Consider the following 55,931-nt stretch of genomic DNA (forward strand, 5'->3'; position numbering starts at 1 on the left):
CGAGATCCGCCAGCGCCACCCCGTCTTCGGCGTCGGCTCCTACGTCGAACTGTCCGCCTCCAACCCCTCCGTCCTGGCCTTCACCCGCGAGATCAACGGCGGGGACGCCAACCAGTGGGGCGGCGCGAACACGGTCCTCTGCGTGAACAACCTGTCCCGCTTCCCCCAGCCCGTGGAGCTGGACCTGCGGCGCTTCCGGGGCTCGTACCCGATCGAGTGCATGGGCGGCGTCCAGTTCCCGGCCATCGGCGAACTGCCCTATCTGCTGACCCTTCCGGGGCACGGCTTCTACTGGTTCCTGCTTCCGCCGCCGCCGGACGAGCAGGAGCCGGGAGAGGGAGTGATGTGACCGTGGCGCCGTCCGCTCCGCCGACCGACACCTCGCTCGTCCGGCTCCTGGCCGGCTGGCTGCCGCGGCAGCGGTGGTTTGGCGGCAAGGACGGCCCCATCCACGACCTCGCCATCGGCACCGCCACCGAACTCCGGTCCGGCGACCCCTCCCTGCACCACCTCGTCCTCGACGTCCGCCAGGACGGCACCACCGATCACTACCAGCTCCTCCTCGGCGTCCGCCGCGACCTTCCCGAGCATCTGGCGCCGGTCGCGATCGGGCATCTGGAGGACCCCGAGCAGGACATCACCGGGTACGTCTACGACGCCGCCCACGACGCGGAGCTGACGCGCCCGCTGCTGGACCTGATGGCGGACGACCGGACGGTCGGGCCGCTGACCTTCCGCCGCGCGCCCGGCACCGGCATCCGCACGGACCTGGACGGCACGCCGATCCCGGGCGAGCAGAGCAACACCTCGCTGATCTTCGGCGACGCCTACATCTGCAAGCTGTTCCGCCGCCTGTCCCCCGGCGTCAGCCCCGACCTGGAGGTCAACCTCGCGCTCTCCCGGCGGGGCTGCGAGCACGTCCCGAGCGTGCACGGCTGGATCGAGCTGGAACCGGGCGCGCTGGGCACCGCGGAGGGCACCGCTTCGGGCGGCCCCGCGGGCGGCGCGGACTCCGGCGGCGGGGACGAGCCGGTCACGCTCGCGCTGCTGTCGGAGTTCCTGCGCACCGCGACGGACGGCTGGCAGCTCGCGCTCACCAGCGTCCGCGACTGGTTCGCCCAGCCCGCAACGCCGGGGCCGCCGCCGGGGCCGTCGCCCGCGCTCACCGCCGGCGACGCCGGCGGGGACTTCGCCGCCGAGGCCGAACGGCTCGGCGCGGCCACCGCCGAGGTGCACCGCGACCTCGCCGCCGCGTTCGGCGTGACGCAGGCGCCGCCCGAGCTGCTGCGGGAGATCGTCTTCTCGATGCACGAGCAGCTCGACCAGGTCAGCGCCGCGGTCCCGCAGCTGCGCCCCTACGCGCCCGCGATCCGCGAGGTGTTCGACCGGGTCGCCGCGGAGGCGTCGCCGCTGCCGTTCCAGCGCGTGCACGGCGACTACCACCTCGGCCAGGTCCTGCGCACCGACTCCGGCTGGACGCTGCTGGACTTCGAGGGCGAGCCGGCCCGCACGCCCGCCGAGCGCCGGGCGCCCGCGCACCCGCTGCGCGACGTCGCCGGGATGCTCCGCTCGTTCGAGTACGCCGCGCGGTTCCTGCTGGCCCGGGAGGGCGACCTCCCGCCGGAGACGGCGGACGCGCTGGAGCTGCGCGCCCAGGAGTGGGCCGAGCGGAACCGGGCGGCGTTCTGCGCCGGCTACGCGGCCGCGGGCGGGCCCGACCCCGCGGCGCACGCGGCGCTGGTCCGGGCCTTCGAGTTCGACAAGGCCGTCTACGAGATCCGGTACGAGGCGCGGAACCGGCCGTCGTGGCTGCCCGTCCCGCTGCGGTCCCTGGCCCGGCTCGCGGGCTGACCGGGCAGGCGCCGCGCCGGGCCCGCCCGCACCGGCCCTCGCTCGGCCGCCGCGTCACAGGTCGATGGCGTAGTCGAGGACGACCCGGTCGGCGGGCAGCACGATCTCGCGGCAGACCTCCATGACGCCGGCGCGCGCCAGCATGCGGCGGGTGATGGCGAGCACCGGCACCCCGCCCGCCATGTTGAGGGTCTCGGCCTCCTCGGGCGTCGGCATCCGGGAGCGGACGGCCTCCTCGACGCGGGTCGGCGGGTACCCGAGGTAGGCGAGCTGCGCGAGCGTCCCCCCGGGCCAGGGCTCGCGCGCCGGGTCGGCGACGGGCGTGTCGCCGACCACGTCCCACGGCAGGTAGTTGACGGAGATCTGCTGCGGCTCCTCGCGCGCGTAGAAGACGAACCGGCGGCGCAGCAGCTCGGTGCCGGACGGCAGCTCGAACAGCGCGCCGAGGTCGTCGTCGGCCCGGACGCGGGAGAACTCCCGGTCCAGCCGGTACTCCTCCCAGGTGATCCTCTGGTCGCGGGTGAACGTGGTCTCGGGGACCGCCGACGGCCCGGCCACCGCGCGGTAGCGGTCCATCGCCACGCGGCGGGCCGGCGGGACGGTCCGGACGCGCGTGCCTCCGCCGCGGCGGGTCTCCACCAGGCCCTCGCCGCGCAGCAGCGCGACGGCCTGCCGCACGACGATCTCCGAGACGCCGTGGACGTCGCACAGCTCGGCCAGGGTCGGCAGCCGCGTCCCCGGCGGGAGGCTGCCGTCCCGGATCCCCTCTCGCAGGGTGTCGGCGATGCGCAGGTAGGCGGGACGCTCCGGCACCGGCGTCACCTCCCTCTCCTCGGGCGCGCCCCCCGGCCTCCAGCCCGCGGCCACGTTCGAACAGCGTTCGACGCCGCGTTCGATCCTGCTCGCCCCTCCAGTCATCCATACCTTCCAGGCGCTATCCGCGGGGGCACGGTCCGCTTACGGACAGCTTGACACCTCTCAGGCCGAGTAAGACTTTTGTATACAGAAGAGCGGCCTCGGGGAAGGGACGACCTTGATGGGCGACTTCGAGGATCTGAAGGCGGCCATCGAGGGCGAGTTTCCGGGTTGGCAGGTGTGGCGCAGCGACGCGGGGCGCTGGTACGCGACCCGCAGCGGCGACCTCACCGATGCGCAACTCCAGGCGGGATGTGCGATGACGGTGGCCGCGGACGACTCGGAGGGGCTCCGGCGGGTGCTGCTCGACCAGGCGCGCGGGGAGCCCGGAGAACGGTGACGGGAGGCGGGAGAGTCGGGGCGGCCCGGTCCGCGCGCGGGGGCGGACCGGGCTGGGACAGGCCGGTACGGAAGGTACCTGTGTCGCTCAGGTGACACAGGAATGGAGCCCAGGGCGGTGGGGTCGGGGTCACCCCTGGGGCGAGGTAGACGTGGCCGCACGGACGGCACATTCGGCGCGACCCCACGACGAAGAGTCGTGCCGGCCGTGCGGCCGCAACATCCGCACCGGAATGCCGGGTTCGCGAAAACAGGTCGGTCCGTCATGTGAGAGCGCCCGTTCTCGGGGCAACCTCTTGGGGTAAACGGCTCAGTGACGGGAGGCCATGACGTCATGGCACGGGTGACGCGCGCGGAGATCGATCGACTCGTCGGCGGCGACCACCATGATCCACACGGCGTCCTCGGGGCGCATCCCGGTCGGGACGGGGTGACGGTGCGGGCGTTGCGCCCGCTCGCCGAGAAGGTCGAGGTCGTGCTGCCCAGCGGCGACCGCCACCCGCTCCGGCACTTCCACCAGGGCGTGTTCGTCGGGACGCTGCCCGCCGGCACGTCGCTCGCCGGCACCGAGAAGGACCGGGCCCCTCTCGCCGTCCCCGACTACCGGCTCGCCGTCACCTACGGAGACGGCGTCGAGACGATCCAGGACGACCCCTACCGCCATCTTCCGACGCTCGGCGAGCTCGACCTGCACCTGATCGGCGAGGGCCGGCACGAGGAGCTGTGGCGCGCGCTGGGCGCCCGCGTCCGCTCCTACGCGTCCGCTCTCGGCACGGTGGAGGGGACGGCCTTCGCGGTGTGGGCGCCGACGGCGCGCGGCGTGCGGGTGGTCGGCGACTTCAACCACTGGGACGGCCGCGCGTACCCCATGCGGTCGCTCGGCTCCACCGGCGTGTGGGAGCTGTTCGTCCCGGGCGTCGGCGACGGCACGCGCTACAAGTACGAGATCCTCGGGGCCGACGGCGTGTGGCGCGCCAAGGCCGACCCGATGGCCCAGGCCACCGAGACCCCGCCCGCGACGGCGTCCCGCGTCTTCACCTCCTCCTACGAGTGGGAGGACGGCGCGTGGATGGACGCGCGCAAGGAGCACGACTGGCTGCACGAGCCCATGAGCGCCTACGAGGTGCACCTCGGGTCGTGGCGTCCCGGGCTCGGCTACCGGGAGCTGGCGGAGGAGCTGACGCAGTACGTCAGCGACATGGGCTTCACGCACGTGGAGTTGCTTCCGGTCACCGAACACCCCTATGGACCGTCCTGGGGCTACCAGGTGACGTCCTACTACGCGCCCACGGCGCGGTTCGGCGACCCCGACGACTTCCGGTACCTCATCGACCGCCTCCACCAGGCCGGTATCGGCGTCATCATGGACTGGGTGCCCGCCCACTTCCCGAAGGACGAGTGGGCGCTGGCCCGGTTCGACGGCACCGCCCTCTACGAGCACGACGATCCGAAGCGCGGCGAGCACCCCGACTGGGGGACGCTCGTGTTCAACTTCGGCCGCGCCGAGGTCCGCAACTTCCTCGTGGCGAACGCGTCGTTCTGGCTGGAGGAGTTCCACATCGACGGGCTGCGCGTGGACGCCGTCGCCTCGATGCTGTACCTCGACTACTCGCGCAAGGAAGGCGAGTGGACGCCCAACATCTACGGCGGGCGGGAGAACCTGGAGGCCATCTCCTTCCTCCAGGAGATGAACGCGACGGTTTACAAGCGCAACCCCGGCATCATGACGATCGCGGAGGAGTCGACGGCGTGGCCCGGGGTCTCCCGCCCGACCCATCTCGGCGGGCTCGGGTTCGGGTTCAAGTGGAACATGGGCTGGATGCACGACACGCTCGAATACCTGCGTCACGAGCCGGTGTTCCGGCACTACCACCACAACGAGATCACGTTCTCGCTGGTGTACGCGTTCTCGGAGAACTACGTCCTGCCGCTGTCGCACGACGAGGTCGTCCACGGCAAGGGCTCGCTCCTGAGCAAGATGCCGGGCGACCCCTGGCAGCAGTTCGCCGGGCTGCGGGCGCTGCTGGCCTACATGTGGTCGCATCCCGGCAAGCAGCTGCTGTTCATGGGGCAGGAGTTCGGGCAGGGCGCCGAATGGGCGGAGGAGCGCCCGCTGGACTGGTGGCTGCTGGACAACGCCTCCGAGGGGGCCAACCACCTCGGGCTGCAGAGGCTCGTGCGCGACCTGAACCACGCGTACCAGGGCGAGCCCGCGCTGTGGACGCGCGACAGCGACCACGACGGGTTCCGCTGGATCGACGGCAACGACGCCGGCGGCAACACCCTGTCCTACCTGCGCTACGGGACGGCCCCGGACGGCGGCGAGCCGCCCGTCGTGGCGTGCGTCGTCAACTTCGCCGGGAACCCGCACGAGAACTACCGGGTGGGCCTCCCCCGCGTGGGCCGGTGGCGCGAACTCGTCAACACCGACGCCTACGAGTACGGCGGCAGCGGCGTCGGCAACCTCGGGCGGGTCGAGGCGGCGCCGGAGCCGTGGCACGGGCTGCCCGCGTCGGCGGAGATGCGCGTCCCGCCCCTGGGGGCGGTGTGGCTCGTCCCTGAATAGGGTGACGGGATGCGCCTGCACATCGTCCCCGGCCAGTTCATGGTGGAGCACCTCCCGCACGCGACGTTCCCGGAGGACGACGAGTGGGTCGCGCTCATCCGCGCTCCCGAGGGCCTCACCGTGATCCGGGACGCCTCGCCGTTCGCCGAGACGGAGCGGTGGGTCGGCTTCTACGGCGACCCGGACGGCGGTCTCGCCACGCCCGGCGTGCTCGCCGGCGTCGTGGGGCCGCTGGCCGAGTCCGGCGTGCCCGTCTTCGTCGTCTCGACGTACCACTCCGACCTCGTGCTCGTCCCGGAGCACCGGTCGGAGGCGGCGGCGGGGGCGCTGCGCGACGCCGGCCACCGCGTCGAGAACTGAACGGCTAGAGGCGTTCGAGGAGCCAGCGGGGGCCGACGACGGCGGCGCCCGCCTCCTCGCAGCGGGCGCGCAGCTCCCGGTCGGCCGTGACCACCAGGTGGTCCTTGTCCGGGGCGCCCCGCCGGACGAGGTCGACGATCGCGTCGTCGCCGCTGCCGGGCGCGGCCACGACCCGCAGGCCGTCGACCGGCTCGTCGGCGACGCTCCGCGCCGCGCCCTCGACGACCAGGACGACCTCCGGAAAGCAGCGGTCGTAGGGGAACAGGCCGCTTGGCAGGCCGCGCACGCCGCCGTCGAGGCGCTTCAGGTCGTCGCGGAGCCGCGCGTTCGCGCCCGCCCTGTCCTTCCACCAGCCGTCGGCGCGGGCGCCCACGACGTTCGCCGCGTCCACGACGAGGACGACCCCGCGCATCGCCTCCCGCACGCGGGGCCAGCACCGCGCGAACGGCTCGAACAGCTTGCGGCCGGTGACCTCTTCCTCGCGCACCCACTCGGCCCCGCGCGTCTCCCGCGACGCGGGCAGCACGGGCGCGCGCTCCGGCAGCGAGCCCACGACCGAGGTGAACGACCATCCGCCGTGGTCCTCCACGCTCGTCCCGTGGACGCGGACCGTCGTCGTGTCGAGCGTGCACTCCTCGGACGTCTCGCGCAGCGCGCCGGTGACGACGTCCTCGTGGCTGTGCAGCGCGCCGCCGAACATGCCCCACGTCCCGCCGCCGAGGCCCCACCACGCGCGCTGCTGGAGCAGCACCCACGTCTGGCCGGAGGAGTCGCGGTGGTAGGCCAGAAGGCCCGCGGCGCCGAACCGTCCCCAGTGCGTGTGCCCCAAGCCGCAGCCGGCCCAGCCGTCGCCGTCTCCCATGCGTCCGACGATAGCGCCGCGGACCCGTGACGAAGGGCACAGTGCCCTCACCCGCCTCGCCGAATACGATTCGGGGGTCACCGTGATCAAGGAGAGCGAGTTGAGCGTCGAGGCGACCCCCCAGGACCTGTGGAACACCCTGTCGGGCGCCGAGCTGATCCGGGCGATGGCGGACGGACGGTTCCCGCAGATCTCCGACATCAACGACTACATCGGGCAGGACATCGCCTCCGCCGAACCGGGCCGGGTCGTCATCGAGTGGACGCCGGGCGAACGGCTCTGCAACCCCGGCGGCACGGTGCACGGCGGCTACATCGCGATGATCCTCGACAACGCGGTCTGCCTCGCGGCGAGCAGCACCTGCGAGCACTTCATGCCGATGCTCACCCTCAACCTGAACGTCGACTACCTGCGCGGCGTCCGGGCGGACGAGACCTACACGGTAACCGGGACGTGCGTGCACCCCGGCGCCACCCGCATGGTCTCCAACGCGGTGGTCGCCGACGGGCGCGGCCGCCCGGTCGCCCAGGCGTCGGCCGGCGTGATCCCCAACAAGGCGTTCGCCCGCTGACCCCGTCCCGCCCGGCCCGGGCCCGCCCGGGCGGCGGGAACGGCGCCCGGCGAGCGCATAGGCTGGGCCCATGGTGGATCCCGGCACAGTCGTCAACGTGATCAAACAGGCCCGCGACCGGCGGACGGCCCCGCTGATCCTGGAGCTCGACCTCACCGAGGGCATCGTCGAGACCGCGCCCGCCGACCCCGTCTCGGCGTTCCTGTCCATGCGCCGGCCGGGCCTGCGGGACGTCCTGGACGGGCTGCGCCGCGCCCGCTCCGACAGCCGGGTGCGCGCCCTCGTCGTGAAGGTCAGCGGCACCGTCGGGCTGGCGCTCGCCCAGGAACTGCGCGAGGCCGTGCAGAGCCTGCGGGACGCGGGCAAGCACACCGTCGCCTGGGCCGAGACGTTCGGCGAGGGAGGCCGCGGCACCGTCCCGTTCTATCTGGCCACCGGGTTCGACAAGGTCTACCTGCAGCCCACCGGCGAGGTCGGGCTCACCGGCGTCGCGATCGAGGAGCCGTTCTTCGCCGGCGCGCTGGAGAAGGCGGGCGTGCGGCCGCGGTTCGCCAAGCGCTACGAGTACAAGACCATGGCGAACACGTTCATGGAGAAGACCTACACGCCCGAGCACGAGGAGTCGTCGCAGCGCCTCGTCACCTCGCTCGGCGAGCAGATCACCGCCGGGATCGCCGCCTCCCGCGGCCTGGCGGAGGAGAAGGTCCGCGAGCTCACCGACCGCGGCCCGCTGCTGGCCGCCGAGGCGCTGGAGGAGGGCCTGGTCGACGGCCTCGCCTACCGCGACGAGATCTACGGCGGCCTGCGGAAGGAGTTCGGCGAGGAGGCGCAGCTGCGCTACGTCTCCCGCTACAACCGCGCGCACGGCCTGGCCAACCGCCTCCCGCAGCCCGGCAAGCAGGACGTCGTCGCCTTCATCAACGGGCAGGGGCCGATCCGGCTCGGCCGCAGCGGCCGCGGCGGCCCGCTCCCGAACTCGGGGCCCGCGATGGGCTCGGACACGATCGGCGCCGCGTTCCGCGCCGCCGTGAAGGACGACCGGGTCAAGGCGATCGTGTTCCGCGTCAACAGCCCGGGCGGCTCCGCCGTCGCCTCCGACTCGATCTGGCGCGAGGTCGTCCTCGCCCGCCGCGCCGGCAAGCCCGTGATCGTCTCCATGGGCAACGTCGCCGCGTCCGGCGGCTACTACGTCTCGATGGCCGCCGACACGATCGTCGCGCAGCCCGGGACCATCACCGGCTCGATCGGCGTCGTGGTCGGCAAGGCCGTGGTCAACGACCTGCTGGAGCGGGTCGGCGTCGGCCTCGGCTCGGTCGCCGACGGCGACCACGCGCGCATGTTCAGCGCCACCAAGGACTTCAGCGACTCCGAGTGGGAGCGCGTCAACGCCTCCCTCGACCGGATCTACGACGACTTCACCGCGAAGGTCGCCGAGGGCCGCGACCTGTCCCGCGAGCGCGTCCACGAGCTGGCCCGGGGCCGGGTCTGGACGGGCGCGGACGCGCGCGAGCGCGGCCTCGTCGACGAGCTCGGCGGCATCGACCTCGCCCTGGACCTCGCCCGCAAGAAGGCCGGCATGGCCTCCGACGCGCCGGTCCGGATCTACCCGCACACCTCGCCGCTGGAGCGGCTGCGCCCGCCGGAGTCCAGCGAGGACCGCACCGCCGCGTCCGCGCGCTTCGACGGGTGGGGCTCCCTCGGCGGGCTCGCCGCGCGGCTCGGCCTGCCCTCCGCGGGCCCGCTCACCCTGCCCGGCGCCTGGGAGATCCGCTGAGCGCCGACTTCGTCGAGGCCGTCGCGGCCTTCGCCACCGGCGTGGTCGTGCTGACCGTCCGCGACGGCCGCGACGACCTCGGCACCACGATCACCTCGTTCATGTCGGTGTCGCTGGATCCGCCGATGGTGCTGGCGAGCGTGGCGTCCTCGTCCTACCTCACCGAGGTGCTCGGCCGGAGCCCGCGCTGGGCCGCGACGATCCTGTCCGCGGACCAGCGGGCCCTGGCCGGCCGGTTCGCCGCCGAGGGACGCCCGAGCGCTCGCATCCTGCTGGCGAGCGAGCCGCACCACCGCGGCGAGCACTCCGGCGCCCTCGTCCCCGACAGGGGCGTCTCGGCCCTGGAGTGCGAGACCCGCCAGACCGTCGAGGCGGGCGACCACACCCTCTTCGTCGCCGAGGCCGTCTCGACCGACTACGTCAGCGCCGGGCGGGCCCCCCTCGTGAGGGCCGCCCGGCGCTATCTGCCCGGCTAGGACTTCGGGAAGCGCTCCAGGAAGCCGCGCAGGTCGTCGGCGTGCTCCTCCTCCTGCGCGAGGATCTGCTCGAAGACGCGCTTGGTGGTGGGGTCGCCGTCGCCGAGCCACTGAATGATCTCGGTGTAGGACGCGATGGCGATCCGCTCCGCCACCAGGTCCTCCTTGAGCATCTCGACGAGGTCGAGGCTGGCGTTGTACTCGGCGTGCGCGCGGGTGGTGAGGGTGTCCGGGGAGAAGTCGGGCTCGCCGCCGAGCTGGACGATCCGCTCGGCCAGCATGTCGGCGTGCTGCTGCTCCTCGGCCGCGTGCTGGAGGAACTCGCTCGCGACGGTCTCGGCGTGGATGCCGGTGGCCGTGTAGTAGTGCCGCTTGTACCGCAGCACGCACACGATCTCCGTGGCCAGGGCCTCGTTGCAGACCTGGATCACGCGCTGGACGTCCGCCCCGTACGCCTCGGTGATCGGGCCTTTGTCGATCTCCTGCCGAGCACGCTCGCGCAGGGTCTTGATGTCCGTCAGGAACTCCGCCATCTAGGGGCCTCCACAGTCGACTACAGGAGGCCCTCTACCCGACGGCCCTGCTTCCACACGGCGTAGGTCTGGGGTACGCCCGGGCGGTATGCGAGGTGGATGTAGGACGGGGCGTCGAGGACGTGGACGTCGGCGCGGGCGCCGGGCGCCAGGTGCCCCACGTCGGTGCGTCGCAGGGCCCGGGCGCCGCCCGCGGTCGCCGACCAGACCGCCTCGGCGGGCGTCATGCGCATGTCGCGGACGGCCACGGCGATGCAGAACGCCATGCTGGAGCTGTAGCAGGATCCGGGGTTGCAGTCGGTGGCGAGGGCGACGGTGGCTCCGGCGTCCAGGAGGCGGCGGGCGTCCGGGTAGGGCTGGCGGGTCGAGAACTCGACGCCGGGCAGGAGCGTCGCGACCGTCCGGGACGACGCCAGCGCGTCCACGTCGGCGTCGCTGAGGAACGTGCAGTGGTCGGCGGAAGCGGCCTCCAGCTCGACCGCCAGCCGAACGGCGGGCCCCTGCGTGAGCTGGTTCGCGTGGAGGCGCGGCGACAGGCCGGCCTTGACGCCCGCCGTGAGGACCTCCCGGGCCTGGTCGGCGTCGAAGGCGCCCTCCTCGCAGAAGACGTCCACCCACCGGGCGTGCGGGGCGCAGGCGGCGAGCATGTCGGTGGCGGCGAGGTGCGCGTACCCGGCGGCGTCGCCCGCGTACTCGGCGGGGACGACGTGGGCGCCCAGGTAGGTGACCTCGTCGGCGTACTCGGCGGCGATGCGCACGGCGCGCGCCTCCTGCTCGACCGTGAGGCCGTAGCCGGACTTGCACTCCACGGTCGTGACGCCCTGCCGCGCCATCTCGTCCACGAGGCGGCGCACGTTGGCGCGCAGCTCGTCGTCGGACGCGGCGCGGGTGCGCTCGACGGTCGTGCGGATGCCGCCCGCGGCGTACTTCTCGCCGCTCATGCGGGCGGCGAACTCCTCGGCGCGCTCACCGGCGAACACCAGGTGGGCGTGGGAGTCCACGAAGCCGGGCAGCACCGCCCGCCCGGCGGCGTCGAACGACTCGTCGGCGGCGGGCGCGGAGGAGGACGGGCCCGTCCACGCGACCGCGCCGTCCTCGATCACCAGTGCGGCGTCGCGGACGACGGCCAGGCCGCCGCCCCGGCGATCGGGGACGGCGGGGTCGTTGGTGACGAGCTCTCCGATGTTGGTGATGACCGTGCTCATCGGCGAAGGATCTCACGGGGCGGGTCCGCGGCGGCGGAGGCGATGGAGCGGGCCAGCGCGCCGGGGACGTCCTCGACCAGCAGGTGCCGGCCGTCGTGGACGATCTGGCGGCCGGAGACGACGACGTGCCGCACGTCCGCGGCGGTGGCGGCGAACACGGCGGCCTCGGCGGCGTGGTCCGGGCCCGCGCCGGCGGTGCGGACCGAGTCGAGGGCGACGGTGACGAGGTCGGCGTAGGCGCCGGGCTCCAGCCGTCCCGCCTCGGGCCAGCCGAGCCCGTAGTGGCCGCCCGAGGTGGCGGCGGCGAGCAGCTCGCCGGCCGTCCAGTGGCCCCGGACGCGGGTGCGGAGCCGCTCGTCCAGCTCGACCGCGCGGGCCTCCTCGAACAGGTCGACGACGGCGTGCTGGTCGGAGCCGAGGCAGATCGGGGAGCCCGCGTCCGCCAGGGCGCGGGCGGGGCCGATGCCGTCGGCGAGGTCCCGTTCGGTGGTCGGGCACATGCACACGCCGGTCATCGTCGTCCCGAGCAGGCCGATGTCGTCCTCGGACAGGTGCGTGGCGTGCACGGCCGTGGTGAGCGCGCCGAGCGCCCCGGCCTCGGCGAGCAGTCGGGTCGGCGTCATGCCGTAGGCGTCCTGGCAGTCGCGGTTCTCGGCGGGCTGCTCGGACAGGTGGACGTGCAGCGGCACGCGGCGCTCCCGCGCCCACGAGGCGACGGCGCGCAGCTGCTCGCGCGGCACGGCCCGGACGGAGTGGATCGCGGCGCCGACGCGGGCGTGGGACCGTCCCGCCTTTCCGGTCTGCTCGTGCAGGCTGTCGAGGCGCCGCGCCCAGTCGCCCGCGGTGCCGTCCCCGAACCGCAGCTGCGGCCCGGCGAGCGGCCGGCCGATGCCGCCGGTCAGGTAGCAGGCGTCGAGGAGGGTGATGCGGATGCCCGCGTCGGACGCGGCGGCGATCAGCGCCTCGCCCATCGCGTTCGGGTCCCCGTAGGGGGCGCCGCCCGGACGGTGGTGCAGGTAGTGGAACTCGCCGACGCAGCTGATCCCCGCGAGGGCCATCTCGGCGAACACCGCGGTCGCCAGCGCGCGGTAGGAGTCCGGGTCGAGCCGGTCGGCGACCTGGTACATCTGCTCGCGCCACGTCCAGAACGTCCCGGAGTGCGCCTGGACGCGGGAGCGCAGCGCGCGGTGGAAGGCGTGGGAGTGGGCGTTGGCGAGGCCCGGCAGGGTGAGGCCGGGGAGGCGCGGGGCGCCCGGCGCCGCCGGGACCCCGGGGGTGACGCGTGTGATCCGCTCGCCGTCGGCCTCGATGAGCACGTCGGCCGCGACGCCGTCGCCTAGCCAGGCGAACTGGGCATGCCACTGCATAACGGAATCCCTACCCCCGCGCCAGGTCGTCCAGTACCGCGGCGAGGGCCTCGACCCCGGCCAGGCGGTCGGACGGCTCGGCGAACTCCTCGGGCGCGTGCGACACCCCGCTCGGGTTCCGCACGAACAACATCGCGGTCGGCAGCCGCGCCGACAGGACGCCCGCGTCGTGGCCGGCGCCGGTCGGCAGGACGGGGACGCCGCCGAGCGCCGACCCGACCCGGTCGCGCAGCGCCAGGTTGAAGTCGACGATCTCGGTGTAGGACTCCTCGGCGAGGTCGACGCTCACCCGGTGCGGGCGCGCCGCGACCCGCGCGGCCTCGTCGACCTCCAGCACCGTCCGGCGGACGGCGTCGTCGGCGGGGCCCCGGGCGTCCAGCCAGGCGGTGACCGCCGACGGGATCGCGTTCACGCCGTTCGGCTCGACCCGGACCTTCCCGACCGTCGCGACGGTCCCGTTGCGCTCGGCGGCCTCCCGCGCGGCGATGACCATGTGCGCGAACGGCAGCATCGGGTCGCGCCGGTCGGGCAGCCCGGTCGTCCCGGCGTGGTTGCCCTCGCCCGCGAAGTCGAACCGCCACCGGCCGTGCGGCACGATCGCGCTCGCGACGCCGACCGGCACGTCCAGCGCCCTGCCCTGCTCGACGTGCAGCTCGACGTAGCAGGCGATCCGCCCGAGCAGGTCCTCGTCCGGGCCGATCGCGTGCGGGTCGAGCCCGGCGTTGTGGACGACCTCGGCGAACGTGTGCCCGTCGGCGTCGGTGAGGCCGCGCGCCCGGGCCGGGTCGATCGCCCCGGCCAGCAGCCGGGAGCCGAGGCACGCCACCCCGAACCGCGCGCCCTCCTCCTCGGCGAACGCCGCGATCCCGATCGGCCGGGCCGGCCGGACGCCGCGCTCGCGGAGCAGGTCGACCGCCGCGAACGCCGACACGATGCCGAGCGGCCCGTCGAACGCTCCCCCGCCGGGAACGGAATCGAGATGGCTGCCGGTCAGGACGGCGCCCGTGCGGGTCCCGTCCTCCGGGTACCACCAGGCGACCGTGTTCCCGTTGGGGTCGTGCTCGAGGTCGAGGCCGCGGCGGCGGGCCTCGTCGGCGAACCAGGCGCGGCACTCCAGCTCCGGCGGCGTCCACGCGAACCGGTGGTAGCCGCCGGTCGCCGCGTCCCGCCCGACGGGCAGCAGCTCCGCCCACATCTCCTCGAAGCTCATGGCCGCATGGGGATGCGCACGCCGCGCTCGTCCGCGACCTCCGCCGCCCGCTCGTAGCCGGCGTCGACGTGCCGCATGACGCCGGTGCCGGGGTCGTTGGTCAGGACGCGCCGGAGCTTCTCCCCCGCGAGGGCCGTGCCGTCGGCGACGCAGACCTGGCCGGCGTGGATGGAGCGGCCGATGCCGACGCCGCCGCCGTGGTGGATCGACACCCACGTCGCACCGGAGGAGGTGTTGAGCATGGCGTTCAGCAGCGGCCAGTCGGCGATCGCGTCCGACCCGTCCTTCATGCCCTCGGTCTCCCGGTACGGGCTGGCGACCGACCCGCAGTCGAGGTGGTCGCGGCCGAGCACGATCGGCGCGCTGATCTCGCCGCGCGCGACCAGGTCGTTGAACACCTCGCCCGCCTTGTCGCGCTCGCCGTAGCCGAGCCAGCAGATCCGCGACGGCAGGCCCTGGAAGTGGACCTTCTCCTTCGCCATCCGGATCCACCGGGTCAGCGGCTCGTTGTCGGGGAACAGGTCGAGGATCGCCTGGTCGGTGCGGGCGATGTCCTTCGGGTCGCCCGACAGCGCCGCCCACCGGAACGGCCCCTTGCCCTCGCAGAACAGCGGCCGGATGTAGGCGGGCACGAACCCGGGGAACGCGAACGCGCGCGCGTACCCGGCGAGCTGCGCCTCGCCCCGGATGGAGTTGCCGTAGTCGAACACCTCGGCGCCCGCGTCCTGGAAGCCGACCATGGCCTCGACGTGGACGGCCATCGACGCGCGGGCCTTGGCGATGAACCCGTCGCGGTCCTTGTCGCGCTCGGCGGCCATGTCCTCGAACGCGACGCCCTGCGGCAGGTAGGCGAGCGGGTCGTGCGCGCTGGTCTGGTCGGTGACGATGTCGATCGGGGCGCCGCGCCGCAGCAGCTCGGGGACGATGTCGGCGGCGTTGCCCAGCACCGCGACCGACAGCGGCCTGCGTTCGGCCTTCGCCTCCTCGGCGAGCCGCAGCGCCTCGTCCAGCGAGCCCGCCCGCACGTCGCAGTAGCGGTGCTCGACCCGCCGCTCGATCCGGGACGGGTCGCACTCGACGCAGATCGCGACGCCGCCGTTCATCGTGACGGCGAGGGGCTGCGCGCCGCCCATCCCGCCGAGCCCGGCGGTCAGGGTGATCGTCCCGGCGAGGGTGCCGCCGAACCGCTTCTCGGCGACGGCGGCGAACGTCTCGTAGGTGCCCTGCAGGATGCCCTGCGTCCCGATGTAGATCCACGACCCGGCGGTCATCTGGCCGAACATCGTCAGGCCGAGCGACTCCAGGCGGCGGAACTCCTCCCACGTGCCCCACTGCGGGACGAGGTTGGAGTTCGCGATGAGCACGCGCGGCGCCCACTCGTGCGTCTGGAAGATCCCGACCGGCTTGCCGGACTGGACGAGCAGCGTCTCGTCCCCCTCCAGGTCGGACAGCGACCGGACGATGCCGTCGAAGGCGTCCCAGCTCCGGGCCGCCTTCCCCGACCCGCCGTAGACGACCAGCTCGTCGGGGTGCTCGGCGACCTCGGGGTCGAGGTTGTTCTGGATCATGCGCAGGGCGGCCTCCTGCGGCCACCCCTTGGCGGCGGTCAGCGAGGTGCCGCGCGGGGCGCGGACGGGACGGGGACCGGACATGTGGGACTCCTTCAGGAGAGCGGGCCGGTGACGGCCTCGGCGGCGGCGACCAGTGAGCCGTCCCGGACCAGCGCGGTCGCGGCGGCGATCTCGGGGGCGAGGTAGCGGTCCGGGCCGGGCGGCGGGACGGCCTCGCGGAGCCGGGCGACCACGGCGGCGGTGGCCGGGCCGGGAAGCAGCGGGGTGCGCAGCTCCAGCGCCCGCGCGGCGGTGAGGATCTCGACGGCGACGACCTGCGCGAGGCCGTCCACCGCGCGGCGCAGCTTGCGGGCCGCGCCCCACCCCATCGAGACGTGGTCCTCCTGCATGGCCGAGCTCGGGATCGAGTCGGCGCTCGCGGGCACGGCGAGGCGCTTGAGCTCCGACACGATCGCCGCCTGCGTGTACTGGGCGATCATGTGGCCGGAGTCGACGCCGGGGTCGTCGGCGAGGAAGGCGGGCAGCCCGGCGGAGCGCCCCTTGTCGAGCATCCGGTCGGTGCGGCGCTCGGACATCGAGGCGACGTCGGCCGCCGGGACCGCGAGGAAGTCCAGCACGTAGGCGACCGGGGCGCCGTGGAAGTTGCCGTTCGACTCGACCCGTCCGTCGGGGAGGACGACGGGGTTGTCCACGGCGGACGCCAGCTCCCGTCCCGCGACCAGCTCGGCGTGCGCGAGGGTGTCGCGGGCGGCGCCGTGCACCTGCGGGGCGCAGCGCAGCGAGTAGGCGTCCTGCACGCGGGTGCAGTCGGGGCCCCGGTGCGACTCCATGATCTGCGAGTCGGCCAGCAGCGCCCGCAGGTTCGCGGCCGAGGCGGCCTGGCCGGGGTGGGGCCGCAGGTTCTGCAGGTCGGCGGAGAAGACGCGGTCGGTGCCGAGCAGCGCCTCGACGCTCATCGCGGCGGCGACGTCGGCCGCGGTGAGCAGCCTCCGCAGATCGCCGATGGCCAGGACGAGCATGCCGAGCATCCCGTCCGTGCCGTTCAGCAGGGCGAGCCCCTCCTTGGCGCCGAGCTCGACCGGCGTGATGCCCGCGTCCCGCAGGGCGTCGGCCGCCGGCCTGAGCTCGCCGGCGGCGTCCCGGACCGACCCCTCACCGATCAGCGCGAGGGCCACGTGGGCGAGCGGCGCCAGGTCGCCGGAGCAGCCGAGGCTGCCGTACTCGAAGACCTGCGGGGTGATGCCGGCGTTGAGCAGCGCGGCCAGGGTCCTCGCGGTGACGGGCTGGACGCCGGTCCGTCCCGTCGCGAGCGTGCGCAGCCGGAGCAGCATCAGTGCCCGGACCACCTCGCGCTCGACCTCGGCCCCCGACCCCGCCGCGTGCGACCGGACGATGTTCAGCTGGAGCTGGGCCCGCAGCTCGGGCGCGATGTGCCGCGTGGCGAGCGCCCCGAAGCCCGTCGAGACGCCGTAGACCGGCGTTGGGCGCGCCGACAGCTCCTCGATGTGGGCCCGCGCCTCACCGATCAGCTTCAGCGCCCCGTCGGACAGCGCCACCTTGGCCCCGTCCCGCGCCACCGCCGCGACCTGCTCGAACGCCAGCGGTTCCGGCCCGACCTCGACGCCTGCGTCCCCCATACCAAAACCCATACCCACCATTGGAGCGCGTCCGGGGCCGATGCCCCAGCCCCGGCCCGCGCTCTGTGTCTCGTATACGAGACACTCGGAGCATGAGCCAGGTCCCCGCCGCCCGCCGCGCCCTCGCGGTGCTGCGCCTCCTGGCGGCCGCGCCCGGCCCCCTGCCCGCCTCGGCGATCGCCCGCGAGCTCGGCATCCCCCGCTCCAGCGCGTACCACCTGCTCACCGCGATGGCCGAGGACGGCTTCGTCACCTCCATCCCCGAGGAGCGCCGCTGGGGCCTCGGCGTCGCCGCCTTCGAGATCGGCTCCGCCTACCTGCGCCACGAGCCCCTGGAACGCCTCGCCCGCCCCCTCCTGCGCCGCCTGGTCGACCGCGTCGGCGAGATCGCGCAGCTCGGCGTCCTGCACGGCGCCGAGACCCTCTACCTGCTGAAGGAGCAGCCGCCCCGGCACGCCACCCTGGTCACCGACGTCGGCGTCCGGATGCCCGCCCAGCTCACCGCGAGCGGCCGCTCGATCCTGGCGTACCTGCCGCCCGCCCAGGTCAGGGCCCTGTTCCCCGGCCGCTTCGTGGACCGCACCGGCCGGGGCCCCGCCACCCTGCGCGACCTGCGCCGCACCCTCGCCGAGGACGCGCGCCGCGGCTGGGCGGTCGAGGACGGCCACATCACCGAGGGCTTCGCGAGCATCGCCGCCTGCGCCTTCGACCACACCGGCCGCCCCACCGCCGCGATCACGGTGACGTTCCGCCGCGAGGACCACCCCGAACCGGCGTGGCCCGCCCTGGCGGCCCAGGTGCGCGCGACGGCCGCCGCCCTCACGACCCGCCTCACCGGCCGCCCCCCTGCCTGAGGTCTACGCCCCGAAGCGGTCGGCGACCAGCCGGTCGGCCCAGCGCCGGAGCGCGTCCTCCACGGGCGGATGGCTCAGTCCCGCCTTCCCGGCCAGCACGCCGGCCGAGGAGGTGTCGTAGCGCTCCTCGGACAGGAAGGAGAGCGTCTCGGGCTCGACCCCGGTGAGCGCACGCGGCAGCCGCCGCACCAGCCCGACCGGCAGCGTCACCCGGGGCGGACGCACACCGAGGTGCCGCGCCAGAAGCCCGACCAGGTCGGGCAGGTGCGGCGTGGCGTCGTCCAGGACCCAGTGAGCGCGGTAGGGCTCCTCGTCGTACTCGGGCACGGCGGCCATGAAGCGGGCCAGGTGGTCGACGGTGACCACGGGCACGAACGTGCGCCGCGACCCGGCCAGCGCGGGCAGGCGCCCGCCCCAGAGATCCCGCACCATCTCGGCGAGCCCGATGTACTGCCCGGCCTCTCCGGTGACCGAGTCCCCGATCACGGTCGCCGGATGGACCGCGGTGAGGGGCACCTTCTCCTCCCGCGCGACCGCGCGTACGGCGGCGTCCCCTTCGAGCTTGGACGCCTCGTACGCGCCAAGCCGCCGGTACAGCGCGTCCAATTCCTTCGCGGGCACCGGATGGGTGAGCCTCCCCTCGGAGGCCACGCGGTACCCGGACACATGGACGAGACGCCGCAGCCGGGGAAGCGCGGCGGCCCACCGCACGACGTTCACGGCGCCGTCGACGTTCGCCCGCCGCGCCTCCTCCCGTCCCAGCCCGAACCGGAACAGCGCGGCGGCGTTGAAGACGTCCCGTACGGCCTTCAGGCGGTCGCGGGCCTCGTCGTCCAGCCCGAGGTCCGGCCGCGTGATGTCGGCGTCGACGACCAGCAGCCCCTGGTCGTCGACGCCGTGCTCCCGCAACCATCCCCGCAGCTCACCGCCGCGCGCACCGCCGCCCCGGACGGCCGCGACGACCGGCCGCCCCCGTTCCAGCAGATCCGCCACCAGCCACCGGCCGATGAACCCCGTCGCCCCCAGGACCATGGCCTCGCCGGCCGCACCCTCGCTCAACGTCATGGCGAAAAAGTAGACCGGTCTACCTATTTTGTCCAGCGGCGCCGGTCAGCGCTTCTTCTTGGGGGTGACGCTGAGGCGGTGGTCGAGCTTCCAGAAGTAGAGCGCCTTGCCCTTGCCCACGTACACGTCGTGGAGGCCGACGCACTGGCTGCGCCCCGTCCCCGACAGGTCGGCCATCCACCTGCCGGTCGGCTCGTACACGTCGAACTGGTAGATCTTGTAGGCCCGGCCGATGTCGAGCCGGTAGTGCTTCTTCTCCTTCAGCGTCGGCGTGTACCCGAGGCTCCTCTGCCACTGCTTGTTGGCCTGGTATCCGAGGGTGGCGTTGATGCTCTCGACCGTGGCGCCGTACGAGATGGTGACCGTGTGCCCCACCGTGTACGAGGTCGCGGCGTTCATGGTGCCGGGGCCCCATCCCGAGACGGTCCACGGGTCCTGGTTCTCCCAGCGGGTCCAGGTCCCGGCGAACTGCCGCTTCCCACGCGCGACCCGCTTGTCGGTGCACTTCAGGCCGTTCTTCGCCCCCGACGCGCCGGCCTTTCCCGCCTGCGCTCCGAGCTCCTTCTTCGCCGCGACACTGGTGGTCGGCCTGGCCTCCCCGCCGGACACCACCGTCGTCCCCACCACGGCCGCGGTGCCGAGGACGGCCACACCGGCGAGCGTCAACCCTGCCTTCTTCATCCGGGAATTCCCCTCTATGACCCGACCCATCCCTTGGGCCGCACGAGCCATTCTTCGAAGAAAGCCGATTCCGGATTCAGGGCCCTAGGACCCCAACCCCCGCGCCCCGGGCCCTACCTGCTCGCGCATCGCCCCGGCCGCTGGCACCCCGCCACCTCCGATCGGGCGTCCACCGGGTTCCGTCGTCCTCGCCGCATCCCGCGTGCCGCGGAAATCCGCAGGGTCAGGTGTCGCGGCGGCGCGCCCAGTCGGCGCGGTGGAGTTCGTATTCGACCTCGCCGTGTTCGGTGCCGGGGATGGGGTCGTCCCAGTGCCGGTGGAAGGTGCGCAGGTAGGTCAGGCCGGACTTCTCCATGACGCGGCGGGAGGCGGCGTTGACGGCCATGGTCTGGGCGAAGACGCGGTGGACGCCGAGGTCGGTGAACGCCTTGGCGATCAGAGCCCGCGACGCTTCGGTGGCGTATCCCCGTCCCCAGCTGGCCGCGCGCAGGCAGTAGCCGAGTTCGGCCTGCCGGGCGTCGTGGCCGTCGCCCGGTTCGAGGGCCAGCCAGCCGATGAAGTCGCCGGAGGAGCGCTCGACCGCGGCCCACCGGCTGAGCGCGCCCCGCTCGTACCAGTCGAGGATCCTGGCGAGGGTCTGGGCCCTCAGGTGGGCGCGGGGGGTCGGCCTGCCGCCGGTCAGGAACCGCATGACCTCCGGGTCGCCGTCGAGCCGGACCAGGTCGTCAAGGTCGTTCTCGGTGAACCGCCGCAGCAGCAGCCGGTCGGTGGTGAGGAATACCTGCACGGCGCCGAGTCCTCCGATCCGCCGAGGAGACGGCCACCCGCGTGATCATCTCGTTCGATGGGCGTTCTGTCCTTGGAACGGTCCTATTTGGGCTGTAGGTCGCAAATGATCGAAAACGTCCGGCTTCGTCTCTACAATCTCATGCGATCGGATACCCGGACAGGGAGGTCCCTCCCGTGAATGGTGAGCACCGCCCCGAGTGGCCGGTCGATCCCGAGACGCCCAGCGTGGCCCGGATGTACGACTACTACCTCGGCGGCAAGGACAACTTCGCGGCGGACCGCGAGGCCGCCGACCAGGTGGTGGCCGCGATGCCGAACGTGCTGGAGTTCACCCGCGCCAACCGCGGGCTGCTGTCGCGGGCCGTGACGATGATGGCCGACCGCGGCATCCGGCAGTTCCTGGACATCGGCTCCGGGCTCCCGACGCAGGAGAACGTGCACCAGGTGGCCCAGCGCGCGGCGCCCGGCTCCACCGTCATCTACGTCGACAACGACCCGATCGTGCTCGCGCACGCGCGGGCGCTGCTGGCCGACAACCCGCTGACCACGGTCATCCAGGCCGACTTACGCGAGCCGGAGAGCATCCTGGACGACCCCGAGGTGAAGGCCCGGATCGACTTCGACCGGCCGGTGGGCCTGCTGTTACTGGCCATCCTGCACTTCGTCCCGGACGAGGCGGGACCGGCGGAGATCGTGGCGAGGCTCCGGGCGCCGCTGGCCCCCGGCAGCTTCCTGGCCATCACGCACGGCCACCGCGGCGAGGTCACCACGCAGGTCGAGGAGCAGGTCCGGGGCGCGTACGGCAGGACGGGGGCGGGCGACATCATTCCGCGCGGGATCGACGAGGTCATGACGTTCTTCGAGGGCACCGAGCTGGTCGGCCCCGGCCTGGTCCAGGTGGCCGACTGGCGGGCGGACGCCGAGCCGTCCCCGCCCGACATGTCGCGGCCGGGCTTCCTCGCCGGCGTCGGGAGGGTGGTCTGATGCTGCCGACCCATCTGCTGTTCGGCCGGGCCTTCAGCGAGGACCCCTACGCCGTGTACGCCGAGCTGCGGGCGGCGGGGCCCGTCCATCCGATCGACTTCCCTCCCGGCGCCGCCGCCTTCCTCGTGGTCGACCACGAGCACGGCCGCGCGGCACTCAGCGACCCGCGCCTGTCCAAGGACACCGCGAACAGCGCCGTGCCCGTGAACCCCGAGCTCTTCTTCGGCGGCACGATGCTCGGGATGGACCCGCCCGGCCACACCCGGATGCGCGGGCTGGTGGCCAAGGCGTTCACCGCCCGGCGGGTGGAGCGGCTGCGCCCGCGCGTCCAGGAGATCGCCGACCGGCTGCTGGACGGCGTCGCCGAACGCGGCGAGGCCGACCTGATCGAGGACTTCGCCGTCCCGCTGCCGATCCAGGTCATCTGCGAGCTGCTCGGGGTGCCGGCGCGCGACCGGGCCCGGTTCCGCGAGTGGACGGCCGTGCTGACCGTGCCGGCGCTGACCGCCGAGGCCCGCGAGCGCCGCCGCGAGGCGGCCCGGGCGTTCAACGCCTACCTGCTCGACGTGATCGCCGAGCGGCGGGCCGAGCCCGAGGACGACCTGGTCAGCGCCCTGATCACCGCCCGCGACGGCGACGCCGCCCTCACGGAGGCGCAGCTGCTCGGCACCGTCGCGCTGCTGCTCATCGCCGGGCACGAGACCACCGTCAACCTCATCGGCAACGGGATGCTCGCCCTGCTCCGGGCGCCCGGCCAGCTCGCCCTGCTGCGGGCGCGGCCCGAGCTGCTGCCGTCCGCGGTCGAGGAGCTGCTGCGGTTCGACGGCCCGGTGGAACGGGCGAGCCAGCGCATCGCCCTGGAGGACATGGAGATCGCCGGAACGCCGATCCCCAAGGGCGCCTGGGTGCACGTCTCGCTCGGCGCCGCCGACAGGGACCCCGCCGTGTTCGAGGACCCGGACCGGCTGGACGTGACCCGCGCCCCCAAGGGGCACGTCCCCTTCGGCCACGGCCCGCACTTCTGCCTCGGCGCCCCGCTGGCCCGGCTGGAAGGGCAGATCGCCATCGGCGGCCTGCTGGACCGCTTCCCCGGTCTCGCCCTCGCCGTGCCCGCGGACGAGCTGCGCCACCACCGCACCGGCTCGATCGTCCGCGGGCTGGTCTCGCTCCCCGTGCGCGTCTGAACGCCGCCCCGGCTCGGGAACGACGGGGCGCTCTCCACGGTGCTCCAGCAGCATGTCCCGATCGCAGGCGGCGATCCGGGACGGCGAACGGCCGAGTCCCGGGGCGGGACTCGGCCGTCGGCGGTGTTGCGGAGGGTCAGGCGAGGCCGGACTTCTTCAGCCACTCCTCGGCGACCTTCTCCTGGTCGTCCTTGTCGATGGCGACGCGCTTCATCATGTCCAGGAGGTCCTGGGTGGTGAGCTTGGCGGAGACGCCGTTCAGCGCCGCCCTGGCCTTCTCGTCCACCGCCTTGGTGTTGACCAGCGGCGTGACGTTCTGGGCGGAGAAGACGTTCTCCGGGTCCTCCAGGACGACGAGCTTGTTCTGCTGGATCGTCGGGTCGGTGGTGAACAGGTCGGCGGCCTGGACCTTGTTCTCGGTGAGCAGCTTCACCAGGGTCGCCTGGGCGCCGGCGTCGAACGGCTGGAACTTCTTGAAGTCCAGGCCGTAGGTCTTCTTGAGGCCGACGAGGCCCTGCTGGCGGGTCTTGAACTCCGAGGGCCCGGCGATGACGAGGTCCTTGGCGACCGGCTTGAGGTCGGCGATGGACTTCAGGTTGTACTTGGCGGCCGTCTGCGGATTGACGGTGACGGAGTCCTTGTCCTCGGCCTTCGCCGAGTCCAGGATCTCCACGCCGGCCGGCAGCTTGGCCTTGAGCGCGGCGTTGATCTCGTCGGTGGTGGCGGCCGTGCTGGTCTTGTCGACCGAGGTGGTGAGCAGGGCGCCGTTGTACTCGGGCATCACGCTGATGCCGCCCTTGACGACCTGGTCGTAGTAGATCTCGCGGGCGCCGATGTTGAACTTGCGGGTGACCTTGACGCCCTTGGCCTCCAGCGCCTGCGCGTACAGCTCGCCGAGCAGGTTGCTCTCGGGGAAGTTCGCGCCGCCGACGGTGACGGTGCCGTTCCCGCCGCCCCCGGAGAGCGGGTTCGAGTCGTCCCCGGAGTCGCCGCTCCCGCAGGCGGACAGCGACAGGGCGGCCACGAGGCCGACGACCGCGCCCCTGATGAGTTTGTTCATGGTGCTCTTCCTTCGGTGTCAGGAGGATCGGGCGGAGCCGAGCAGGCCCGGTGAGACGAGGAGGCGGCGCAGTGCCGCGAAGGCCGCCTGGACGATCAGCGCGAGCAGCACCACCAGGACGGTGCCCCCGACGACGAGCTGGTAGTCGTTGCGGGCCAGACCGTCGATGATGTAGCGGCCGAGACCGCCGAAGCCGGGGTAGGCGGCGATGGTCGCGGTGGCGACGACCTGGATCGCGGACGTGCGCAGCCCCAGCAGGATGAGGGGCAGCGCCATCGGCAGCTCGACCCGCCACAGTACGCCCCAGCCGGTCATGCCCATCCCGCTGGCCGCGTCCTTGGCGTCGGCGTCGACGCCGCGGATGCCCTCGAAGGTGTTGACCAGGATCGGCGGGACGGCGAGGGCCACGAGCGCGACGAGCACCGGCGTGATGCTGTACTCGATCACCACGACGATCAGCACCAGGCCGAAGGTGGGGACGGCGCGGGCGATGTTCGCCAGGCTGATCGCGAGGAACCCGCCGCGGCCGGTGTGCCCGACGAGCAGGCCGAGCGCGAGGCCGATGACCGCGGCGCACACCAGCGCCACGCCGCTGTAGTACACGTGCTGGAGCAGGCGGTGCGGGATGCCGTCGCCGCCGTGCCACTGGGAGGACGTGGTCAGCCACGTCCAGAACAGGTCGATCTGGTTCCACAGCTCGTTCATGAGGTCATCCGGGCTCGGGCCCACGGGGTGAGCAGGCGTTGGACGGTGACCAGGATCGCGTCGGTGACCAGGGCCAGCAGGACGATCAGGACGGTGGCGGCCACGATCTGCGTCTGGAACTGGAGCTGGTAGCCGCGGATGATGTCGTAGCCGAGGCCGCCCTGGCCGATCAGTTGGCCGACGGCGACGAGGCTGATGGAGGAGACGGCGGCGACGCGCGTCCCGGCGATGACGATGGGCACGGCGATCGGCAGCTCCACCTGGAGCAGGCGCCGCAGCGGGCCGAAGCCCATCGCGGTGGCCGCCTGCCGGACGGGCTCGGACACCGAGGCCAGGCCGTCCACCACGTTCGGGACGAGCACCGACAGGCTGTACAGGGTCAGCGGGATCATGACCGTGGACGCGGTCAGCCCCGTGTACTGGATGAAGACCATGAACAGCGCGAGCGACGGGATCGCGTAGAAGACGTTCGAGACCGTCAGCGCCGGCGGGTAGAGCCACGCCCAGCGGCGGCACAGCATGCCGACCGGCAGCGAGATGATCAGGCCGAACAGCACCGGCAGCAGCGCGAGCCGCAGGTGGATGAGGGCGTGCTCGGTCAGCGTGTCGGTGTGCTCGCCGATCCAGCCCCAGTCGATGTCCATCAGCCGGCGCCTCCGGCGTCGGCCTCCTCGGGATCGGGCGCGGGCTCGGCGGCCCGCTCTTCGCGCGCGGCGCCGGCGGCGCCGCGGCCGTGGGTGGGGACGGCGAGCAGGTCGGTCCCGCTCGCGGTCCCGACGACCGCGCCGGTCTCGTCGACGCCGACCGCCAGGCCGGACGGGGACAGCACGGCCGCGTCCAGCGCGGTCCGCACGGAGTCGCCCCCGACGTGGAAGGTGTGGCCGACCGGGCTGAGCTCGGCCTTCCCGAGCGCCCCGGTCGCCTGCGCCGGGCGGGCCCAGCCGAGGGGGCGCCGGTCCTCGTCGACGACGAGCACCCACTCCGTCCCGGCGGCCTCCGCGGCGTCCGTGCCCGCCGCGCGGACCGCGTCGTCGCTCAGCCGCAGGCCGCCCGTCTCGGCGAAGGAGAGGGTGCGGATGCCGCGGTTCTGGCCGATGAAGCCGGCGACGAAGTCGTCGGCCGGGTGGGCCAGGAGGTTCTCGGGGCTGTCGATCTGGACGAGCCGGCCGCCGGTCTGGAAGACCGCGATCCGGTCGCCGAGCTTGATGGCCTCGTCGATGTCGTGGGTGACGAACACGATCGTCTTGTGCAGCTCCTCCTGGAGGCGGAGGAACTCGTCCTGCAGCTCGGCGCGCACGACGGGGTCGACGGCGCTGAACGGCTCGTCCATCAGCATGATCGGCGGGTCGGCGGCGAGGGCCCGCGCGACACCGACGCGCTGCTGCTGGCCGCCCGACAGCTGGAACGGGTACCGCTTGCCCATCGCCGGGTCGAGCCCGACCCGCTCCATCAGCTCCAGCGCCCGCGCCCGCGCCTTCTTCTTGTTCCAGGACAGCAGGTACGGGACGGTGGCGATGTTGTCGAGGATGGTGCGGTGCGGGAAGAGCCCGGCGTGCTGGATCACGTAGCCGATGCCGCGCCTCAGCTCGGCGGGCTTGCGCTCGCGGACGTCCTCGCCGTCGATGAGCACGCGCCCGGAGGTCGGCTCGACCATCCGGTTGATGGTCCGCAGCGCGGTGGTCTTGCCGCCGCCGGAGGTGCCGACGAACACGGTGATGCGGCCCGTGGGGCATTCGAGGCTCACGTCGTCGAGTGCGACGGTCCCCCCGGGATAGCGCTTGGTGACGCCCTCAAAGGTGATCAACGAATCACGTCCTCGCCGGGCGTCCCGCATGACGCCGATGATCGAATTCTGATTACGAGCCAACCGTAACCAATGGGTACCGTCATCTCAGTGTCCCGGCATGCCCGGAACGTCGAGCATGAAAGTATATCTACCGGTAATGCAGGGAAAGTAGCGTGTCGCCGTGGAGAACAGCCGAATCGTTATCGACGGGACTTCGCTCACATGCGCTCAGGTGGCGCGTGCGGCTCGCGAAGATGTGACGGTCGCCATAGCCGCGGCCGGCGTGCGGCGGGCGCGCGACGCCTGGCGGATCGCCCGCGAGGTCACCGAGACGCAGCCGGTCTACGGGCGGACGACGGGGGTCGGCGCCAACCGCGTCGTGGACGTCGAGTGGGAGGACTCCGACGCCCACGGCCTGCGGCTGCTGCGCAGCCACGCGGCCGGGGCCGGGCCGCTGATCTCCCCCGAGATCGTCCGGGCGATGCTGACCGTCCGGCTGAACCAGATCGCGGCGGGCGGCTCGGGCGTGGAGCCGGGCGCGCTGCAGGCCCTGGCGGACGTGCTCAACCTCGGGCTGCTCCCGCCGGTGCCCGTCTACGGGGCGATCGGCACGGGCGACCTGACGGCGCTGGCCTCGACCGCGCTCTGCCTGCTCGGCGAGCGTGCGTGGCTGCCGGGCCCGGACGGCGGCCAGGAGCGCGGCCCCGGATACCGGCTGCGCTCCGCCGACGCGCTGGCGTTCATCAGCTCCAACGCCGCCACGCTCGGCGAGGCGGCGCTCGCGGTCGCCGATCTGCGGAAGGCGCTGCGCGCCTCGACGGTCGTGGCGGCGCTGTCGCACTTCGCCGTCCGGGGCTCGGAGGAGCCGTACGCGCAGCCGGTGCAGGACGCGTGCCCGCATCCGGGCCAGCAGCGGGCCGCGGCGGCGATGCGCGCGCTGCTCGCCTTCGACCGGCCGGCGCCGATGCGCATCCAGGACCCGTACGGCTACCGCGCGTTCCCGCAGGTGCACGGCCCCGCGCTGGAGGCGGCCGCCTACGCCGAGGAGGTCGTCACCCGGGAGATCAACGCCGCCGCGGAGAACCCGCTGGTGGACGTCCCCGGGCGGACGGTCTGGCACAACGGCAACTTCCACACCGCCTACGTCGGGCTCGCCCTGGACACCGCCCGCGCCGCCCTGTTCCAGACGATGGCGCTGGCCGCCGCCCGCCTCGGCACGCTCGCCGAGCCGTCCTTCACCGGACTCTACCCCTTCCAGGGCGAGACGGAGGCGTCCTCCGGGATCATGATCCTGGAGTACGTGGCGCACTCCTGCCTGGCCGACGTGCGGCGCCTCGCCACCCCCGCGGCGCTCGGCAGCGCGGTGCTGTCGCGCGGCGTCGAGGAGCACGCCGGCTTCTCGACGCAGTCGGCGCGCGCGAGCACCGACGCCGTCGCCGCCTACCGCCTCGGGCTCGGCTGCGAGCTGGTGGCCGCCGTCCGCGCGCTGCGGATGCAGGGGCGGGCGCCCTCCGGCGGGCCGCTGCGCTCGGCGTGGGACATGGCGGGCGCCGTCCTCGACCCGCGGATCGAGGACCGGCCGCTGGACACCGACATCGCCGCCGCCGCGGACCTGCTGCCGCACCTGGCCCGGCTCCACCCCTGACCCTCAGCCCGCCGCGGTCTCGCCGGTCGAGGCGCGGACGCGCAGCGACGGCTCGCGGACGACGCGGCGCTTGCGCGGCTTGCCGTCGATGACGTCCACGACGAGCCGGACGGCGGAGTGGACGATGCCCTCGACGTCCCACTCGACGCTGGTGAGCGGCGGGGACAGCAGCGCCGACATCGGATGGTTGTCGTAGCCGCAGACGGCGACGTCGCCGGGGACCTCCAGGCCCAGCTCGCGGGTGGCGGCGTAGACGCCGTAGGCGATGGAGTCGGCGAAGCAGAAGACGGCCGAGGGGCGGCCGGGGCCGCCGAGCACCCGCAGCGCGACCTCGGTGGACTCGGCGAGCGACTGCGGCACGACCACGACGTCCACCGACAGGCCGAGCCGCTCGGCCTCGGCGTTGACGTACACGTCGGCCGGGCGGTCCGGCGTGCTGGCGAGCGTGGGGGTGAACACGGTGAGGCGCTCGTGCCCGAGCGCCCGCAGGTGCTCCAGCGCGAGCGTGACGCCCCGCCGGTTGTCGAAGACGACCTCGCCCTGCGCCTGGCCGCCGTGCAGGGCGTCGCCGATGGACACGACGGGGATCGCGGCCGCCAGCTCCGACCACAGCGCGGCGGACGGGTCGAGCGGCTGGACGATCAGGCCGTCCACCCGCTGGTCGCGCAGCCGCCTGGCGAGGGCCAGCTCGCGCTCGGGGTCGCCGCCGGCGTCCACGATGAGGGCGTAGCGGCCGCGGGCGAGCAGCGCCCGCCCGATGCCGACCGCGAGGGACTGCTGCCAGTAGTCCTCCAGCGAGCCGCACAGCAGGCCGACCTGGTCGGTGCGCCCGCTGGCCAGCGCACGCGCGATCGGATGGGCCTCGTAGCCGAGCTCGCGGGCGGCGGCGCGGACGCGCTCCTGCGTCTCCTCGGAGGTCTGGATGCCGCGCAGCGCGTAGGACACGGCCGCGGGCGACAGCCCCGTCGCCTGCGCCACTTCCCGGATGGTCGCGCGCTTGCGCTTTTCCGACATCCCTCCAAGCGTAGAGGCCGCCACCGACAGAGCACGGCATCCGCGCTTGACGGGAGCGTCACTGAAGCGGTTCACTGAAACGGTTAACTGATGCGGTTCAGAAGTCCTGGCCTGGCGCTTCGCGCGGTGTCCCGGGCGTAACGGACCGTCTCCACCCACGGTTTCGGAGAGGAGCGAACCCCGTGTCTTCCGAGGTCCTGCCCCGTCCCAGCGGCCTGGAGCGCCTGCCCGGCCGCCCCCTCGACAAGCGGGAACTGCGGGAACTGGTCGACGACCTGGCCGAGCGGCCCGGCCTGTGGCGTCCCCATGTCGCGTTCCCCGAGGGCCGCCGCCACTACGTCTCCCTGCACCGGGACGAGCACGTCGACGTCTGGCTGCTGTGCTGGACGCCCGAGAACGACACCGGCTGGCACGACCACGACGTCTCCTCGGGAGCCGTCCGCGTCGTCGCCGGGGCCATCGAGGAGAACAACCCGCGCATCGGCGGCGAGCCCCTGCGGACCGTCATGCGCGAGGGCGCGTCCTTCTGCTTCGGCCCCGAGCACATCCACCGGCTCACGGGGGTGGAGGACGCCAGCGTCTCGATCCACGCCTACTCGCCGCCGCTGTGGCGGCTCGGCCAGTACTCCATCGACGAGTCGGGCGTGATGCGCCGGACGCCGGTCAGCTACACCGAGGAACTCCAGCCGTCGGACGAGGCCGCCTGACCTGGCCTAACGGGTCTGCGAGCCGGTCTGAAAGGGCCCTGGCGGACCCGTCCGGGGGTGACGGGCCCGCCAGAGGCGGAACGTCCGGTCGAAGCCCGCTCACCCCGGCCGGACGCCCATATCTCTCCCAGCGCGGGCGGTCCCGAAAGTGTCACACCGCCGTCCGAAATATCGGTCGCTCAGCGCGCAGACCACGATGACGGCGGCGAAACAGGAGGCTGCGCCCCTCAGCAGGCCGGCCTCGTAGTAGGTGTCCGTGACCAGGCGGACGGTGGCGTAGCCGACCGCGGCTCCGGCGAGAAGCGCCACCGCCACCTGGACGGCCCAAAGCGCGATCCCGGCCGTCCCGACACCGGACAGCGCTTTCCGCAGAGCGCACACGGCGGCCGTCACGCCGACGAGAAGCCCGGCCGTCGCCGCCAGGAGTGGTGTGCCGAAATTCACTCCGTAACGGATGGCGAGCGCCGGGACGAAGAAGAGAAGCAACCCCCACCGCAGTCCGCTGATGACCGACGCCAGGGCGACACCCATCTCGCCTGGTCTCAGACGTGGTGACGCCCAGCGTGCCCCCGCGATGACGCAAACGGCGACGGCCGCACCTGGCAGGCGTCCGCCCAGATGACCCAGGTTGTACAGGAGGGCCGTGTCATACACGGTCAGCACCACCTGCCCCAGCGCCCACACGGATCCGGCGAACAGGAGCATCTGCGGGAACGACGGCTCGTCCGCACCGGAATCCTCCTGCGCGGCCAGCCAGCGCAGCAGCAAAGGCGTCACAACAGCCGAACAGGCTCGGACCACGATGTCGTCCGCCGTGTAGGGGTTGTGCAGATCCCACTCGACCATGCAGAAGACGAGCGTGTAAGAGAGCGATGCGGCCCACACGAGCCACGAGTGCGCCAGGCGCCGGTACAGGCCGCGGTCCAGCCACCGCAGCACCGTCACATACGCGAGCAGGACCAGCGGCAGTTCGAGGAACGCCTGCACGCGCAGGACGGACGGGGCCAGCAACTCCGGCGCAGGGAAGCGTTCCGCCAGGCCGCGCATGGCTGGTCCGTCCTCAAGCGCGAACCATCCCTCGGGCAGATACTTCGCGACGAACGAGGCGTCTCCGCCGTGAACCCGCAGCACGTACACGGTGAAGAGCACTTGGTTCAGGTAGACGAGCCCCACGACGAGGCCGAGAAGCGCCTCCGGACGGGCCCAGCGCCGCCCCGCCCCGGACGGAGGGTCACATGCGCGCCGCGTCCACCGGGGCGCGATCGCGAGGCTCGCCGCCGTCGCGGTCAGCACCGCCCCGTCCACCCCGATCGCCACGAGCGACAAACGTAGACGTTTCCTCAGGCGGCCGCATGGGCCGCAGCGACGCCGTGAGCCGGGCCCGCATCCACGCCGCGCCGGGGCGTTCCACCAGGCGGTGCACGGCGTAGGCGGCCAGCAGCGAGCCCCCGATGACCACCGCCAGCGCCGTCCAGCGGTCGAGCCCCGGATACACCGCGTCCAGCAGGGGAAGCGCGAGCTGGGAGTGGACGAGGTAGAGGGGGTAGGTGAGCGCCCCGAGCACGGTCAGGCCCCGCCATCGCAGCCGGCTCAGCCGGCCGGTGGCGACGAGGATCATCACCGCGAAGATGCCCGTGATCACGGCGCTGACCACGGTCTCGTCCGCGCCCCTGAACACGTTCTCCGCGCGCCAGGCGCCCCAGCGCAGCGCGATCAGGTAGGACGCGGCCACGTATCCCCAGAGCAGCAGCGTCGGGCCGAACCGGTGGATCATGTACAGCGCCATGCCCGCGATGAAGTAGCAGCTCCAGGTCGGCACCAGCATCACCTGGAGGATCCTGCTGTCCGCCTCGTCGGCGAAGACGCCGCCGAGCATCCAGGCCGCCATGAAGACCAGGCACGAGCGGTAGGTGATCCCGATCCCCGCGAGGACGGCGGCGAGCACGTAGAAGTGGAGTTCGACCCAGAGGGTCCAGTAGACGGCGTCCACGTTCCGCAGGCCGAGCCCGCCCTGCAGCATCGTCAGGTTCGGGACGATCAGCCCGGGGACGCCGTGCCCCATCCGGAACACCGCGTAGACGGCGGCGCCCAGCAGCACGCTCACCCAGTACGCGGGCATCAGCCGCACGAGCCGCGAGATCCCGAACTCCCCCGGGCCGCGTCCCCACGCGCTCATGAGGATCACGAACCCGCTGATGACGAAGAACAGGTCGACGCCGAGGTACCCGAACCGGGTGACCGGCGCGATCTCGGGGAAGACGTCCTGCGAGGGCGCGGGCCACGCCCCGGCGCCGCCGAATCCCGTGAAGTGGTACAGCACCACCGCCAGCGCGGCCGCGAAGCGCAGGAGGTCGAGTTCGCGCAGCCGTTCCCGTCGAGTCACCGCGGAACCCTCCCGCCGCCAGGTGGCCCGGCCCGATCCGCCGGGTGAACGGCGGATGTAGGGAAGGACGCGATTCGCCGCGCCCCGCGGCCGTGCCGTGGTGACGGGATGGTCGCGGAGTGCGCGCGTGGGAGGCGCGAGGTCAGTAAGATACGGAGGCGTCCCCCGATCTCATTGGTGGTCCTCCATGACATCTCGCCGCGCCCGACGCGGCGCGGCGACCCGAATGCTGTGCCTGTGCCTGGCGGCGGTCGTGTCGCTCGCCGGAAGTTCCCTGCTCGCGGGGTGTTCCCTGCTCGCGGGCTCGGTGCACAAGCCGGCCGCGGCGGACGGCCCGAAGGACGGGGCGCGCAGGGCCCCGCCCGTGGTGATGTTCCTCGGCGACAGCTACACCGTCGGCGACCGCGGCGTCGAGCCGGAGTCGACCTACGCCTCCGCGACCGCGCGGCTGCTCGGCTGGCAGGTCGTCGTCGGCGGCCGGTCCGGGACGGGCTTCGTCCAGAAGGGCCGCGGCCCGCACGCGTTCCTCGGCCTGTACGAGAGCCAGCTCGGCTGGCGCCCGGCGCCCGACATGCTGATCGTGTCCGGCGGCCACAACGACTGGCGGATCCCCCCGCCGCAGGTCGCGGCGGCGGCGCACGTGCTGCTGGAGCGCGCCCGGCAGCGCTGGCCCGGCACCCGCCTGGTGCTGGTCGGCCCGCTCTGGGGGACGGGGACGCCGCTGCCCGGCGCGCTCGCCGTCCGGGACGCGCTGAAGAACCTCGCCCGGCAGCTCGGCGTCCCGTTCGTCGACCCGATCGGCGAGGGCTGGATCACCGGCGACCTGCTGACCGGCCAGGGCAACGCGCCGCGCCTCATCAAGCGGGACCGCACCCATCCGACGCCGGCGGGCCACCTGTACGTGGCGACCCGCCTGGCGGCGGACCTGAAGCGGATGGGTCTCGACCACCCCGCCCGCAAGGGCTGAGCGCCGGCGGGACCGTCAGCGCGACGCGGGCCGCGCGAGGGTGAGGGAGAAGTCGCCCGCCTCGTCGGTCCAGAACTCTGCGAGCTCCAACCCGGCGGCGCCGAGCTCCGCCTCCAGCCGCTCCCGCCGGAACTTGGCGGAGATCTCGGTGCGCATCTCCTCCCCCTCGGCGAACGACACGTCGAGGTCGAGGCCGCCGACGCGGACGTCCTGGGCGCGCAGCGACCGCAGCCGCATCTCGATCTGCTCCTCGGCCGCGTTCCACACCGCGACGTGCCGGTACGCGGCGGTGTCGAAGTCGGCGTCGAGCTCCCGGTTGACGACCGACAGGACGTTGCGGTTGAACTCGGCGGTGACGCCCGCCGCGTCGTCGTAGGCGCGCACGAGCCGCTCGGGGTCCTTGACGAGGTCGGCGCCGAGGAGGAGGAAGTCGCCCTCGTCCATGGTGGCGCGCAGGCCGCCGAGGAACCCGATGCGCTCGGCGGGCGGCATGTTGCCGATCGTCCCGCCGAGGAAGGCGACCAGGCGCCGCTCGCCGCCGGGCAGCAGGTGCAGGTGCTGCTCGTAGTCGGCGGCGACGGCCCGGACGGCCAGGCCGGGGTGGTCGGCGGCGATCCCGGCCGCGGCCTGCTCCAGGAAGTCGCCGCTGACGTCCACCGGCACGTAGGTGCGCAGCGTGCCGGCCAGCGCGTCCAGCAGCAGCCGGGTCTTCTCCCCCGAGCCCGCGCCGAGCTCCAGCAGCGTCCGGGCGCCGGTGGCGGCGGCGATGGCGGGCGCCCGGGCGGTGAGGATCTCCCGCTCGCGCCGGGTCGGGTAGTACTCCTCCAGCCGCGTGATCTCCTCGAAGAGCGCGCTGCCCCGCTCGTCGTAGAACCACTTGGGCGGCAGGGTCTTGGGCGTGCCGGAGAGCCCGTCCCGGACGTCCTGGCGGAGCGTCTTGGCGAGGTCGTCTGCGGTCAGGAACCGGTCCACGTGGTTCTCCTTCGGTGCTTCGGGTCGGGCCGTGCTTCGGGGTCGGGCGGTCTCAGAGCCGGGAGATGCGGACACCGGCGGCGAGCCCGGCGGTGACGAGCGAGCCGTCGGGGACCCGGCGCCACGCGGGGTCGCCGTCCAGCGGCTCGGACGCGATCTGGACCGCTTCCCCGCCCTCGCGGACGAACAGCGAGTCGCCCCAGGTCGTGGCGGCCAGGGACGTCCCGTCCGAGGCGAGCAGGTTGTAGCGGCCGGGGGCCAGCGCGGTGATCGCGGCGACGACGGCGGCGAGGCCCTCGCCGAGCGCCGCGCCCTCCCGCCAGTTCCGGACGGCGAGGGCGAACAGCGGCGCGGAGTCGACCGGGGCGCGGGCGTCGGGGACCTCGGCGATGTCCCCGGCCAGTTCCCGCAGCTTGGACTCAACGCCGCCGTAGCCCTCGATCTTCCCGTTGTGGCTGAACAGCCACGGCCCCGCGCGGAACGGCTGGGCGCACGACTCGTCCACGGGGAACCCGACGGTCGCCGACCGCAGCGCCGCGACCGCGCACGACGCCCGCACGGCCCCGGCGACCTCGCGGAACGACTGGTCGGTCCAGATGGGCTGGGCCCGGCGGAAGCGGACGGCCTCGCCGTCCTGGTACCAGCCGACGCCGTACCCGTCGGCGTTGAGGAGGGCGCCCTGCGTCATGCGCGGCGCGTACGACTGGGTCTCCAGCGAGTGCTCCCCCTCGTAGATGAGGGAGTGCAGCGTCCGCTCGGGCCCCAGGTAACCGAGATGGCGGCACATCTAGCGGGCCACCCCCGTCGTCGGCTCCGTGGCCGGCCCCGCCGAGCGGGCGCAGCGGAACCCGGAGAAGATCTGCCGGCGGATGGGGTAGTCCCAGTTGCGGAACGAGCCGCGTATGGCGAGCGGGTGCGTCGCCCAGGACCCGCCCCTCAGCACCTTGTAGTCGGGTCCGAAGAAGACCTCCGAGTACTCCTTGTACGGGAACGAGCGGAAGCCGGGGTAGCCGTGGAAGTCCGACGACGTCCACTCCCACACGTCCCCCAGGAGGCGCCGCACCCCGTACGCCGACGCACCGGCCGCGTAGGAGCCGGTCTCGGACGGACGGAGCGCCCGCTGCCCGAGGTTGGCGCGGCCCTCTTCGTAGACGTCGCCCCACGGGTAGCGGCGTGACCGTCCTGCCGCGGGGTCCCAGCGGGCGGCCTTCTCCCACTCGGCCTCGGTCGGCAGCCGCTTCCCGGCCCACCGCGCGTACGCGTCCGCCTCGTACCAGCACACGTGCTGGACGGGTTCGCCGGGCGGGACGGGTTCCGACCGCCCGAACCGGCGGCGCGACCACTGCCCCCCTTCACGCTCCCAGAAGGCCGGGGCGCGCTTGCCGCTGCTGTTGCGCCACTCCCATCCGGCCGGGTCCCACCAGCGCGGGTCGTCGTAGCCACCGGCCTCGATGAACGCGGTGTAGGCCGCGTTGGTGACCGGTTCCACGTCGATGTAGTACGCGGGCAGGTCGACGAGGTGGACGGGGCGCTCGTTGTCGTACGCCCATGGTTCGTCCGACGTCCCCATCTGGAACGGGCCCGCCTCGATGAGCGCTTCCTCGGCGCCGGACGCCTCGCCGGGCACCTGGAGCGGTTCCGCCTTGGGGTCGAGGAGGGCGGGGGCACCGCGGCGCAGCTGGTGGGTGGCCAGCATGGTCTCGTCGTGCATGTGCTCGTGCTGGACGACCATCCCGTACACGAACCCGCCCGACGTCAGCGGATCCGGGGTGTCGAAGCGCACCGACGCCAGCGAGTCGAGCACCTTGGAGCGGACCGCGCCGAGGTAGGACCGGGCCTCCTCCGGCTTCAGGAGCGGCAGCGTCGGCCGCTCCGCCCGCGGATGCTCGAACGCGTCGTACACATCGTCGATCTCGGGGCGCATCGCCTCCTGCCCGGCGGCCGCGCGCAGCAGCCACAGCTCCTCGTAGTTGCCGACGTGGGCGAGGTCCCACACGAGCGGCGACATCAGCGGCGACACCTGCGCGGTGAGACCGTCCTCGTCGAGGACCTCGGTGGTGAGGCGCAGGCTGCGGTCGCGCACCGCGCCGAGCTCGTCGGCGATCAGTTCCTTCAGGGCGGCCTCGTCCGCGGACGGGCCAGGCGAGCTCATGTCGGATCCTCCATCGGAATCGGACGTGTCGGGGACGCGGCGGGCCGGTCGTCGGCGGGACTGCGGCCCCGCAGGACGTACCGGTGGGCGTACTCCTCGACCAGGGGGACGAGACCGGGCGCGCCGAGCCGCGCGAGCGCGTCCAGCGCCGCCGCGAAGCAGGCCCGCGCGGCCCTGGCCAGGGCGGGGTCCGACAGGCCGTCGCGGGCCGCCGCCGCCCACCGGTGCGCCACCGGTTCGACCGCGGCCTCGGCGGCGCGGGAGGCGGCGGGGTCGTCCAGCAGGGCGGTGGCGACGGCGACGGGCACCGGCCAGTACGGGCCGGGCAGCGCGTCGATCATGCGGAGCTCCAGCCAGCCGCGCGGACGGACCGGCGGGAACAGCGTGGACAGGTGGTAGGCGAGGTCGTCCTCGCCGGGCTCCCCCTTGGCCAGCCACTCCAGGAAGGACATGCCGGGGGCGGGCACCCATTCGTCGTCCGGGGTGTGGACGAGCATGACCTGGGCGTCGAGCGCGTACCGCGTCCACGCCTCGGCGGGGTCGCCGTCCGCCCCGTCCCGCAGCACCGGCAGGGTGCGGCACGGGTCGAGCTCGGTCCAGATGCCCTGCCGGGACGAGCGCATCCCGGTGCGGCGGCCGGCCCGCAGCGGCGAGTTGGCGAACGCGGCGACCAGCACCGGCCCGAGCGCGTGCACGAGCCGCCAGCGGCGGGCCGCGTCCGCGTCGTCGGCGCCGATGTCCAGGTTCACCTGGACCGACGCGGTCGAGCACATCATCGCCAGCCCCGCGTCGTGGAATCCGCCCGCGCAGAAGTAGTCCCGCATGCACGCGTACCGGGGGTGGTCGGCCTGGAACCGGGGCGCGCGGACGGGATCGACGCCGTGCCCGGCGAGCGCGAGCCCCTCCGGTGCGAGCGCGTCCCGCACGTGGGCGACGTCCCGGCCGAGGGCGGCGGTCAGGTCGCCCAGCGTCCCGAACGGGGCGGAGCTGAGTTCGAGCTGGCCGCCCGGCTCGTAGGTCACCTTGCTCCCGCCGGGCGGCGGGCCCGCCCCGGCCACGAGGGCCCGCACCCGCTCGGCGGGCACGTGGGCGGCCGGGTCGACCGCGTCGACCACGAGCCACTCGGTCTCCGCGCCGACCGTCCCGGGCGGGCCGGTCTTGAAGCAGACTCCGCGAATGTGCTGGTAGACGTCGTCCACTGTGAGCCGGGTCACCATTGACTCCTCGGGTATCGATAACGGGTTCGAACCTTCCCTGCTGAACCGGATCAGGAATCAGCGGTTTTTCGGGAAGTTTCTTAAATCTCCGTGAACGTCACCGTCCGCAGCACTCACTGCTACCTTCCGTGCTATTCGACGCTTTGTCCGATCCCTGGCTTCTCAGGGGTCGACCGGAGCCGCTAGAGTCCCCTGGCCAGCGATATGCACGTTTTGCCGGAAGTGAAACCGGACGGAGACGGGGGGTCACATGGGCGGAGACCTGGGCTCGCTCTACGACGCGCACGCCGACCGCCTGTACGCCTACTGCTGGTCGCTCGTCGGCGACCAGCTCGCGGCGGCGGCCGTGGGCGACACCTTCAGCGCGGCCGTGCACCAGCCGCCGCGCGGCGACAGCGTGCTCTGGCTCTACTCGCTCTCCCGGACGGCGTGCGCCGAGCGCGGCGCGTTCGCCGGCGAGCCGGCCGTCGGCACCGGCGCGCGCGGTCCGCTGTTCGCCGACCCCGACCCGCTGCTGCGCGCCGCCGGGAGCCTGCGCTCCGACCACCGCGAGGTCCTGCTGCTGTGGGCGGGCGAGTGGCTCGAACCGCACGACATCGCCCGCGTGCTCGGCCTCGCTCCGGACACCGTCGCGCAGCTGTTCAACGCGGCGCGGACGCGGCTGGAGCGGGCCGTCCTCGACATCCTGATGCGCGGCGCCACCGAGGCGCGGCTCGACCTCATCTCCGCGTTCGAGAAGGGACGGCTGCCGCGGCTGCTCGCCCGGCGGGCCCCCGCGCACGCGCCCGGCTGGCTGCGCGACCAGGTCCTCGCGGCCTGCGAGGAGGAGGCCGCCCGGCCGCTGCCGAGCGTCGTCTCGCCGAGCCCGCTCGTCGTGATCGGCCCGGAGCGGGCGGACCGCCGCAGGCGCGGGGCCTCCGGCTTCGCCTCCAGGGGCCTCGGCGCGGTCGCGGGCGTCGCCGCGTCCGCCGCCGCCGTCATCGGGCTGCTGGTGTCCTGGCCCGCCGCCAAGGGCGGCAGCGCCGCCTCGCTCACGCCGACGGCGAGCAGCGGGCAGACGCATCCGGCGTCCACGTCCAGCCGCGGCGTCCCGCAGGACCCGGCGCCCGGCCTGACCGGCTCCGAGCGCGCGGACGGCGGCGCGTCGCGGAACCCGGTGACCAGCGCGTACGGCTCGCCCCCGCAGCAGGCGGGCGGGTCCCCGGCCGGCGGTGCGGCGCCCCCCGCGCCGGCGCCGCCCGCGACGTCGCCGTCGAAGGAGCCCGCACGCGAGAAGCCCCCGGCGTCCGGCACCCCCGCGAAGCCGGAGAAGCCGTCCACGCCCCCGGACGACGCGACGCCGACCACTCCCCCGGACACCCCGTCCGACCCGACGACCCCGCCGGACGACGGCTCGACGGACCCGACGACGCCGCCGGACACTCCGTCCGACCCGCCGCCGGACCCGGGGACCCCGTCCCCGAGCCCGACCTCGAACCCGGCTCCGCAGCCGGGCGGCGAGGGCTGACCGGGCTCAGGCCTCGCCCGTCCCGGCGGCCGCGGGCCCCGCGGGCACCGCGCCCAGCGGCGCGGGCCCGCGCCTGCGTTCGAGGAGCAGGAGCAGCCCCCCGGCCGCCGCGCCGGTGAGCATGGCCACCAGGTGGCCGACGGCGGCGACCTCCAGCGTGAGCAGACCGTCCAGCAGGACGGGCACGAGCGCGCACCACCAGGCCAGCGCGACCAGCCGGCGGACCCGCCCGTCCCCGTACAGGAAGGCCGCGACGAGCGCCGCGCACAGCACGTAGGACGGGCCGACGTCGGGGATCGTGCGGATGGAGTCCGAGAGCAGGCCCGCCTCCAGCCGCACCAGCGCGATCCCCTGGCTGACGAGCGTGCCGAGCACGTGCGAGGCCGCGACGAGGGCGACGGCCCGCAGGTTCCCGAACCGCCGGGTGGTGGGGAACAGCCCGATCGCCGCCGCGACGAGCAGCACGCCCTGCGACCCCTCGGCGACGAACGCCGAGGCGACCATCGTCCCGACCGGGTTGACCGCGAGGTTGGCCAGGTTGGTGCTGGCCCAGGCGATCACCGCCTGCCGCGCGCCCGGCGGCAGGACCAGCACCTGCACCATCCACACGGCCGCGAACAGGCCGAGGAAGGCCAGCGGCATCGGATAGGACCTGAGGATCCGGCGAAGCCTCGCGAAACCCATCACACCGGCAGCCTAGACCGGGGCCTACGCGGCGGCCGCGCCTTCGACCGGAGAGGTCCCCCGCCGCACCAGGAGCGCGGCGAGCACCGCGACGACCGCGACGGCGCCCGCCACGGTCAGGGACGTCTGGAAGCCGTCCATGAACGCGAGGTGGCTCCCCGTCGTGATGGCGTCGGCCGCCTCCTTCGACGTGCCGGGCGGGATGGGCGCCACCCCCTGCGAGACGAGCCCGCCCTGCCCTTCGAGCTGGTGTGCCGCCGCCCCGGGAAGGCCCGCGCCGGTGAGCCTCCCGAACAGCACGTCCCCGACCCTGGTCGACAGCAGCACGCCCAGCACCGACGTGCCGAGGACGCCGCCGACCTGCGAGGCGGTCTGCTGGAGGCCGCCCGCGACGCCCGCGAGATGGGCCGGCGCGTTGCCGACGATGGCCTCGGTGCCGGCCACGATGACCATCCCGAACGCCAGGCCGACCAGCACGAACCACGGCCACAGCTGCACGTACGGGGCGTCCACCCCGATGCGCGACAGGCCGAACATCGCCGCCGCGGTGAACGCCATCCCGAGGACGAGCGGCACCCGCGGCCCAAACCGGCTGGTCAGCGCGCCCGCCACCGGGGAGGCGACGATGAACACGCCGGTCATCGGGAGCATCCGCACGCCCGCGTCCACCGGGCTCATGCCGTGCACCTGCTGCAGGTACAGGGTGATGAAGAAGATCGTCCCGAACATCCCGAAGAAGCCGAGCACGATGAGGCCGGTCGCCGCCGACAGCGACACCGACCGGAACAGCCCGAGCGGCAGCAGCGGGCGCTCCACCCGCAGCTCGTTCCAGACGAACGCGGCGAACAGCACGACGGACGCGGCGAACGACACGAGCGGGACGGTGGCGCCGAACCCGTGCTCACCGGCCTTGATGAGCCCCCAGACCAGGGCGAACAGCGCGCCGCTGAGCAGCGCGACGCCCGCCAGGTCGAACGAGCCGGCGGCCTCCTCGTCCCGCGACTCGCGGATCACCCACAGGCCGACGAGCAGCGCGACCAGCCCGAGCGGGGCGTTCAGGAAGAACACCGACTCCCAGTTGACGTTCTCCACCAGCAGCCCGGCGACGATCGGGCCGCCCGCGATGGAGATCCCGACCGTGGACCCCCAGATGCCGATCGCGGCGTTGAGCCGCTCGGCCGGGAACGTGTTGCGCAGCAGGGCCAGGCTCGCGGGCTGCAGGAGCGCCCCCGCGAACCCCTGCACGACCCGCCAGAAGATCACCATGCCGAGCCCGCCCGAGAGCCCGATCAGCACCGACGACACGGCGAACCCGACGACGCCCGCGAGGAAGGTGCGCTTGCGGCCGAAGCGGTCGGCGATCTTCCCGGCCGGGATCAGCGTGACGGCGAGCGCCAGCAGGTAGGCGTTGGTGACCCACTGCAGGCCGGACAGGCTCGCGCCGAGGTCCTTGGCGATCGCGGGGTTGGCGATGGACACGACGGTCGCGTCCAGCCCGACCATCATCACGCCCAGCGCGACCGCGACGAGCGTGAGCCAGGGATGCCCGTGTCCCGCCCTGGCGGGACGGCCGCGCGCCTGGTCGCGCGGCGGTATGGGGACGGCGCCCGGTTCGAGGGTCTCGGCGCCATGGGACTGAGTCATATCGACCTCCGGCTTGGCATGGGCACAAACTGTCATGGCATGACAGTTGTCGTCAACTGCCCTTGGTCTGCATGCGACATGTTTCACGTCACGACATCCAGCGCTCGACGGACGATCGCCGGGCGATTACAATGCGCGCATGACCGCGACCGCCCCCGAGACCGGCACGTCCGGCCCCGGTTCCCAGCCCCCGGGCAGGCGCGAACGCAAGAAGCAGCGCACCCGAGAGGCGCTCGTCGACGCCGCGTTCACCCTCTTCGCCGAGAAGGGGTTCGACGCCACCACCGTCGAGGAGATCGCCGACGCCGTGGACGTCTCGTCCCGCACGTTCTTCCGCTACTTCGCCTCGAAAGAGGACGTCGCCCTCACCTTCCAGGAAGAGCAGACCCGCGCCGTGCTGGGCAAGCTCGCCGAACGCCCCCCGGACGAGCCGATCATGACCGCGCTGCGGCACACCGTGGTGGAGATCGCGCGCGCCTGCGAGGCCGGCGAGCTCGGATTCGACCCCGGCCGCTTCGAGTGCATGCTCTCCATGATGAGCGACAGCCCGACGCTGATGGCGGGCAGCCTGGAGCACGCGCAGAAGAAGCAGGCGCTGCTCACCGAGGTCATCGCCGAGCGGATGGGCCTGGACCCCGCCACGGAACTGCGCCCGCACGTCGTCGCCGCCGCCACCACCTGCGCGTTCCAGGCCGCCGCCGACGCCACCCGCCGCCTCGGCGGGGCGTTCTCCACGCTGTCGGAGACCGTCGACCAGGCCTTCGCCATCCTGGAGAACGGTTTCGACGAGCCCTCCCCCGCGGGCTGACCCGGGCCCCGGCGGGCGCCCGACCTGCGACGACACGCTCACGCGGTGTGTGCGCGGCGGCGCGGCGGGTACCTGACGTGCGGGACCGGGGGCGCCCCGTCCCCGCACGGACGAGGAGGGCGACATGGCTCCGAAGCACCCGCCCCGCGCCGGGCGCGCCGGCCGCGACCTGGAGATCAACCCGATCTTCACGCGGGAGCCCCTGACGGTCCCGCGGAACCGGCTGCCCGCCGGGGAGATGGAGCCGTCCACCGCCTACCAGGTGGTCCACGACGAGCTGATGCTGGACGGCAACGCGCGGCTGAACCTGGCGACGTTCGTGTCCACGTGGGCCGAGCCGGAGGCGCGGCTGCTGATGGCCGAGTGCGCCGAGAAGAACATGATCGACAAGGACGAGTACCCGCGCACCGCCGACCTGGAGATGCGCTGCGTGCGCATGCTCGCCCGGTTGTGGAACGCGGAGGACCCGCACCACGCCGTGGGCTGCTCCACCACCGGATCGAGCGAGGCCGCGATGCTCGGCGGCCTCGCGCTCAAGCGCCGCTGGCGGGAGCGGCGGCGGGCCGCGGGCGCGCCGGCCGACCGCCCCAACCTCGTCATGGGCGTCAACGTGCAGATCTGCTGGGAGAAGTTCGCGAACTACTTCGAGGTCGAGCCCCGCTACGTGCCGATGGAGGGCGACCGCTACCACCTCGGCGCGCGGGAGGCCGTGGAGCTCTGCGACGAGAACACCATCGGCGTCGTCGCCGTCCTCGGCTCCACGTTCGACGGGAGCTACGAGCCCGTGGCCGACATCGCGGCGGCGCTCGACGACCTGCAGGCCCGCACCGGGCTCGACGTCCCGGTCCATGTGGACGGCGCGTCCGGCGCGATGATCGCCCCGTTCCTCGACCCCGACCTGCCGTGGGACTTCCGGCTGCCGCGGGTCGCCTCCATCAACACCTCCGGCCACAAGTACGGGCTCGTCATGCCGGGCGTGGGCTGGGCGCTGTGGCGGGACGAGGACGCCCTCCCGGACGACCTCGTCTTCCACGTCAACTACCTCGGCGGCGACATGCCGACGTTCGCGCTGAACTTCTCCCGCCCCGGGGCGCAGGTCGTCGCCCAGTACTACAACTTCCTGCGGCTCGGCTTCGACGGGTACCGCCGCGTCCAGCAGGGGTGCCGGGACGTCGCCACCCGGCTCGCCGCCGAGATCGCCGGGCTCGGCCCGTACGAGACGCTCACCGACGGCGGCGAACTCCCGGTGTTCGCGTTCCGCGTCCGGGGAGACGCCCCCGGCTTCACCGTCTACGACGTGTCCGCCGCTCTGCGCGAGAACGGGTGGCTCGTGCCCGCCTACAGCTTCCCCGAGAACCGCACCGACCTCGACGTCCTGCGCGTCGTGGTGCGCAACGGGTTCGGGCACGACCTCGCCGACCTGTTCATGGACGACCTCCGGCGCGCCACGTCCCGGCTGCAACTGCACGAGCACGCCCACCGCGACCCCCGGGAGGTCGCCGGCTTCGCCCACGGCGCAGGGCCGAAGCAGGTGCGGGCCAGGAAGGTCTGACCGCGGGGCGGCCCGCGGTCAGGCGGCGAACCGCCGCCCGACCCGGCCGGCCCCCGCGGCATCAGCGCGGCATCAGCGCGGCGCCCGGGGCAGCCCGAGGCCGATCATGGCGATCAGCTCGCGCTGGATCTCGTTGACCCCGCCGCCGAAGGTCAGCACGAGCGCGCCCTTGGCGAGCCGGTCCTGGGCCTCCATGAAGTCCGCCGTCTCCGGGTCGCCCGGGTCGCCGTACCGGGCCAGGACGTCCCCGACGATCCGGCCGACCTCCTGCATCCGCTCCGAGGCGTAGATCTTGGTGGCGGACGCGTCGGCCGCGCCGAGCCAGCCGAGGTCCTGGTTGGCCGCCACCTGCCAGTTGAGGAGCTCGTTGGCGCGCAGGTAGGCGTAGACCTGCGCGACCGCGCGCCGCACGGCGGGCTCCTCGATGAGCGGGCGGCCGCCCGGCCCCCGGGTCGTGCGGGCCCACCGCGCGAACCGGACGTGGGTGTGCCCGATGTTCCCGGCCGGGCCGAGCGTGACCCGCTCGTGGTTGAGCTGGTTGACGATGAGGTCCCAGCCCTTGTTCTCCTCGCCGATCAGCATGTCGGCCGGGACGCGGACGTCCTGGAAGTACGTCGAGTTCGTGTGGTGCGCGCCGTCCATCGTGATGATCGGCGTCCAGGAGAAGCCCGGGTCCGCGCAGTCCACGATGAGCATCGAGATGCCCTTGTGCTTCTTGGCCTCCGGGTCGGTGCGGGCCGCGAGCCACACGTAGTCGGCGTGGTGGGCGCCGGAGGTGAAGATCTTCTGGCCGTTGACGACGTAGTGGTCGCCGTCCCGGACGGCGGTGGTGCGCAGCGCCGCGAGGTCGGTCCCGGCGCCGGGCTCGCTGTAGCCGATCGCGAAGTGGCACTCGCCGGCGAGGATGCGCGGGATGAACCGCTCCTTGTGCGCCTCCGACCCGTACTGCAGGATCGTCGGCGCCACGGAGTTCAGCGTGATCAGCGGGTAGGTGACCTCGGCGCGGGCGATCTCGGTGGCGAAGATCGTCTGCTCGACCGGGCCGTAGCCGCGGCCCCCGTACTCCTTCGGGAGCGCGACGCCGAGCATCCCGTCGCGGCCGAGCCTCCGGCAGTGCTCCAGGTAGGGCGGGCCGAACGGGTCGGCGCGGATGGCCGCGCGCTGCTCCGCGGTCAGGCAGTTCTCGAAGTACTCGCGCAGCTCGGCGCGCAGCCGCTTCTGCTCGTCGGTCAGGTCGATGAACATTCAGGCCTCCTGGGCGATGAGGGCGCCGAGCGCGTCGAGACGGTCCTCGCCGCCGCCGAGCAGATGCCCGCAGTGCTTGCCCCAGGCGAAGTACCGGTGCAGCGGGTAGGTGATGTCCAGGCCGATGCCGCCGTGCAGGTGCTGGCAGGTGTAGAGCGCCTTCACCACGGGGTCGCACGCGTTGTAGGCGGCGATGGTGAGGACCTCCTCGGCGTCGTCCGCGCCCTGCGCCAGGCGCCACACGCCCGCCCACACGGCCACGTCCAGCGCGCGCTTGGCGATGTAGACGTCCCCGATCTGCATCGTGACCGCCTGGAACTGCGCGAGCGCCCGGCCGAACTGCTCGCGCGTCTTCGTGTACTCCTTCGTCAGCTCCAGCGCGCCCTCGATGACGCCGGACGCGACGGCGACCGCGCCCGCGACGGCCGAGCGGCGCAGGGTGTCCCAGGCGGCGCCGTCCGACGTCCCGCCGAGCAGGGCGTCCGCGCCGACCCGGACACCGTCCAGGGCGACCCGCGACAGCGGCTCCGACGTCGCCGACGGCTGCCCGGTGATCGTCACGGCGGAGGGCTCCACGAGGAACACCCCGACGCCGCCCCCCTCGACGCGGGCCGGGATGAGGATCAGGGACGCCTCCCGCGCGTACGGGACGAACGTCTTCACGCCGTCCAGCACGTACCCGCCGCCGTCCGGGCGGGCCGTCGCGGCGACCTCCCCTGCCCGGCCGACCTCGCGGTACGCGCCCGTCAGGATCGTCGCGCCCTCGGTGAGCGGGGCCAGCAGGGCGCGCTGCTCCGGCGTCCCGTGCGCCCCGATCGGGACGGCCGCCAGCGCGAGCGAGGCGTACGCCGGGACGGGCGCGGTGCGGACCCCGACCTCCCGCAGGACCACCGCCAGCTCGACCGGCCCGAGCCCGGCGCCGCCCGCGTCCTCGGGCAGGACGACGCCGAGCAGCCCCGCTTGCGCGAGCGCCTTCCACGTCACGTCGTCATAGGGCGCCTCGCTCTTCTCGAACGCCTCCAGCCGCTCCTGCGCGGCCTCCCGCGCGAGCACGTCCGCCGCGAGCCCCTTGATCTCTTGCTGGGTCTCGTCGAGGTTGAAGTCCACTCATCCGCTCCCTTCCAGGAGGTGCAGCCGGCCGCGGCGCTCGAACTCGTCCCGCAGCGCGGCCGCGTCCGCGGCGGTCATCGGGCGGTAGTCGAGGTCGCGGCCGGGCCGCCACCACACCGGGTCGTCGGTGCGCCAGCCCTCCCGGGCCAGCCGGCGCTTGAGGATCTTGTTGGAGGCGGTCGCGGGCAGCTCCCGCGCCACCCGCACGTACCGCGGGATCCACTTCGGCCCGAGGTCGGCGCGCCCGCGCAGGTAGCCGGCGAACGCGCCCGGGTCGAAGGCGTCGGCGGCGACGGCCAGCATCACCTGGTCGCCGGACGCCGCGTCCGGCACCCCGTACACGGCGAGCTGCCGGACGCCGGGAAGCTCCGCCAGGACCCGTTCCACCTGGACGGCGCCGAAGTTCTCGCCGTCCACGCGGACCCGGTCGCCGCTGCGCCCGGCGAAGAAGACGTAGCCGTCCGCGTCGGCGTAGGCGAGGTCGCCGCTCCAGAACATGCCGTCGCGGAGCCGGTCGGGGGCGTCCTCCTTGTAGTACCCGTCGAAAAGGCCGAGGTCGCCGGTGTTGACCAGCTCCCCCACGGCCTCGTCGCCGTTCACCAGGCGTCCGGCCTCGTCGAACACGCCGGGCGGGCACGGCCGGCCCGCCGGATCGAGGATCGCGATGCCGTCGGTGAGCCTCCCGAGCGCGCCCTGCGGCCCGAACGGGTCGGGCGCCAGCGAGATCGCCGTCTCCGTCGATCCGTAGCCGTCGATGACGAAGCACCCGAAACGCTCACCGAACGCCTTCTGCTCCACCGGTGCCGCCTCGTTCCCGAACGCGAACCGCACCGGATTGTCGGCGTCGTCCTCCCCCGCCGGTGTGGCCAGCACGTACGAGAGGGCCTTGCCGACGTAGTGCAGGTAGGTGCAGCCGTGGGCGCGCACGTCCGGCAGGACGGCCGACGCCGAGAACCGGGCGCGCAGCACCAGCTCGGCCCCGGCGGCCAGCGCCGGCGCGTACGCCGCCATGACCGCGCCCGAGTGGAACAGCGGCATCGGGCAGTAGACGACGGCCTCCGGCGACAGCATGCGCCCGGCGAGCATCTCGCCCGGCACGACCACCTTCCGGTGGGTGACGCGGACGGCCCGCGGACGCCCCGACGTCCCGGAAGTGAAGATCAGCATCAGCAGCGTCCCGGCCCCGATCGCCGAGACGCCGGGGACCGGCGAGCCCGCGAAGGGCGCGATCAGCTCACCGAAGGCGTCCACGTCGACCACGGGCAGCCCGAGCGCGGCGGCCTTGCCCGCATACCGCGGCTGGGCCAGCACAAGATCGCAGTCGGCGCGCTTCGCGTCACCCGCAAGCTCGACGGCGCTCCGCGTCGGGTTCAGCGCCACGACCACGGCCCCCGACAGCGCCGCGCCCCCGAGGAGGAACACCACCTCGGGAAGGTTGTCGAGCAGGACGCCGACGTGGACCGGCCGGTCGGGCCGCGCCTCGCCGCGCATCCACGCGGCGCGCGCCGCGCACTCGGCCACGACCTCCCGCCACGTCCAGGCCCGGCCGTCGTCGGCGGACCGCAGCCCGGGGCGGTCGTCGTCCGCCCGCGCCTCCAGCAGCGCCGCGACGCTCACCGGCCCACCTCCCCGCTCCGTCCCACGGCGAAAAAGTAGAACAGATTCTACTAAGTGTCCAGAGGGCCGATCTCCCTCCTTCGGAACCCGGTTCGCCTGGGTGTCATGGGAAACCGGGCGGGTAAGGGCGGCCGGAGACGAGATCGCGATGAGCTGATCAGATAACAGGTTCTCGCAAGAGCGGTACCCTGGGAGGGACGCGTCGGGCGACCGGGCCCGCACAGAAGGGAAGGCGACCGTGACCGCAGAGCCGACAGTGACCGGGGAGGAGACCCGGGGTCAGCCGGGCGGCCAGGGCGTGCGCTCCCGCAGCCAGCACCAGCGGCGCAAGCGTATCGTCCAGGCGGCCGCGGCGCTCGCATCGCGCGGCGGGATCGAGGCGATGCAGATGCGCACCGTGTCCGAGCGCGCGGGCGTCGCCCTCGGCACCCTCTACCGCTACTTCCCGTCCAAGATGGACCTGGTCGTCGCCGTCGTCAGCGAGGAGCTCGACCTCCTCGAAGGCAGCATCGAGCGCCGCCCGCCCCGCGCCGGAGGCGCCCCGGACCGCGCCGTCGAGGTGCTGATGCGCGCCACCCGCGGCCTGATGCGCGAGCCGGAGCTGGCGGAGGCGCTGATCCGCTCCCTCCTCCTCTCCGACGTCAAGACCGACTTCGGCGACCGCATGAGCGAGCTGCTCCTGCGCGCCGCGTCCGGCCCGCCGGAGAACATCCCCGCCGAGGACCCCCGCCGCCTCGTCGCCCGCGCCCTGTCCGGCATCTGGACCATGGAGATGATCGAGATGCTGCGCGGCAACGCCACCGCCGAGGAGATCCAGGCCCGCCTGGAGATCACCGCCTCGCGCCTCCTCATCGACTGAGCGACACGGGAGCGAACGGAGAGTCACCGTTTTCCCATGTGCCGCCCATGCGTTCCCCATTAGCCTTGGGTCCGACAGGAGCCAGGACGAAAAAGGGGTGCCAGTGACCGGACAGGAACCGATCCTCAGCGACGGGGTCATCATCGAGTTCATCGATGGCAAGGACGTCCCCGTCCAGCACAAGGACTTCGGTGAGCGGGCCGTCGTCATGCGCGACGCCAAGAACCCCGAGGGCCCGATCCTCTACTTCACCGAGGCCGAGTGGGACGCCTTCATCGCCGGCGTCAAGGACGGCGAGTTCGACGACCTCCTGGAAGACCCCACCGAGGCCCCGTGACCGGCCCAACGCCCCCGGCACCCACCGGGGGCGTCCTCATCCGCGCCCGCGCGCCTCAGCCGAACAACTGGTCAGCACGCTCCGCCGTGACAGCCCGAACCAGCCACTGATCCAACTGCTCCGGGTCAGTGCAGGCCAGGACCCGCTCCCGCACGTCGTCCGACACCGAAAGCCCCCGCGCCTCGAGAACCTTCAGCACCGACTTCGCCTCGCCTTCGGCCTGGCCTTCGGCGTGCGAGCGCCGGAACGGCTCGCTCTTGAACTTGTATCCGGCGGCTCCGGCTTTCACGTACCCCTCCAAGATCTTTCGGGCGCCTTTCGAGAGCACGCCCATTACCAGGTCAGTGTACAGACGACCGTTTTCCTCGTCCTCGTTCGAGATGGTGGCGAGGGCGGCGTGCGTGATCTCCAGGGACTCCTTGTCGGTCGGGATGATGTTGGCCAGTGCGGCCAAAACGGTCATCTCTGGCCTCTGTGCGGCCTGGTCGGGGGTGGTGACGAGGGGCTCCATGCCAGGGCCGACCACGTACGGGACGAGGTTGAAGCCCGGGTGACCGATCTGGATCGCCTCGCGCGCCCATTCCGCCACCGATCGGCTGGGGCAGATGACCAGGAGATAGCACGGGCACAGGAGCTTGGCGTGCAGCGAGGTCAGATAGACCGGCCAGCTGCCGTGCTTGTCGGGGTCCTTGGCGAGCTGGGTTTCGGCTATGACGCCGATGGTGGGCTCGGTGGACCCGGCTTCGCATATTTCCACGACGTTGTCGGCGACGTAGGCGGCGGGGGCCGGCTGTGTACAGCTCTCGCTCGTCGACCTGATGGTGGCCGCGTCGGACACGTCGATTCCGAAGGCGGTTTTGAGTAATTGGGCCACGACTTCCGGGTTGTCCCGGATGATCTTTATTGGCCCTTCGTGTTTGGCGGTGACCATGCACGGCAAGTTACTTGACCGCCACTGTTAGATACCGTGACTATCCAATGACTTCTCGTGTGGCGTGCATCACAGTCCGTTATTTACGGGTGTGAGAGTTCCATTGGGTTATTAGGGCTTGTTCGGCTTTGGGGGTTAGGGGGCCCCAGAGGCGTAGGCGGGCTATGCCGCCGTCGGGGTAGATGTCCAGGCGGACCTTCGCTATCTCGGGGGTTTTCAGGCGGTAGCGGTGGCGGGTGTCGGGTTGCAGGCGGGTGCGCTGGAGGATGACGGCGTGGTCGCCTTTTGTGGTGGTGGCCGTCAGCTGGGCTTCGGCGGGGGCGTTGAATTTGAGGTTCGTGGTGTCGATTTCGGCGAGTTCGATGGCGCCGGGGGCGGCCAGGGCTATCTCGGCCCAGTCATTGCCTCCGTCGCGGCGGCGGGCGGTTTCCCAGCCTTCGGCCTGGGTGCGGGCCAAGCCGGGGAACAGCATGTTGTCGGGGGACGAGTAGAAGCGGTCGGAGCAGTCGAGGACGTGGGCGCCGTTCTCCAGGGCGGCCAGGTCCACCGTCAGGCCCGTCAGGTAGGCGGGGTTCGGGACGACCCTGCCGTGGACGCGGAGGCGCGCGATTCCGCCGTCCGGGAACACGTTGAGGCGGACGTGTGTGAAGACGCGTTCCGGCTCGGCCGTCGGGAGGGTGTGGGTGGTGTCGCCCTGGAGGGGGGTCTTCGGGACGATCTCCAGCCAGTCGGCGGCGTCGAGTTCGGCGGGCGTGGGGTAGCCGTCGGCGAAGCAGGCCTCCACTGAGGCGTGTGGGGGGTAGTTGCCCTTGAACCAGGCCGTGTCGATGACGATGCCGTGGATCCGGCCCGGGAGGCCCAGGCGGATCAGGGCCCAGTCGTGGCCGGGGGTGCGGCGGCGGGCGGTCTCCCAGCCGTCGTAGAGCTGGCCCTTCGGGCCGAAGGTCTCCGGGCGGAAGGCCGGTCTCCACGGGTTGAGCAGATTCTCCTTCTCGGCGAAGGACTCGTCGCTGGCGGCGACGACCGACCCGCCGAGGGTGCGGACGGCCAGGTCCGGCAGGGCGGTGACGTCGGTCATCGTCCCTCCTCGCGGGTGAGCAGGCGGCCGGCGGGGACGTCGCCGACGGGTGCGCCGCGCAGCCAGGTGGCCTGGACGACCCCCGTCAGCGTTCTGCCCTCGTAGGGGGTGACCGGGTGGCGGTGGTGGAGGGACGCGGGGTCGACGGTGAAGGTCTCGTCCGGGGCGAAGGCGACGAGGTCGGCGTCGTTTCCGACGGCGATGGCGCCCTTGCGGGGGACGGCGGCGAGGGCGGCGGGGGCCTCGGACATCCAGCGGGCGACCGCGGCCAGGTCGTGGCCGCGGGCGCGGGCCGCCGTCCAGACGGCGGGGAGCCCGAGTTGCAGGGACGAGACGCCGCCCCACGCGGTGGCGAAGTCGCCGCGTTTCAGGTCGGGCGTGCAGGGCGAATGGTCGGTGACGACGCAGGAGATCACTCCGGAGGCGAGTCCCTGCCAGAGCCGGTCGCGGTTGGCGGCGTCGCGGATGGGCGGGCAGCACTTGAACGCGGCGGTCCCGGCGTCGCCGTCGCAGAGGGTCAGGTAGTGGGGGCAGGTCTCGGCGGTCACCGGCAGGCCGTCGGCCTGGGCCTTGGCGAGGACGTCCAGGCAGTCGGCCGCCGACAGGTGCAGGATGTGGGCGCGCACCCCGGTCTCCTCCGCCAGCCGGACGACCTGTTCGACGGCCCGGCGTTCGGCGGAGGGCGGGCGGGAGGCGAGGAAGGCGCGGTAGTCGCCGCCGGTCGGCGGGGACAGCGAGGCCGGGTCCTCGGCGTGCACGATGACCAGGCCGCCGAAGGCGGCGATCTCGCGGAAGGCCGCTCTCATCTCGGCGGGCGCGAGGGGCGGGAACTCCGGGACCGCCGAGTCGGAGGTGAAGCACTTGAATCCGAAGACGCCGAGGTCGTGGAGCGGGCGGAGCGAGGGCGTGTTGCCGGGGACCGCGCCGCCCCAGAAGCCGACGTCCACGGCGCAGGCGCCTTCGGCGGCGGCGCGTTTGGCCGCGAGCGCGGGCGGGTCGACGGTCGGGGGCAGCGAGTTGAGCGGCATGTCGATGAGCGTGGTGACGCCGCCCGCCGCCGCGGCGCGGGTCGCGGTGGCGAAGCCCTCCCATTCGGTGCGGCCCGGCTCGTTGACGTGGACGTGGGTGTCGACGAGCCCGGGGAGCAGCGCGACGTCGCCCAGGTCCACCGAGGCGGGTGCGGCGTAGGGCGAGATCGCGGTGATGCGCCCGGCGCGGACCGAGACGGCCGCGGGTCGCTCTCCTTCCGGCAGGACGGTCCGGCGGGAACGGATGACGAGGTCGTCCGGGGTCATGGGCCGGCCACGATGTGCTCCGGGCGGACGGGGACGCGCGTCAGCGCCCGGCCCGTCGCGTCCCTGATCGCGGCGACGACGGCGGGCGTGGACGACAGCGTGGGCGGCTCCCCGGCGCCGCGCAGCCCGTACGGGGCCTCGGGGTCGGGGTGCTCCAGGATGTCCAGCCGCATCGGCGGCATGTCGAGGATGGTGGGGATCAGGTAGTCGGTGAAGGACGGGTTGCGGACCAGGCCGCCGCTCACGACGATCTCCTCCATCAGCGCCAGGCCGAGGCCCTGCGCGGTGCCGCCGTGGATCTGCCCCTCCAGCGCCGTCCGGTTGAGGATCCTGCCGACGTCCTGGACGGCGGCCAGCTCGACGACCTTGACGAGGCCGAGGTCGACGTCCACGTCGACGACGGCGCGGTGCACGCAGAGGGCGAGCTGGGTGTGGCTGCGGCCCTGACCGGTGACCGGGTCCAGGGGCGTGGTGGGGCGGTGGTGGTACTCGCGGGTGCACTCGACGGCGGTCTCGCCGAGGACGTCCTCGATCGTGCCGAGCGCGCCCCCGGCCCGCGAAATGATCTTCCCGCCGGCGACGGTCAGGTCGGTGCGGCCGAAGCGGCGCCCGGCGAGCGCGAGGAGCTCGGCGCGGACCGCCTCGCAGGCCGCCTTGACCGCCCCGCCGGTCATGTACGACTGGCGGGACGCGCTGGAGGACCCGGCGTCGCCGACCCGGTTGTCGGCCGGGGCGATCGTGACCTTCTGGACGCCGAGCTCGGTCCGGGCGATCTGCGCCTTGACCGTGACGAGGCCCTGCCCGACCTCGGCGGCGGCGGTGTGCACGAGGGCGGTGGCCTCCCCGCCGATGACCTCCAGCCGGACGCGGGCCGTGGACAGGTCGTCGAACCCCTCGGAGAAGCAGATGTTCTTGAGCCCGACGCCGTAGCCGACGCCCCGCACGACGCCCTCGCCGTGGGTCGTCTGGGAGACGCCGCCCGGCAGGTCGCGCAGGTCGGAGCGGTCCGGGGCGGGAGGCATCGGCATGGCCTCCAGCCGGGTCAGCATGTCCGCGAGCGGCGCGGGCGACTCGATGACCTGCCCGGTCGCGAGCCGGGAGCCCTGCGCGACGGCGTTGCGGCGGCGGATCTCGACCGGGTCGAGGCCGCAGGCGGCGCCGAGTTTGTCCATCATCGACTCGTAGGCGAAGCACGCCTGGACGGCGCCGAACCCGCGCATCGCGCCGCACGGCGGGTTGTTGGTGTAGACGCCGTACCCGTCGATGCGGATGTTGGGGATCTCGTAGGGGCCGACGCCCAGCGAGGCGGCGTTCCCGACGACGTTCATCGTGGACGAGGTGTACGCGCCGCCGTCCAGGACGATCTCGACGTCGGCGTAGAGGAGCCGTCCGTCCCGCGTGGCGCCGTACTCGTACCGCATCTGCGCGGGATGCCGGTGGACGTGCCCGAAGAACGACTCGTACCGGTTGTAGGACATCTTCACGGGCCGGCCGGTGCGCAGCGCCAACATCGCCGCGTGGATCTGCATCGACAGGTCCTCGCGGCCGCCGAACGCGCCGCCGACGCCGGCGAGGGTCATGTGGATCTGGTCCTCGCGGAGCGCGAGGCAGGGCGCGATCTGCTTGAGGTCGTTGTGGATCCACTGCGTCGAGACGTGCAGGTCGACGCCGCCGTCCTCGGTCGGGATCGCCAGGCCCGCCTCGGGGCCGAGGAACGCCTGGTCCTGGATGCCGACCTCGTACTCGCCGGACACCACGACCTCCGCCGCGGCCCTGGCGGCGTCCACGTCGCCGACCCGGACCGGCTGGTGCCGGGTGATGCCGCCGCGGTCCTGGACCTTGAGGCCCTCCGGGTCGGCGATCACCGCGCGCGGGTCGGTGACCGGCTCCAGCACCTCGTAGTCGACGGCGATCCGGTCCATCGCGCGCCGCGCCGTCTCGGGGTGGTCGGCGGCGACGAGCGCGACCGGCTCGCCCTGGTGCCGGACCTGGTCGATGGCGAGGACGGGCTGGTCGTCGGTGTGGTCGATGCCGAACACCTTGCGGCCGGGCACGTCCTCGTGGGTGAGGACGGCGCGGACGCCGGGCAGCGCGAGGGCGGGGCCGACGTCGAGCGACCGGATCCGCGCCCGGGGGTGCGGGCTGCGGAGCGTGGCGCCCCACAGCATGCCCTCCAGCCACAGGTCGGAGGCGTAGGCGAACTCACCGGTGACCTTGAGGGTGCCGTCGGGGCGCAGCGGGCTCTCGCCGACTCCGCCGGTCCCCGGGGTGGCGGCGTGGGCCGGGGTCGTGGTCGGGGACGTCATTCAGAGCACCTCCTCCGCGAGGCGCATCAGGCGGCGGTGGGCGTCCGCGCCGCGCCGCCCGGCCTCGTCCTGCGGGACGGTGACGAGCGTGTCGCCGTCCACGATCGTGCGCCCGCCGACGAGCAGGCGCTCCAGCGGCGGCGTCGGGCCGAACGCCAGCGCGACGACCGGGTCGTCGACCGCGGCGCGGAAGCCGTCGACGCGCCAGAGCGCGATGTCGGCGAGCCTGCCGGGGGCGAGGGCGCCGATCTCGTCCTCGCGGCCGAGGCAGCGGGCGCCGCCGAGGGTCGCCATCTCCAGGGCCTGCCGGGCGTCCAGCGCGGTCGGCCCGTACCGGGCGCGCTGCATGTAGATCGCCTGCCGCAGCTCCCCGGCCAGCGGGACGAGTTCGGCCGACGCCGCGCCGTCCACGCCGAGCCCGACCGCCGCGCCCGCCTCCAGCAGGTGCGACACGCGGGCGATCCCGGCGCCGAGGCGGGCGTTGGAGCTCGGGCAGTGCGCGGTGCCGGTGCGGGTCTCGGCGAGCCGTTTGACGTCGGTGTCGTGCAGGTGGACGCAGTGCGCGAGCCACACGTCGGGGCCCAGCCAGCCGATCGAGTCCATGTACTCGGTCGGCGTCATGCCGAACTGCTCGCGCGTGTGCTCCTCCTCGTCGAGCGTCTCGGCGAGGTGGGTGTGCAGGCGCACGCCCTTGTCGCGCGCCAGCCGGGCCGACTCGACGAGCAGGTCCCGCGTGACGGAGAACGGCGAGCAGGGCGCGACGGCGACGCGCAGCAGGGAGCCGGGCGAGGGGTCGTGGTACCGGTCGATCGCGGCCTCGGTCTCGGCGAGGATCGTGTCGAGGTCCTCGACGACCTCGTCCGGGGGCAGTCCGCCCTGCGACTCGCCCCGGTCCATCGACCCCCGGCACGGATGGAACCGGACGCCGAGCTCCCGGGCGGCCTCGATCTCGGCCGCGAACAGGTCGCCGCGCCCCTTGGGGAACAGGTAGTGGTGGTCGGTGGACGTCGTGCAGCCCGACTTGGCGAGCCATCCGAGCCCGGCGGTGGCGGCGCCCGCGACGACCTCGGCGTCCATCTTCGACCACGGCTGGTAGAGGGTGGTCAGCCACTCGAACAGGGTGCCGCCGACGGCCATGCCCTGGCTGGCCCACTGGTAGAGGTGGTGGTGGGAGTTGACCAGGCCGGGAGTGGCGAGGCATCCCGTGCCGTCGATCCGTTCGGCCCCGTCCGTGCCCGTCTCCGGGGCCGGACCGGGCCCGACGGACGTGATCCGGTCGCCCTCGACCACGATGTGGCCGCCCGGGTGCTCGTCACCCGACACGGTGGCGACATGGGCGTTCTCGATCACGAGACGCCTCATCGGGCGACCGCCTTCCGCTCGGCCGCCAGGCGCACCGCGTCGAGGATCTTCTCGTAGCCGGTGCAGCGGCACAGGTTCCCGGCGAGAGCCTCGCGGATCTCCGCGTCGGACGGCGCCGGGTTCCGCTCGATCAGGTCGTGCGTCTGGACGATCAGGCCGGGCGTGCAGAACCCGCACTGGACGGCGCCCGCCTC

52 protein-coding genes (1 of these 52 running past the window's edge) are annotated in these 55,931 nt (G+C 73.3%); 19 read left to right on the plus strand and 33 right to left on the minus strand.

The annotated features are described in order from the left end of the window. Positions 1 to 349 (plus strand): alpha-glucosidase C-terminal domain-containing protein (locus tag AB0C87_RS00005; RefSeq protein ID WP_353834013.1); only part of this gene is annotated, 349 nt, incomplete at its 5' end. Beyond that, positions 346 to 1,851 carry an aminoglycoside phosphotransferase gene (locus AB0C87_RS00010; RefSeq protein ID WP_360575759.1) on the plus strand — a complete coding sequence of 502 codons (1,506 nt, stop codon included), beginning with the start codon at positions 346 to 348 and terminating at the stop codon, positions 1,849 to 1,851. The genes AB0C87_RS00005 and AB0C87_RS00010, both read left to right, overlap by 4 nt. Positions 1,852 to 1,905: 54 nt before the next feature. Here the strand turns inward: AB0C87_RS00010 and AB0C87_RS00015 are convergent, their stop codons facing one another. Next, on the minus strand, positions 1,906 to 2,673 hold the full coding sequence (locus tag AB0C87_RS00015) for a GntR family transcriptional regulator (protein ID WP_345184093.1): 768 nt from the start codon (positions 2,671 to 2,673) through the stop codon (positions 1,906 to 1,908). Between the two features lie 214 nt (positions 2,674 to 2,887). On the opposite strand from AB0C87_RS00015, the gene AB0C87_RS00020 reads away from it, so the two are divergent. The 3 genes from AB0C87_RS00020 to AB0C87_RS00030 all read left to right on the plus strand — a co-directional run bounded on the left by AB0C87_RS00020 (position 2,888) and on the right by AB0C87_RS00030 (position 6,031). Continuing rightward, positions 2,888 to 3,106 (plus strand): hypothetical protein, encoded by a 219-nt coding sequence (locus AB0C87_RS00020; RefSeq protein ID WP_345184091.1) that lies wholly within the window; start codon positions 2,888 to 2,890, stop codon positions 3,104 to 3,106. 333 nt (positions 3,107 to 3,439) lie between these two features. Continuing rightward, complete coding sequence (glgB, locus tag AB0C87_RS00025; protein ID WP_360575762.1) at positions 3,440 to 5,671, plus strand: 1,4-alpha-glucan branching protein GlgB; 2,232 nt, start codon at positions 3,440 to 3,442, stop codon at positions 5,669 to 5,671. A gap of 9 nt (positions 5,672 to 5,680) precedes the next feature. After that, the gene (locus AB0C87_RS00030; RefSeq protein ID WP_360575764.1) at positions 5,681 to 6,031 is read left to right on the plus strand and encodes an ACT domain-containing protein; all 351 of its coding nucleotides are present in this window, start codon (positions 5,681 to 5,683) and stop codon (positions 6,029 to 6,031) included. A gap of 4 nt (positions 6,032 to 6,035) precedes the next feature. Here the strand turns inward: AB0C87_RS00030 and AB0C87_RS00035 are convergent, their stop codons facing one another. After that, positions 6,036 to 6,893 (minus strand): NUDIX domain-containing protein, encoded by an 858-nt coding sequence (locus AB0C87_RS00035; RefSeq protein ID WP_360575766.1) that lies wholly within the window; start codon positions 6,891 to 6,893, stop codon positions 6,036 to 6,038. 100 nt (positions 6,894 to 6,993) lie between these two features. Here AB0C87_RS00035 and AB0C87_RS00040 point away from each other — a divergent pair, with 100 nt between their 5' ends. The 3 genes from AB0C87_RS00040 to AB0C87_RS00050 all read left to right on the plus strand — a co-directional run bounded on the left by AB0C87_RS00040 (position 6,994) and on the right by AB0C87_RS00050 (position 9,714). Continuing rightward, entirely contained in the window at positions 6,994 to 7,464 is a 471-nt protein-coding gene (locus AB0C87_RS00040) for a PaaI family thioesterase (RefSeq protein ID WP_360358568.1), read from the plus strand. A gap of 70 nt (positions 7,465 to 7,534) precedes the next feature. After that, entirely contained in the window at positions 7,535 to 9,238 is a 1,704-nt protein-coding gene (gene sppA / locus AB0C87_RS00045) for a signal peptide peptidase SppA (protein ID WP_345184081.1), read from the plus strand. After that, on the plus strand, positions 9,235 to 9,714 hold the full coding sequence (locus AB0C87_RS00050; RefSeq protein WP_353834025.1) for a flavin reductase: 480 nt from the start codon (positions 9,235 to 9,237) through the stop codon (positions 9,712 to 9,714). The genes sppA and AB0C87_RS00050 overlap by 4 nt, the downstream gene beginning before the upstream one ends. Here the strand turns inward: AB0C87_RS00050 and AB0C87_RS00055 are convergent. The 6 genes from AB0C87_RS00055 to hutH are packed head-to-tail and all read right to left on the minus strand — an operon-like array spanning position 9,711 to position 17,237. Then, positions 9,711 to 10,247, minus strand: coding sequence for a ferritin-like domain-containing protein (locus AB0C87_RS00055; protein ID WP_185033447.1), 537 nt, complete (start codon positions 10,245 to 10,247; stop codon positions 9,711 to 9,713). The genes AB0C87_RS00050 and AB0C87_RS00055 overlap by 4 nt on opposite strands. 20 nt (positions 10,248 to 10,267) lie before the next feature. Continuing rightward, positions 10,268 to 11,452 (minus strand): imidazolonepropionase, encoded by a 1,185-nt coding sequence (gene hutI, locus AB0C87_RS00060; RefSeq protein ID WP_360575769.1) that lies wholly within the window; start codon positions 11,450 to 11,452, stop codon positions 10,268 to 10,270. Further along, positions 11,449 to 12,819, minus strand: coding sequence for a formimidoylglutamate deiminase (locus tag AB0C87_RS00065; protein ID WP_360575771.1), 1,371 nt, complete (start codon positions 12,817 to 12,819; stop codon positions 11,449 to 11,451). The genes hutI and AB0C87_RS00065 overlap by 4 nt, the downstream gene beginning before the upstream one ends. A 10-nt stretch (positions 12,820 to 12,829) precedes the next feature. Next, positions 12,830 to 14,029 carry an allantoate amidohydrolase gene (locus AB0C87_RS00070; RefSeq protein ID WP_345184072.1) on the minus strand — a complete coding sequence of 400 codons (1,200 nt, stop codon included), beginning with the start codon at positions 14,027 to 14,029 and terminating at the stop codon, positions 12,830 to 12,832. Next, complete coding sequence (hutU, locus tag AB0C87_RS00075; protein WP_360575773.1) at positions 14,026 to 15,681, minus strand: urocanate hydratase; 1,656 nt, start codon at positions 15,679 to 15,681, stop codon at positions 14,026 to 14,028. Before hutU ends, AB0C87_RS00070 begins: the two co-directional genes overlap by 4 nt. 11 nt (positions 15,682 to 15,692) lie before the next feature. Next, positions 15,693 to 17,237: a histidine ammonia-lyase gene (hutH, locus tag AB0C87_RS00080; RefSeq protein WP_360576247.1), complete on the minus strand. Its 1,545-nt coding sequence runs from the start codon at positions 17,235 to 17,237 to the stop codon at positions 15,693 to 15,695. Between the two features lie 92 nt (positions 17,238 to 17,329). Here hutH and AB0C87_RS00085 point away from each other — a divergent pair, with 92 nt between their 5' ends. Next, positions 17,330 to 18,091 carry an IclR family transcriptional regulator gene (locus tag AB0C87_RS00085; protein WP_345184068.1) on the plus strand — a complete coding sequence of 254 codons (762 nt, stop codon included), beginning with the start codon at positions 17,330 to 17,332 and terminating at the stop codon, positions 18,089 to 18,091. A 3-nt stretch (positions 18,092 to 18,094) separates the two neighbouring features. Here the strand turns inward: AB0C87_RS00085 and AB0C87_RS00090 are convergent, their stop codons facing one another. The 3 genes from AB0C87_RS00090 to AB0C87_RS00100 all read right to left on the minus strand — a co-directional run bounded on the left by AB0C87_RS00090 (position 18,095) and on the right by AB0C87_RS00100 (position 20,624). Further along, positions 18,095 to 19,156 (minus strand): SDR family oxidoreductase, encoded by a 1,062-nt coding sequence (locus tag AB0C87_RS00090; protein WP_360575775.1) that lies wholly within the window; start codon positions 19,154 to 19,156, stop codon positions 18,095 to 18,097. Positions 19,157 to 19,201: 45 nt separating this feature from the next. After that, positions 19,202 to 19,837: a hypothetical protein gene (locus tag AB0C87_RS00095; protein ID WP_360575777.1), complete on the minus strand. Its 636-nt coding sequence runs from the start codon at positions 19,835 to 19,837 to the stop codon at positions 19,202 to 19,204. 223 nt (positions 19,838 to 20,060) lie between these two features. Beyond that, the gene (locus AB0C87_RS00100; protein WP_360575779.1) at positions 20,061 to 20,624 is read right to left on the minus strand and encodes a GNAT family N-acetyltransferase; all 564 of its coding nucleotides are present in this window, start codon (positions 20,622 to 20,624) and stop codon (positions 20,061 to 20,063) included. Positions 20,625 to 20,800: 176 nt separating this feature from the next. On the opposite strand from AB0C87_RS00100, the gene AB0C87_RS00105 reads away from it, so the two are divergent. Both AB0C87_RS00105 and AB0C87_RS00110 read left to right on the plus strand, forming a co-directional pair. Beyond that, a complete protein-coding gene (locus AB0C87_RS00105) occupies positions 20,801 to 21,610 on the plus strand; it encodes an SAM-dependent methyltransferase (protein ID WP_345184060.1) in 810 nt (269 codons plus the stop codon). Further along, positions 21,610 to 22,794, plus strand: coding sequence for a cytochrome P450 (locus AB0C87_RS00110; RefSeq protein ID WP_345184057.1), 1,185 nt, complete (start codon positions 21,610 to 21,612; stop codon positions 22,792 to 22,794). Before AB0C87_RS00105 ends, AB0C87_RS00110 begins: the two co-directional genes overlap by 1 nt. A gap of 136 nt (positions 22,795 to 22,930) precedes the next feature. Here the strand turns inward: AB0C87_RS00110 and AB0C87_RS00115 are convergent, their stop codons facing one another. Genes AB0C87_RS00115 through AB0C87_RS00130 form a run of 4 tightly spaced genes read right to left on the minus strand, consistent with a single transcriptional unit; the run spans position 22,931 to position 26,363 of the window. Then, entirely contained in the window at positions 22,931 to 23,854 is a 924-nt protein-coding gene (locus tag AB0C87_RS00115; RefSeq protein ID WP_345184055.1) for an ABC transporter substrate-binding protein, read from the minus strand. An 18-nt stretch (positions 23,855 to 23,872) separates the two neighbouring features. Then, a complete protein-coding gene (locus AB0C87_RS00120; protein WP_345184053.1) occupies positions 23,873 to 24,559 on the minus strand; it encodes an ABC transporter permease subunit in 687 nt (228 codons plus the stop codon). Further along, complete coding sequence (locus AB0C87_RS00125; RefSeq protein ID WP_345184051.1) at positions 24,556 to 25,203, minus strand: ABC transporter permease; 648 nt, start codon at positions 25,201 to 25,203, stop codon at positions 24,556 to 24,558. The genes AB0C87_RS00120 and AB0C87_RS00125 overlap by 4 nt, the downstream gene beginning before the upstream one ends. After that, positions 25,203 to 26,363, minus strand: a complete 1,161-nt coding sequence (locus tag AB0C87_RS00130) for an ATP-binding cassette domain-containing protein (protein WP_360575782.1) — start codon at positions 26,361 to 26,363, stop codon at positions 25,203 to 25,205. Before AB0C87_RS00130 ends, AB0C87_RS00125 begins: the two co-directional genes overlap by 1 nt. 163 nt (positions 26,364 to 26,526) lie before the next feature. Here AB0C87_RS00130 and AB0C87_RS00135 point away from each other — a divergent pair, with 163 nt between their 5' ends. Further along, a complete protein-coding gene (locus AB0C87_RS00135) occupies positions 26,527 to 27,990 on the plus strand; it encodes an aromatic amino acid ammonia-lyase (protein ID WP_345184047.1) in 1,464 nt (487 codons plus the stop codon). Between the two features lie 3 nt (positions 27,991 to 27,993). Here AB0C87_RS00135 and AB0C87_RS00140 read toward each other — a convergent pair whose 3' ends face one another. Further along, positions 27,994 to 29,004 carry a LacI family DNA-binding transcriptional regulator gene (locus AB0C87_RS00140; RefSeq protein WP_345184045.1) on the minus strand — a complete coding sequence of 337 codons (1,011 nt, stop codon included), beginning with the start codon at positions 29,002 to 29,004 and terminating at the stop codon, positions 27,994 to 27,996. A 182-nt stretch (positions 29,005 to 29,186) separates the two neighbouring features. Here AB0C87_RS00140 and AB0C87_RS00145 point away from each other — a divergent pair, with 182 nt between their 5' ends. Then, positions 29,187 to 29,711: a cysteine dioxygenase family protein gene (locus AB0C87_RS00145; RefSeq protein WP_345184042.1), complete on the plus strand. Its 525-nt coding sequence runs from the start codon at positions 29,187 to 29,189 to the stop codon at positions 29,709 to 29,711. 99 nt (positions 29,712 to 29,810) lie between these two features. Here AB0C87_RS00145 and AB0C87_RS00150 read toward each other — a convergent pair whose 3' ends face one another. Further along, positions 29,811 to 31,004 (minus strand): hypothetical protein, encoded by a 1,194-nt coding sequence (locus AB0C87_RS00150; RefSeq protein WP_360575785.1) that lies wholly within the window; start codon positions 31,002 to 31,004, stop codon positions 29,811 to 29,813. Further along, positions 30,943 to 32,094, minus strand: a complete 1,152-nt coding sequence (locus AB0C87_RS00155) for an acyltransferase (RefSeq protein ID WP_345184038.1) — start codon at positions 32,092 to 32,094, stop codon at positions 30,943 to 30,945. The genes AB0C87_RS00150 and AB0C87_RS00155 overlap by 62 nt, the downstream gene beginning before the upstream one ends. A 187-nt stretch (positions 32,095 to 32,281) precedes the next feature. On the opposite strand from AB0C87_RS00155, the gene AB0C87_RS00160 reads away from it, so the two are divergent. Beyond that, positions 32,282 to 33,061, plus strand: coding sequence for an SGNH/GDSL hydrolase family protein (locus tag AB0C87_RS00160; protein WP_345184036.1), 780 nt, complete (start codon positions 32,282 to 32,284; stop codon positions 33,059 to 33,061). A 15-nt stretch (positions 33,062 to 33,076) separates the two neighbouring features. Here the strand turns inward: AB0C87_RS00160 and egtD are convergent, their stop codons facing one another. From egtD to egtA, 4 genes are read right to left on the minus strand one after another with little or no spacing between them, the layout of a single operon-like run. Continuing rightward, positions 33,077 to 34,033 carry an L-histidine N(alpha)-methyltransferase gene (gene egtD, locus AB0C87_RS00165; RefSeq protein ID WP_353834023.1) on the minus strand — a complete coding sequence of 319 codons (957 nt, stop codon included), beginning with the start codon at positions 34,031 to 34,033 and terminating at the stop codon, positions 33,077 to 33,079. 52 nt (positions 34,034 to 34,085) lie between these two features. After that, on the minus strand, positions 34,086 to 34,820 hold the full coding sequence (gene egtC, locus AB0C87_RS00170) for an ergothioneine biosynthesis protein EgtC (protein WP_360575788.1): 735 nt from the start codon (positions 34,818 to 34,820) through the stop codon (positions 34,086 to 34,088). Continuing rightward, on the minus strand, positions 34,821 to 36,185 hold the full coding sequence (gene egtB / locus AB0C87_RS00175) for an ergothioneine biosynthesis protein EgtB (RefSeq protein ID WP_353834026.1): 1,365 nt from the start codon (positions 36,183 to 36,185) through the stop codon (positions 34,821 to 34,823). It abuts the gene before it with no gap. Beyond that, positions 36,182 to 37,399, minus strand: coding sequence for an ergothioneine biosynthesis glutamate--cysteine ligase EgtA (egtA, locus tag AB0C87_RS00180; RefSeq protein ID WP_345184027.1), 1,218 nt, complete (start codon positions 37,397 to 37,399; stop codon positions 36,182 to 36,184). Before egtA ends, egtB begins: the two co-directional genes overlap by 4 nt. A gap of 253 nt (positions 37,400 to 37,652) precedes the next feature. Here egtA and AB0C87_RS00185 point away from each other — a divergent pair, with 253 nt between their 5' ends. Beyond that, positions 37,653 to 38,909, plus strand: a complete 1,257-nt coding sequence (locus AB0C87_RS00185) for a hypothetical protein (protein WP_360575791.1) — start codon at positions 37,653 to 37,655, stop codon at positions 38,907 to 38,909. A gap of 6 nt (positions 38,910 to 38,915) precedes the next feature. On the opposite strand, the gene AB0C87_RS00190 is transcribed toward AB0C87_RS00185, so the two are convergent. Together AB0C87_RS00190 and AB0C87_RS00195 are read right to left on the minus strand one after the other, a co-directional pair. After that, positions 38,916 to 39,593, minus strand: coding sequence for a rhomboid-like protein (locus AB0C87_RS00190; RefSeq protein WP_360575793.1), 678 nt, complete (start codon positions 39,591 to 39,593; stop codon positions 38,916 to 38,918). Between the two features lie 24 nt (positions 39,594 to 39,617). Further along, positions 39,618 to 41,237 carry an MFS transporter gene (locus AB0C87_RS00195; protein WP_345184021.1) on the minus strand — a complete coding sequence of 540 codons (1,620 nt, stop codon included), beginning with the start codon at positions 41,235 to 41,237 and terminating at the stop codon, positions 39,618 to 39,620. A 139-nt stretch (positions 41,238 to 41,376) separates the two neighbouring features. Here AB0C87_RS00195 and AB0C87_RS00200 point away from each other — a divergent pair, with 139 nt between their 5' ends. Continuing rightward, complete coding sequence (locus tag AB0C87_RS00200) at positions 41,377 to 42,045, plus strand: TetR family transcriptional regulator (protein WP_345184019.1); 669 nt, start codon at positions 41,377 to 41,379, stop codon at positions 42,043 to 42,045. A 124-nt stretch (positions 42,046 to 42,169) separates the two neighbouring features. Next, positions 42,170 to 43,597, plus strand: a complete 1,428-nt coding sequence (locus tag AB0C87_RS00205; RefSeq protein ID WP_345184016.1) for a glutamate decarboxylase — start codon at positions 42,170 to 42,172, stop codon at positions 43,595 to 43,597. 72 nt (positions 43,598 to 43,669) lie between these two features. On the opposite strand, the gene AB0C87_RS00210 is transcribed toward AB0C87_RS00205, so the two are convergent. The 3 genes from AB0C87_RS00210 to AB0C87_RS00220 are packed head-to-tail and all read right to left on the minus strand — an operon-like array spanning position 43,670 to position 47,569. After that, positions 43,670 to 44,842 carry an acyl-CoA dehydrogenase family protein gene (locus AB0C87_RS00210; protein WP_345184014.1) on the minus strand — a complete coding sequence of 391 codons (1,173 nt, stop codon included), beginning with the start codon at positions 44,840 to 44,842 and terminating at the stop codon, positions 43,670 to 43,672. After that, positions 44,843 to 45,949, minus strand: coding sequence for an acyl-CoA dehydrogenase family protein (locus tag AB0C87_RS00215; RefSeq protein WP_345184012.1), 1,107 nt, complete (start codon positions 45,947 to 45,949; stop codon positions 44,843 to 44,845). Then, positions 45,950 to 47,569 (minus strand): AMP-binding protein, encoded by a 1,620-nt coding sequence (locus tag AB0C87_RS00220; protein ID WP_360575796.1) that lies wholly within the window; start codon positions 47,567 to 47,569, stop codon positions 45,950 to 45,952. A 238-nt stretch (positions 47,570 to 47,807) separates the two neighbouring features. Between AB0C87_RS00220 and AB0C87_RS00225 the strand changes: the two genes are divergently transcribed. Both AB0C87_RS00225 and AB0C87_RS00230 read left to right on the plus strand, forming a co-directional pair. Beyond that, positions 47,808 to 48,428, plus strand: a complete 621-nt coding sequence (locus AB0C87_RS00225; protein ID WP_345184008.1) for a TetR family transcriptional regulator — start codon at positions 47,808 to 47,810, stop codon at positions 48,426 to 48,428. Between the two features lie 103 nt (positions 48,429 to 48,531). Next, positions 48,532 to 48,765, plus strand: coding sequence for a DUF397 domain-containing protein (locus tag AB0C87_RS00230; RefSeq protein ID WP_089314270.1), 234 nt, complete (start codon positions 48,532 to 48,534; stop codon positions 48,763 to 48,765). Positions 48,766 to 48,820: 55 nt separating this feature from the next. Here AB0C87_RS00230 and AB0C87_RS00235 read toward each other — a convergent pair whose 3' ends face one another. The 6 genes from AB0C87_RS00235 to AB0C87_RS00260 form a co-directional block, all read right to left on the minus strand. Then, positions 48,821 to 49,696, minus strand: a complete 876-nt coding sequence (locus tag AB0C87_RS00235) for a hypothetical protein (protein ID WP_360575798.1) — start codon at positions 49,694 to 49,696, stop codon at positions 48,821 to 48,823. A 79-nt stretch (positions 49,697 to 49,775) separates the two neighbouring features. After that, the gene (gene alc / locus AB0C87_RS00240; RefSeq protein ID WP_360575800.1) at positions 49,776 to 50,774 is read right to left on the minus strand and encodes an allantoicase; all 999 of its coding nucleotides are present in this window, start codon (positions 50,772 to 50,774) and stop codon (positions 49,776 to 49,778) included. After that, positions 50,771 to 52,069: an allantoinase AllB gene (allB, locus tag AB0C87_RS00245; protein ID WP_345184000.1), complete on the minus strand. Its 1,299-nt coding sequence runs from the start codon at positions 52,067 to 52,069 to the stop codon at positions 50,771 to 50,773. Before allB ends, alc begins: the two co-directional genes overlap by 4 nt. After that, positions 52,066 to 54,375 (minus strand): xanthine dehydrogenase subunit D, encoded by a 2,310-nt coding sequence (pucD, locus tag AB0C87_RS00250; RefSeq protein WP_345183998.1) that lies wholly within the window; start codon positions 54,373 to 54,375, stop codon positions 52,066 to 52,068. Before pucD ends, allB begins: the two co-directional genes overlap by 4 nt. Next, positions 54,376 to 55,737, minus strand: coding sequence for an 8-oxoguanine deaminase (locus tag AB0C87_RS00255; protein WP_345183996.1), 1,362 nt, complete (start codon positions 55,735 to 55,737; stop codon positions 54,376 to 54,378). Then, positions 55,734 to 55,931 carry the 3' portion of a (2Fe-2S)-binding protein gene (locus AB0C87_RS00260; RefSeq protein ID WP_345184102.1) on the minus strand. It continues 288 nt past the right edge of the window, so 198 of the gene's 486 nt are visible here — the last part of the coding sequence; the start codon falls outside the window, past its right edge — the gene reads right to left on this strand; the stop codon is at positions 55,734 to 55,736. Before AB0C87_RS00260 ends, AB0C87_RS00255 begins: the two co-directional genes overlap by 4 nt.

Source organism: Actinomadura sp. NPDC048021 (assembly GCF_040653135.1).
GTDB lineage: Bacteria > Actinomycetota > Actinomycetes > Streptosporangiales > Streptosporangiaceae > Spirillospora > Spirillospora verrucosospora.

Excerpts from the sequence above, each read along its gene's own strand:
- AB0C87_RS00255 (WP_345183996.1), bottom strand. The coding sequence starts at position 55,737 with ATGAGGCGTCTCGTGATCGAGAACGCCCATGTCGCCACCGTGTCGGGT.
- AB0C87_RS00035 (WP_360575766.1), bottom strand. The coding sequence starts at position 6,893 with ATGGGAGACGGCGACGGCTGGGCCGGCTGCGGCTTGGGGCACACGCAC.
- AB0C87_RS00185 (WP_360575791.1), top strand. The coding sequence starts at position 37,653 with ATGGGCGGAGACCTGGGCTCGCTCTACGACGCGCACGCCGACCGCCTG.
- egtB (WP_353834026.1), bottom strand. The coding sequence starts at position 36,185 with ATGAGCTCGCCTGGCCCGTCCGCGGACGAGGCCGCCCTGAAGGAACTG.
- AB0C87_RS00195 (WP_345184021.1), bottom strand. The coding sequence starts at position 41,237 with ATGACTCAGTCCCATGGCGCCGAGACCCTCGAACCGGGCGCCGTCCCC.
- allB (WP_345184000.1), bottom strand. The coding sequence starts at position 52,069 with ATGACCCCGGACGACCTCGTCATCCGTTCCCGCCGGACCGTCCTGCCG.
- pucD (WP_345183998.1), bottom strand. The coding sequence starts at position 54,375 with ATGACGTCCCCGACCACGACCCCGGCCCACGCCGCCACCCCGGGGACC.
- hutU (WP_360575773.1), bottom strand. The coding sequence starts at position 15,681 with ATGTCCGGTCCCCGTCCCGTCCGCGCCCCGCGCGGCACCTCGCTGACC.
- AB0C87_RS00160 (WP_345184036.1), top strand. The coding sequence starts at position 32,282 with ATGACATCTCGCCGCGCCCGACGCGGCGCGGCGACCCGAATGCTGTGC.
- hutI (WP_360575769.1), bottom strand. The coding sequence starts at position 11,452 with ATGAGCACGGTCATCACCAACATCGGAGAGCTCGTCACCAACGACCCC.
- AB0C87_RS00115 (WP_345184055.1), bottom strand. The coding sequence starts at position 23,854 with ATGAACAAACTCATCAGGGGCGCGGTCGTCGGCCTCGTGGCCGCCCTG.
- AB0C87_RS00070 (WP_345184072.1), bottom strand. The coding sequence starts at position 14,029 with ATGAGCTTCGAGGAGATGTGGGCGGAGCTGCTGCCCGTCGGGCGGGAC.
- AB0C87_RS00210 (WP_345184014.1), bottom strand. The coding sequence starts at position 44,842 with ATGTTCATCGACCTGACCGACGAGCAGAAGCGGCTGCGCGCCGAGCTG.
- AB0C87_RS00055 (WP_185033447.1), bottom strand. The coding sequence starts at position 10,247 with ATGGCGGAGTTCCTGACGGACATCAAGACCCTGCGCGAGCGTGCTCGG.
- glgB (WP_360575762.1), top strand. The coding sequence starts at position 3,440 with ATGGCACGGGTGACGCGCGCGGAGATCGATCGACTCGTCGGCGGCGAC.
- AB0C87_RS00140 (WP_345184045.1), bottom strand. The coding sequence starts at position 29,004 with ATGTCGGAAAAGCGCAAGCGCGCGACCATCCGGGAAGTGGCGCAGGCG.
- AB0C87_RS00235 (WP_360575798.1), bottom strand. The coding sequence starts at position 49,696 with ATGGTCACCGCCAAACACGAAGGGCCAATAAAGATCATCCGGGACAAC.
- sppA (WP_345184081.1), top strand. The coding sequence starts at position 7,535 with ATGGTGGATCCCGGCACAGTCGTCAACGTGATCAAACAGGCCCGCGAC.
- egtC (WP_360575788.1), bottom strand. The coding sequence starts at position 34,820 with ATGTGCCGCCATCTCGGTTACCTGGGGCCCGAGCGGACGCTGCACTCC.
- AB0C87_RS00030 (WP_360575764.1), top strand. The coding sequence starts at position 5,681 with ATGCGCCTGCACATCGTCCCCGGCCAGTTCATGGTGGAGCACCTCCCG.
- AB0C87_RS00200 (WP_345184019.1), top strand. The coding sequence starts at position 41,377 with ATGACCGCGACCGCCCCCGAGACCGGCACGTCCGGCCCCGGTTCCCAG.
- AB0C87_RS00120 (WP_345184053.1), bottom strand. The coding sequence starts at position 24,559 with ATGAACGAGCTGTGGAACCAGATCGACCTGTTCTGGACGTGGCTGACC.
- AB0C87_RS00190 (WP_360575793.1), bottom strand. The coding sequence starts at position 39,593 with ATGGGTTTCGCGAGGCTTCGCCGGATCCTCAGGTCCTATCCGATGCCG.
- AB0C87_RS00110 (WP_345184057.1), top strand. The coding sequence starts at position 21,610 with ATGCTGCCGACCCATCTGCTGTTCGGCCGGGCCTTCAGCGAGGACCCC.
- AB0C87_RS00095 (WP_360575777.1), bottom strand. The coding sequence starts at position 19,837 with ATGAAGAAGGCAGGGTTGACGCTCGCCGGTGTGGCCGTCCTCGGCACC.
- AB0C87_RS00020 (WP_345184091.1), top strand. The coding sequence starts at position 2,888 with ATGGGCGACTTCGAGGATCTGAAGGCGGCCATCGAGGGCGAGTTTCCG.
- AB0C87_RS00065 (WP_360575771.1), bottom strand. The coding sequence starts at position 12,819 with ATGCAGTGGCATGCCCAGTTCGCCTGGCTAGGCGACGGCGTCGCGGCC.
- AB0C87_RS00090 (WP_360575775.1), bottom strand. The coding sequence starts at position 19,156 with ATGACGTTGAGCGAGGGTGCGGCCGGCGAGGCCATGGTCCTGGGGGCG.
- hutH (WP_360576247.1), bottom strand. The coding sequence starts at position 17,237 with ATGGGGGACGCAGGCGTCGAGGTCGGGCCGGAACCGCTGGCGTTCGAG.
- alc (WP_360575800.1), bottom strand. The coding sequence starts at position 50,774 with ATGACCGACGTCACCGCCCTGCCGGACCTGGCCGTCCGCACCCTCGGC.
- AB0C87_RS00205 (WP_345184016.1), top strand. The coding sequence starts at position 42,170 with ATGGCTCCGAAGCACCCGCCCCGCGCCGGGCGCGCCGGCCGCGACCTG.
- AB0C87_RS00125 (WP_345184051.1), bottom strand. The coding sequence starts at position 25,203 with ATGGACATCGACTGGGGCTGGATCGGCGAGCACACCGACACGCTGACC.
- AB0C87_RS00085 (WP_345184068.1), top strand. The coding sequence starts at position 17,330 with ATGAGCCAGGTCCCCGCCGCCCGCCGCGCCCTCGCGGTGCTGCGCCTC.